This window comes from Halomonas sp. B23F22_20 (genome assembly GCF_043496985.1).
Classification (GTDB): Bacteria; Pseudomonadota; Gammaproteobacteria; order Pseudomonadales; family Halomonadaceae; genus Halomonas.
Map to the genome: position 1 here is coordinate 171,205 of NZ_JBIEKH010000004.1, position 57,671 is coordinate 228,875.

General features: G+C 67.5%; 48 protein-coding genes (2 of these 48 only partly in view). 39 read left to right on the plus strand and 9 right to left on the minus strand.

Going from position 1 to position 57,671, the window contains the following annotated elements; translation table 11 throughout:
• The 23 genes from flhC to ahpF all read left to right on the plus strand — a co-directional run.
• Positions 1-237, plus strand: partial view of a flagellar transcriptional regulator FlhC gene (gene flhC / locus ACGTN6_RS04340; RefSeq protein WP_394590041.1) — the end only. It extends 333 nt beyond the left edge of the window; 237 of the gene's 570 nt are visible here — the last part of the coding sequence; the start codon falls outside the window, past its left edge; the stop codon is at positions 235-237.
• Positions 238-477: 240 nt separating this feature from the next.
• The gene (gene motA, locus ACGTN6_RS04345; RefSeq protein WP_394590042.1) at positions 478-1,350 is read left to right on the plus strand and encodes a flagellar motor stator protein MotA; all 873 of its coding nucleotides are present in this window, start codon (positions 478-480) and stop codon (positions 1,348-1,350) included.
• Positions 1,347-2,306 (plus strand): flagellar motor protein MotB, encoded by a 960-nt coding sequence (gene motB, locus ACGTN6_RS04350; protein ID WP_394590043.1) that lies wholly within the window; start codon positions 1,347-1,349, stop codon positions 2,304-2,306. The genes motA and motB overlap by 4 nt, the downstream gene beginning before the upstream one ends.
• A 29-nt stretch (positions 2,307-2,335) precedes the next feature.
• Positions 2,336-4,762 (plus strand): chemotaxis protein CheW, encoded by a 2,427-nt coding sequence (locus tag ACGTN6_RS04355; protein WP_394590045.1) that lies wholly within the window; start codon positions 2,336-2,338, stop codon positions 4,760-4,762.
• Positions 4,759-5,256, plus strand: a complete 498-nt coding sequence (gene cheW, locus ACGTN6_RS04360) for a chemotaxis protein CheW (RefSeq protein ID WP_183386792.1) — start codon at positions 4,759-4,761, stop codon at positions 5,254-5,256. Before ACGTN6_RS04355 ends, cheW begins: the two co-directional genes overlap by 4 nt.
• A 69-nt stretch (positions 5,257-5,325) precedes the next feature.
• Positions 5,326-6,936 carry a methyl-accepting chemotaxis protein gene (locus tag ACGTN6_RS04365; RefSeq protein ID WP_394590046.1) on the plus strand — a complete coding sequence of 537 codons (1,611 nt, stop codon included), beginning with the start codon at positions 5,326-5,328 and terminating at the stop codon, positions 6,934-6,936.
• 62 nt (positions 6,937-6,998) lie between these two features.
• Positions 6,999-8,738, plus strand: a complete 1,740-nt coding sequence (locus tag ACGTN6_RS04370) for a methyl-accepting chemotaxis protein (RefSeq protein ID WP_394590047.1) — start codon at positions 6,999-7,001, stop codon at positions 8,736-8,738.
• A gap of 87 nt (positions 8,739-8,825) precedes the next feature.
• Entirely contained in the window at positions 8,826-11,012 is a 2,187-nt protein-coding gene (locus ACGTN6_RS04375; RefSeq protein ID WP_394590048.1) for a methyl-accepting chemotaxis protein, read from the plus strand.
• 1 nt (position 11,013) lies between these two features.
• Positions 11,014-11,886, plus strand: a complete 873-nt coding sequence (locus ACGTN6_RS04380; RefSeq protein ID WP_394590049.1) for a CheR family methyltransferase — start codon at positions 11,014-11,016, stop codon at positions 11,884-11,886.
• Between the two features lie 101 nt (positions 11,887-11,987).
• On the plus strand, positions 11,988-13,049 hold the full coding sequence (locus ACGTN6_RS04385; protein WP_394590050.1) for a protein-glutamate methylesterase/protein-glutamine glutaminase: 1,062 nt from the start codon (positions 11,988-11,990) through the stop codon (positions 13,047-13,049).
• A 27-nt stretch (positions 13,050-13,076) separates the two neighbouring features.
• Positions 13,077-14,786: a methyl-accepting chemotaxis protein gene (locus ACGTN6_RS04390; protein WP_394590051.1), complete on the plus strand. Its 1,710-nt coding sequence runs from the start codon at positions 13,077-13,079 to the stop codon at positions 14,784-14,786.
• Between the two features lie 64 nt (positions 14,787-14,850).
• A complete protein-coding gene (cheY, locus tag ACGTN6_RS04395) occupies positions 14,851-15,240 on the plus strand; it encodes a chemotaxis response regulator CheY (protein WP_183386798.1) in 390 nt (129 codons plus the stop codon).
• Positions 15,241-15,282: 42 nt separating this feature from the next.
• The gene (gene cheZ, locus ACGTN6_RS04400; RefSeq protein WP_394590117.1) at positions 15,283-15,969 is read left to right on the plus strand and encodes a protein phosphatase CheZ; all 687 of its coding nucleotides are present in this window, start codon (positions 15,283-15,285) and stop codon (positions 15,967-15,969) included.
• 217 nt (positions 15,970-16,186) lie between these two features.
• The gene (gene flhB / locus ACGTN6_RS04405) at positions 16,187-17,353 is read left to right on the plus strand and encodes a flagellar biosynthesis protein FlhB (RefSeq protein ID WP_394590052.1); all 1,167 of its coding nucleotides are present in this window, start codon (positions 16,187-16,189) and stop codon (positions 17,351-17,353) included.
• The gene (gene flhA, locus ACGTN6_RS04410) at positions 17,350-19,431 is read left to right on the plus strand and encodes a flagellar biosynthesis protein FlhA (protein ID WP_394590053.1); all 2,082 of its coding nucleotides are present in this window, start codon (positions 17,350-17,352) and stop codon (positions 19,429-19,431) included. The genes flhB and flhA overlap by 4 nt, the downstream gene beginning before the upstream one ends.
• 5 nt (positions 19,432-19,436) lie before the next feature.
• Positions 19,437-21,716, plus strand: coding sequence for a flagellar biosynthesis protein FlhF (gene flhF, locus ACGTN6_RS04415; RefSeq protein WP_394590054.1), 2,280 nt, complete (start codon positions 19,437-19,439; stop codon positions 21,714-21,716).
• Positions 21,713-22,234, plus strand: coding sequence for a hypothetical protein (locus tag ACGTN6_RS04420; RefSeq protein ID WP_394590055.1), 522 nt, complete (start codon positions 21,713-21,715; stop codon positions 22,232-22,234). The genes flhF and ACGTN6_RS04420 overlap by 4 nt, the downstream gene beginning before the upstream one ends.
• On the plus strand, positions 22,231-22,623 hold the full coding sequence (locus ACGTN6_RS04425; RefSeq protein WP_394590056.1) for a flagellar protein FlhE: 393 nt from the start codon (positions 22,231-22,233) through the stop codon (positions 22,621-22,623). Before ACGTN6_RS04420 ends, ACGTN6_RS04425 begins: the two co-directional genes overlap by 4 nt.
• Positions 22,624-22,662: 39 nt before the next feature.
• On the plus strand, positions 22,663-23,367 hold the full coding sequence (locus ACGTN6_RS04430) for an RNA polymerase sigma factor FliA (protein ID WP_394590057.1): 705 nt from the start codon (positions 22,663-22,665) through the stop codon (positions 23,365-23,367).
• Between the two features lie 431 nt (positions 23,368-23,798).
• Positions 23,799-24,617: a motility protein A gene (locus tag ACGTN6_RS04435; RefSeq protein ID WP_394590058.1), complete on the plus strand. Its 819-nt coding sequence runs from the start codon at positions 23,799-23,801 to the stop codon at positions 24,615-24,617.
• Entirely contained in the window at positions 24,610-25,269 is a 660-nt protein-coding gene (locus ACGTN6_RS04440; protein WP_394590059.1) for an OmpA/MotB family protein, read from the plus strand. Before ACGTN6_RS04435 ends, ACGTN6_RS04440 begins: the two co-directional genes overlap by 8 nt.
• Positions 25,270-25,400: 131 nt before the next feature.
• A complete protein-coding gene (gene ahpC / locus ACGTN6_RS04445) occupies positions 25,401-25,964 on the plus strand; it encodes an alkyl hydroperoxide reductase subunit C (RefSeq protein ID WP_394590061.1) in 564 nt (187 codons plus the stop codon).
• A 367-nt stretch (positions 25,965-26,331) separates the two neighbouring features.
• Positions 26,332-27,885 carry an alkyl hydroperoxide reductase subunit F gene (gene ahpF / locus ACGTN6_RS04450; RefSeq protein ID WP_394590063.1) on the plus strand — a complete coding sequence of 518 codons (1,554 nt, stop codon included), beginning with the start codon at positions 26,332-26,334 and terminating at the stop codon, positions 27,883-27,885.
• A gap of 69 nt (positions 27,886-27,954) precedes the next feature.
• On the opposite strand, the gene ACGTN6_RS04455 is transcribed toward ahpF, so the two are convergent.
• The 4 genes from ACGTN6_RS04455 to ACGTN6_RS04470 form a co-directional block, all read right to left on the minus strand.
• Positions 27,955-28,512, minus strand: a complete 558-nt coding sequence (locus ACGTN6_RS04455; protein ID WP_394590065.1) for a hypothetical protein — start codon at positions 28,510-28,512, stop codon at positions 27,955-27,957.
• A 69-nt stretch (positions 28,513-28,581) separates the two neighbouring features.
• Entirely contained in the window at positions 28,582-29,352 is a 771-nt protein-coding gene (locus tag ACGTN6_RS04460; protein WP_394590066.1) for a molybdopterin-binding protein, read from the minus strand.
• Complete coding sequence (locus ACGTN6_RS04465) at positions 29,333-30,217, minus strand: cytochrome b/b6 domain-containing protein (protein ID WP_394590067.1); 885 nt, start codon at positions 30,215-30,217, stop codon at positions 29,333-29,335. Before ACGTN6_RS04465 ends, ACGTN6_RS04460 begins: the two co-directional genes overlap by 20 nt.
• A gap of 131 nt (positions 30,218-30,348) precedes the next feature.
• Positions 30,349-30,624, minus strand: a complete 276-nt coding sequence (locus ACGTN6_RS04470) for a hypothetical protein (protein ID WP_394590068.1) — start codon at positions 30,622-30,624, stop codon at positions 30,349-30,351.
• Between the two features lie 188 nt (positions 30,625-30,812).
• Here ACGTN6_RS04470 and ACGTN6_RS04475 point away from each other — a divergent pair, with 188 nt between their 5' ends.
• A complete protein-coding gene (locus ACGTN6_RS04475; protein ID WP_394590070.1) occupies positions 30,813-31,538 on the plus strand; it encodes a response regulator transcription factor in 726 nt (241 codons plus the stop codon).
• Positions 31,535-33,046, plus strand: coding sequence for a sensor histidine kinase (locus ACGTN6_RS04480; protein WP_394590072.1), 1,512 nt, complete (start codon positions 31,535-31,537; stop codon positions 33,044-33,046). Before ACGTN6_RS04475 ends, ACGTN6_RS04480 begins: the two co-directional genes overlap by 4 nt.
• Here ACGTN6_RS04480 and ACGTN6_RS04485 read toward each other — a convergent pair.
• The gene (locus tag ACGTN6_RS04485; RefSeq protein WP_394590073.1) at positions 33,037-33,501 is read right to left on the minus strand and encodes an Rrf2 family transcriptional regulator; all 465 of its coding nucleotides are present in this window, start codon (positions 33,499-33,501) and stop codon (positions 33,037-33,039) included. The two genes, ACGTN6_RS04480 and ACGTN6_RS04485, sit on opposite strands and share 10 nt — an antisense overlap.
• Positions 33,502-33,716: 215 nt before the next feature.
• On the opposite strand from ACGTN6_RS04485, the gene hemN reads away from it, so the two are divergent.
• Positions 33,717-35,099 (plus strand): oxygen-independent coproporphyrinogen III oxidase, encoded by a 1,383-nt coding sequence (gene hemN / locus ACGTN6_RS04490; RefSeq protein WP_394590074.1) that lies wholly within the window; start codon positions 33,717-33,719, stop codon positions 35,097-35,099.
• 378 nt (positions 35,100-35,477) lie between these two features.
• Here hemN and ACGTN6_RS04495 read toward each other — a convergent pair whose 3' ends face one another.
• Complete coding sequence (locus ACGTN6_RS04495; RefSeq protein ID WP_394590076.1) at positions 35,478-36,023, minus strand: hypothetical protein; 546 nt, start codon at positions 36,021-36,023, stop codon at positions 35,478-35,480.
• On the opposite strand from ACGTN6_RS04495, the gene ACGTN6_RS04500 reads away from it, so the two are divergent.
• The 7 genes from ACGTN6_RS04500 (at position 35,998) to ACGTN6_RS04530 (ending at position 44,019) form a co-directional block, all read left to right on the plus strand.
• Positions 35,998-36,396 carry a hypothetical protein gene (locus ACGTN6_RS04500; protein WP_394590077.1) on the plus strand — a complete coding sequence of 133 codons (399 nt, stop codon included), beginning with the start codon at positions 35,998-36,000 and terminating at the stop codon, positions 36,394-36,396. The two genes, ACGTN6_RS04495 and ACGTN6_RS04500, sit on opposite strands and share 26 nt — an antisense overlap.
• 315 nt (positions 36,397-36,711) lie before the next feature.
• Positions 36,712-38,820: an adenosylcobalamin-dependent ribonucleoside-diphosphate reductase gene (locus ACGTN6_RS04505; protein ID WP_394590078.1), complete on the plus strand. Its 2,109-nt coding sequence runs from the start codon at positions 36,712-36,714 to the stop codon at positions 38,818-38,820.
• A gap of 84 nt (positions 38,821-38,904) precedes the next feature.
• Positions 38,905-39,636, plus strand: a complete 732-nt coding sequence (locus ACGTN6_RS04510) for a ribonucleoside-diphosphate reductase (protein ID WP_394590079.1) — start codon at positions 38,905-38,907, stop codon at positions 39,634-39,636.
• Positions 39,637-39,779: 143 nt separating this feature from the next.
• On the plus strand, positions 39,780-40,808 hold the full coding sequence (locus tag ACGTN6_RS04515; protein ID WP_394590080.1) for an amino acid ABC transporter substrate-binding protein: 1,029 nt from the start codon (positions 39,780-39,782) through the stop codon (positions 40,806-40,808).
• Positions 40,809-40,883: 75 nt separating this feature from the next.
• Positions 40,884-42,062 carry an amino acid ABC transporter permease gene (locus tag ACGTN6_RS04520; RefSeq protein WP_394590081.1) on the plus strand — a complete coding sequence of 393 codons (1,179 nt, stop codon included), beginning with the start codon at positions 40,884-40,886 and terminating at the stop codon, positions 42,060-42,062.
• 1 nt (position 42,063) lies between these two features.
• The gene (locus tag ACGTN6_RS04525; protein ID WP_394590082.1) at positions 42,064-43,173 is read left to right on the plus strand and encodes an amino acid ABC transporter permease; all 1,110 of its coding nucleotides are present in this window, start codon (positions 42,064-42,066) and stop codon (positions 43,171-43,173) included.
• A gap of 75 nt (positions 43,174-43,248) precedes the next feature.
• The gene (locus ACGTN6_RS04530) at positions 43,249-44,019 is read left to right on the plus strand and encodes an amino acid ABC transporter ATP-binding protein (RefSeq protein WP_394590083.1); all 771 of its coding nucleotides are present in this window, start codon (positions 43,249-43,251) and stop codon (positions 44,017-44,019) included.
• 113 nt (positions 44,020-44,132) lie between these two features.
• Here ACGTN6_RS04530 and hmpA read toward each other — a convergent pair whose 3' ends face one another.
• Positions 44,133-45,302, minus strand: a complete 1,170-nt coding sequence (gene hmpA, locus ACGTN6_RS04535; RefSeq protein ID WP_394590084.1) for an NO-inducible flavohemoprotein — start codon at positions 45,300-45,302, stop codon at positions 44,133-44,135.
• A 220-nt stretch (positions 45,303-45,522) separates the two neighbouring features.
• Here hmpA and ACGTN6_RS04540 point away from each other — a divergent pair, with 220 nt between their 5' ends.
• The 3 genes from ACGTN6_RS04540 to ACGTN6_RS04550 all read left to right on the plus strand — a co-directional run bounded on the left by ACGTN6_RS04540 (position 45,523) and on the right by ACGTN6_RS04550 (position 47,675).
• A complete protein-coding gene (locus ACGTN6_RS04540) occupies positions 45,523-45,990 on the plus strand; it encodes a globin (RefSeq protein ID WP_394590086.1) in 468 nt (155 codons plus the stop codon).
• A 95-nt stretch (positions 45,991-46,085) separates the two neighbouring features.
• Entirely contained in the window at positions 46,086-47,282 is a 1,197-nt protein-coding gene (locus ACGTN6_RS04545; protein WP_394590087.1) for an NnrS family protein, read from the plus strand.
• Positions 47,283-47,354: 72 nt separating this feature from the next.
• Positions 47,355-47,675, plus strand: coding sequence for a carboxymuconolactone decarboxylase family protein (locus ACGTN6_RS04550; protein WP_394590088.1), 321 nt, complete (start codon positions 47,355-47,357; stop codon positions 47,673-47,675).
• Positions 47,676-47,714: 39 nt separating this feature from the next.
• On the opposite strand, the gene narL is transcribed toward ACGTN6_RS04550, so the two are convergent.
• Positions 47,715-48,359: a two-component system response regulator NarL gene (narL, locus tag ACGTN6_RS04555; RefSeq protein WP_394590089.1), complete on the minus strand. Its 645-nt coding sequence runs from the start codon at positions 48,357-48,359 to the stop codon at positions 47,715-47,717.
• A complete protein-coding gene (locus ACGTN6_RS04560) occupies positions 48,356-50,182 on the minus strand; it encodes a histidine kinase (protein ID WP_394590090.1) in 1,827 nt (608 codons plus the stop codon). Before ACGTN6_RS04560 ends, narL begins: the two co-directional genes overlap by 4 nt.
• A 317-nt stretch (positions 50,183-50,499) precedes the next feature.
• Here ACGTN6_RS04560 and ACGTN6_RS04565 point away from each other — a divergent pair, with 317 nt between their 5' ends.
• The 3 genes in view from ACGTN6_RS04565 to narH are tightly spaced (at most 11 nt apart) and all read left to right on the plus strand, a layout consistent with a single transcriptional unit that may run on beyond the window.
• Positions 50,500-53,202, plus strand: a complete 2,703-nt coding sequence (locus ACGTN6_RS04565; RefSeq protein WP_394590091.1) for a nitrate/nitrite transporter — start codon at positions 50,500-50,502, stop codon at positions 53,200-53,202.
• Positions 53,203-53,213: 11 nt separating this feature from the next.
• The gene (locus tag ACGTN6_RS04570; protein WP_394590092.1) at positions 53,214-57,020 is read left to right on the plus strand and encodes a nitrate reductase subunit alpha; all 3,807 of its coding nucleotides are present in this window, start codon (positions 53,214-53,216) and stop codon (positions 57,018-57,020) included.
• Positions 57,017-57,671, plus strand: the 5' portion of a protein-coding gene (gene narH / locus ACGTN6_RS04575) for a nitrate reductase subunit beta (protein ID WP_394590093.1). It continues 935 nt past the right edge of the window; 655 of the gene's 1,590 nt are visible here — the first part of the coding sequence; it begins with the start codon at positions 57,017-57,019; its stop codon lies beyond the right edge, outside the window. The genes ACGTN6_RS04570 and narH overlap by 4 nt, the downstream gene beginning before the upstream one ends.

Below are 57,671 nucleotides of genomic sequence, written 5' to 3' on the forward strand. Positions count from 1 at the left end.
GAGGCGGTGCTGGGGCTGACCCGGGCCTGGACCCTGGTACGCTTCTTCGAGAGCGACCAGCTTCAGCTCTCCGAATGCGGCCGCTGCCACGGGCATTTCGTGGCCCATGCCCACAGCCCGACCCACGACTACGTCTGCGGGATCTGCCAGCCGCCCTCTCGGGCGGGCAAGACCCGCAAGCGTCGCGAGGCATCGGCGGCCAAGCCGATCACGCACGAGGTCGTGCGCCAGGCCTGAGCCTAGTCCGCCTGCCGGCGCGACTCCGGTGCGGCGGACGCCAGACGGCTGACCAATGACGAGACCGCTTTCGGCCCTTCGGCCGGAGGCGGTCTCGTCGTCTGAGTAAAGCGCACTTCGACATTCTCCCCGGCGGCAACTTTCTCGCCCATTTCTCGCCCCTCACCCTCAAGCCTGCCCGCCCCCGGCCGATAGTTTCGACAGTAACGCCATTCACGTGTCGACGAGGGATATTCGGTCGTGCTGATTCCCATTGGTTATCTGGTTGTGCTGTTGTCGGTCTTCGGTGGCTTCGTGCTGGCCGGGGGCAGCCTGGGCCCGCTTTTCCAGCCCACCGAGCTGCTGATGATCGGCGGCGCCGGCATCGGCGCCTTCGTCGCCTCGAACAACGGCAAGGCGCTCAAGGCCACTTTCCGTATCCTGCCGCGGCTGCGCCGCTCCAAGTCGTACGACAAGGCGCTGTACATGGATCTGATGGCGCTGCAATACAAGATCCTGGCCAAGATTCGCCGCGACGGCATGCTGGGCATCGAGCGCGACATCGATACCCCCTCGGAGAGCGCGCTGTTCAACGAGCACCCCAAGGTGCTCGCCGATCCGGTGATCATGGCCTTTCTCACCGACTACCTGCGCCTGATGGTCAGCGGCAGCATGGATCCCATGGAGCTCGACGAGCTGATGCTGCACGAGATCGAAGCCTTCGAGCAGGAGGCCCATATCCCCGCCGACGCCATCCACAAGGTCGGTGATGCCATGCCGGCCTTCGGCATCGTCGCCGCGGTGATGGGGGTGGTGAAAGCGCTCAGCGCCTCCAATGCCGATCCCGAGCAGATGGGCGTGATGATTGCCCACGCCCTGGTGGGCACCTTCCTCGGCATCCTGCTCGGCTACGGCTTCATCATGCCCCTGGCCAGCCGCATCGAGCGCCAGACCAAGGAAGTCGAGAAGGTATTGCAGTGCATGCGCGTCACCCTGCTGGCCAGCCTGCACGGCTATGCCCCGCAGCTGGCCGTGGAGTTCGGCCGCAAGGCGCTGCACAGCGCCGAGCGTCCGGGGTTCAGCGAGCTCGAGGAATACGTGCGTGAAGCCAAGGCGGGTGTGGGGAGCGCATGAGTCAGGGGGACAACCGCCGGCCGATCATCATTCGGCGCAAGAAGGTCGTCAAGTCTCACCATGGCGGCAGCTGGAAGATCGCTCTGGCGGACTTCATGACCGCCTTGATGGCGCTGTTCCTGGTGATGTGGATCCTCTCCTCGGCCAGCCGCGAGCAGCGCGAAGGAGTGGCCGAGTACTTCAGCACGCCGCTGGTGGCCGCCGTCACCAGTGGCGATCGCGTGGCCGTGAGCGAGAACGTGATTCCCGGCGGCGGCCCCGATCCGACCTTCAAGGAGGGCGAGCGGGCGCGCGTCGACCTGCGCCAGCAGACGCGGCCCAGCGAACGCCAGCGGCGCGCCTTCCGCGATCTGCAGGAGCGCATCGAAGCGGCCATCGAGGCCGATCCCGATCTCAAGCAGCTGCGTGACCAGCTGCGCTTCGACATGACCCCTGAGGGGCTGCGCATCCAGCTGCTGGATACCGAGCAGCGGCCGATGTTCGAGCTGGGCAGCGCCCGCGTGGCGCCCTACATGCGCGACCTGCTGCGCCTGATCGCGCCGCTGCTCAACGAGTTACCCAACGACCTCAGCATCAGCGGGCACACCGACAGCCTGGCCTACCTCAACGGCATCCGCGGCTACGGCAACTGGGAGCTGTCCACCGAGCGGGCCAATGCCTCGCGTCGCGAGCTGGTGGCCGGCGGGCTGGATACCAGCAAGCTGCTGCGCGTGGCGGGATTCGCCGATCAGGTGCCGATGCCCGATACCGAGCCCAGCGACCCGATGAATCGGCGCATCGAGTTGCTGGTGCTGTTCGAGGCGGTGGCCCAGCGCATTCGCTCGCCGCGGGTGGTCAACGGCCTCGGGATGCCCTCGACGCTGGGCGGCGGCAACCGCCAGCCGTCTGCCGAGACGCCGCTGGAACGCTTCAACCAACAACTCAATGAGGCCCTGGGCCCGGCATCATCGCCCTGAGGGCACCACACATCTGGGTGGGGAACTGCATGGATATCACCGATTTCTATGACACCTTCTTCGAGGAGGCGGAGGAGCTGCTCGCCGATATGGAGCGCTATCTCCTCGAGCTCGACGTCGATGATCCCGACGCCGAGCAGCTCAACGCCATCTTCCGGGCGGCGCACTCGATCAAGGGCGGCGCCGGAACCTTCGGCTTCGACGTCCTGCAGCAGACCACGCACTTGTTCGAGAACCTGCTCGATCACACCCGCCAGGGCGAGCTGACCCTGCGTCGGGACATCGTCGACACCTTTCTGGAAACCAAGGACATGCTGCACGACCAGCTGGACGCCTATCGCAACGACGAAGAACCCGACCAGGAAGCCTTCGCCCGCATCTGCGAAACCCTGCAGCGGCTGGCGCTCGAAGAGATCGGCGAAGCGCTGGATGGTGCCAATGGCGTGCCGGGCCAGCCCTCGGTGGACACCCCTGCACCCTCCGCCCCCGAGCCCGCACCGGCAGCGACCGGCGAGCCGGCGTCCGGCGGGGGCGGCGAAAGACGGCTGACGGTGTCGCTGCTGAACGTCGGCGACAAGGATCGCGACCTGCTGGTCGAAGAGCTCGAGCAGCTCGGCGAGATCGAGGCCCGCGACGGTGACGCGGCCTGCTATCGGGTGACCCTGACCACCGCGGTGGGGGCCGAGGACATCGAGGCGGTGATGTGCTTCATCGTCGAGCCGGAGCAGCTCAGGATCGAGCAGGAGGACGCCGAGGCTTCGTCCGCCGGGGCCGACGAGCCCCGCCTGACGGTGACGTTGCTCAACGTCGGCGACAAGGATCGCGGCCTGCTGGTGGAAGAGCTCGAGCAGCTCGGCGAGATCGAGGCCCGGGAAGGCGATGCAAGCTGCTACCGGGTGACCCTGACTACCGCGGTGAGCGCCGAGGACATCGAGGCGGTGATGGGCTTCATCGTCGAGCCGGACCAGCTCCGGATTGAGCCGGACGGCGCCCCGGGGTCCGACGCATCGGCGGCCGGCGCCCCGGGGTCCGACGCATCGGCGGCCGGCGCCCCGCGGTCCGACGCATCGGCGGCCGGCGCTCCGGTCGCGGACGAGGCGCCGGCTGAGAAACGTGCCGCGCCTGCTGCCGATACCAAGGCCGAGGCGCCAAGGCCGACCGCCGACAAGCCCAAGCAGGATAAGCCCAAGGCCAAAAAGGCCAAGTCCGGCGGCGGCGAATCCACCTCGATCCGCGTCTCGGTGGAGAAGGTCGATCAGATCATCAACCTGGTCGGCGAGCTGATCATCACCCAGTCGATGCTCGACCAGACCGTCAGCGAGCTCGACAACGTCAATCACAGCGGCCTGCACAACGGCATGAACCTGCTGCAGCGCAACGCCCGCGATCTTCAGGAAGCGGTGATGTCGGTGCGCATGATTCCCATGGACTTCGTGTTCAGCCGCTTTCCGCGCGTGGTACGCGAGACCGCCGGCAAGCTGGGCAAGGAGATCGAGCTGGTCACCGAGGGCGAGTCCACCGAGCTCGACAAGAGCCTGACCGAACGCATCATCGACCCGCTCACCCACCTGGTGCGCAACAGCCTCGACCACGGCATCGAGGCACCGGCCGCGCGCGAGGCCGCCGGCAAGCCGCGCACCGGCAAGCTGACCCTGTCGGCCAAGCACCAGGGCGGCAACATCCTGATCGAGGTGATCGACGACGGCGGCGGCCTGAACCGCGAGAGGATCCTGGCCAAGGCGCGGGAAAACGGCCTCAACGTCTCCGACGGCATGAGCGACGACGAGGTCTGGCAGCTGATCTTCGCCCCGGGCTTCTCCACCGCCCAGGAGGTCAGCGATGTCTCTGGCCGCGGCGTGGGCATGGACGTGGTCAAGCGCAACATCCAGGGCATGGGCGGCAACGTCCAGATCATGTCCCGGCCCGGCGAGGGCACCACCATCCGCATCGTGCTGCCGCTGACCCTGGCGATCCTCGACGGCATGTCGATCAAGGTCGGCGGGGAGGTCTTCATCCTGCCGCTGTCCGCGGTGCTGGAATCGCTGCAGCCCAGCCGCGACGACCTCTATGCCATGGCCGGCGACGACGTGGTGCTCAAGGTCCGCGACGAATACCTGCCGGTGGTGCCCGTCCACGAGGCGCTCGACGTGGCCGATGCCAAGACCGAGCTCGACGAGATGATCGCGGTGATCGTCCAGGGCGAGGGCCGCCGCTATGCCCTGCTGGTGGACGAGCTGATCGGCCAGCAGCAGGTGGTGGTCAAGAACCTCGAGACCAACTATCGCAAGGTGCCCGGCGTGTCGGCGGCGACCATCCTCGGCGATGGCAGCGTGGCCCTGATCCTCGATATCACCGACCTGCATCGCCTCAATCGAGCCAAGAAGGAGGCGCGGCGCGGTCAGCGCGTCGATGCCGCCCCCACGACCCTTTCCCGTAAGGAGGTAGAGCCGTCATGACCACCCAGACCACCGACGCCGCCCTGGCCGCCACCGAAGAGCAGAACCGTGAATTCCTGGTGTTCTCGCTGGGCGACGAGGAATACGCCATCGACATCCTCAAGGTGCAGGAGATCCGCGGCTACGAGAACGTCACTCGCATCGCCAACGCCCCGGACTTCATCAAGGGGGTGACCAACCTGCGCGGCGTGATCGTGCCGATCGTCGACCTGCGCATCAAGTTCCGCCTGGAGAACGTCGAGTACGGCGGCCAGACGGTGGTCATCGTGCTCAACGTCGGCGAGCGCATCGTCGGCATCGTGGTCGACGGTGTCTCCGACGTCATGACCCTGACGCCCGAGCAGATCAAGCCGGCACCGGAATTCGGCGTGACCCTGTCCTCCGACTTCCTGAGCGGCTTGGGCAGCCTCGAGGACCGCATGCTGGTGCTGGTCGACATCGACAAGCTGCTGACCAGCCAGGAGATGGCGCTGGTCGACTCGGTAAGCGAGTGAGCCGACACGCCTGATGGGGGAGCCACACCCTCGACACAAAACAACAACACACCCGACAAGAGGTGACGCGTGCGCCAGCTGACAATGACACAGAAGTTGTGGGGATCCCTGGGCATCATCTGGCTGGCCATGGGCCTGATGGTGGCCTGGGGCGCCTGGGAGAATCGCCAGACCATGCTGGAGGAGCGCCACGGGGCCCTCCAGGACTACGTTCACCTCGCCAAGGGCGCGATCGAGGCCGAGGCCGAGCGTGCCGCTGCCGGGGAGATCGGCGTCGAGCAGGCCAAGCAGCGCGCCGCCGCCGTCGTCAAGGCCATGCAGTACGACGACGGCCGCGGCTACCTCTACGTCTTCGATGACGATTTCGCGTTGCTCAGCCATCCGCGCCTGGCGGTGGGCACCAACGTCGGCGACTTCCAGAACGTCGAGGATCGCTACCTGTTCCGTGAGTTCGCCGAGGACGTGGCCAGCGACGATGGCTACGTCGACTATCTCTGGCCCCATGAGGCGGGCAGCGAGCCGATCCCCAAATCGTCCTACCACGAGCGCTTCGCGCCCTGGGGCTGGACGATCGGCACTGGCGTCTACATCGACGACGTCGATGCCGCCTTCCTGGCCTCGCTGGCTCGCTCGCTGCTGGCGCTGCTGGTGGTTGGCGTGCCGGTGAGCCTGGGCATGGCGCTGGTGATTCGCGGCGTGACCCGCTCGCTGGGCGGCGATCCCCGCTATGCCGCCGCCTCGGTGCGAGCCATCGCCGACGGCGACCTGACCCGCGAGGTGCGCCTGCACAAGGGCGACGGCGACAGCCTGCTGTTCGACATCGAGCGCATGCGCCGAGCCCTGGCCACCACAATCGGCGATATCCATCGCGACAGCGACGCCGTGAACCTCGAGGTCGAGACTCTGGGCGAAGGCAACGCCGAGCTGGCCACGCGCACCGAGCAGCAAGCGGCGGCACTGTCCGAGACCGCCTCCAGCATGGAGCAGCTGACCACCACGGTGGGCCACAACGCCGACCACGCCGATCAGGCCCGCGAGGTCGCCGCGGACACCGCCGGCAGCGCCGAGCGCGGTCGGCAGGCCATGGCCGAGGTGGTGACCGCTATCGACGCCATCAACGACAGCGCCACCCGGATGACCTCGATCGTCGACACCATCGACTCGATCGCCTTCCAGACCAACATCCTGGCGCTCAACGCCTCGGTGGAGGCGGCCCGGGCCGGCGAGCACGGCCGCGGCTTCGCCGTGGTCGCCGAAGAGGTGCGCAACCTGGCCAGCCGCTCGGCCCAGGCGACCCAGGAGATCAAGGCGCTGATCGAGCGCTCCGACGGCCAGGTCGTGGAGGGCAGCCGGCGGGTCAAGGACACCGATGCCCTGATCGCCGGCATGGCCGGCGACATTCAGCGCCTCAGCGGACTGGTGGAGGAGATCTCCACGGCGACCCGAGAACAGCGCCAGGGCATCGAGCAGGTCGGCGTCGCCGTCACCCAGATGGACCGCATGACCCAGCAGAATGCCGGCCTGGTGGAGGGCAATGGCACCGCCTCGCGTCGGCTGGTGGCACGTGCCCAGCACCTGCGCGAGCGGGTCGCCCACTTCCGGCTCGAAGAGGGCGGCGAGGCCGAGGCTCGGGTGGCGCTGCCGGCGGCGGATGAGGCCCGCTCGACCGCGCCGGCCTAGGCCTGACCAAGAGATTCGATTATCGGGGCGGTGCCTGCCGCCCCACAGCAAGGGAGAGAGTCGTGAAGCTTCTCGACAACATGACCGTTCGGGTCAGCTGGAGCCTGGTGCTGGCGGTGTTCGCTGCCCTCGTGCTGGTGCTGAGCGGACTGGGCCTCTACACGGTGCGCTACAGCGAGGATTCGCTGCGCACCCTCAACCAGGTCAATGTGGATCAGCAGTCCACCCTCAACCGCACCAACTCGCAGATGCTGTTCGCGCAGATGGAGCTGCGCAACCTGCACGCCCGGCTCGCCGAGGCGGTGTGGCCGGACGACCGGGAGGCGGTGCAGGCCGAGGCCGAGGCCTTGACCGGCACCTTCGATGAGATCGAGGCGACCTTCCAGGAGTTCCTGGCGCTGCCGACGCAGGACGGCCAGGCGGCGTTGATCGCGCCGGTCGAAGAGAGCTTCACGGCGCTGATGAACGATGGCCTACGCTCCCAGCAGCAGGCCCTGGAGGAGGGCAGCGCCAAGGCCTTCAGCGACCTGCATGGCGAGGTCGAGACGCTCACCCAGACCTTCTACGACAACGCCGTCGCCTTCTTCGGCCACGCGGAGAGCAACGGGGCATCGCTCTACAGCAACTTCTTCGACAAGGTCGGCCTGCTCAAGGGGCTGATGATCGCCGCCTTGGTGATCGCCGCCCTGACCATCGCCGCGGTGCTGTGGGGCGTGACGGTCAACGTCATCCGCCCGCTCGGCCGGCTGGTCGGCTACTTCGAGCGCATGGAGCAGGGCGACCTGTCCCAGGAGATTCCGCGCCTCGGCAACAACGAGATCGGCCGCCTCTACGGCTCGCTGGACAAGATGCAGCACGGCCTGGCCGAGACGGTGGGCAGCGTGCGTGCCAGCGGCGATTCGATCTTCCAGGGCTCCCAGAGCATCGCCAGCGGCAACAACGATCTGTCCTCGCGCACCGAGCAGCAGGCCGCGTCGCTACAGGAGACCGCCTCGAGCATGGAGGAGCTGTCCTCCACCGTCGGCCAGAACGCCGAGAATGCCCAGCAGGCCAGCCAGCTGGCCGCCGATGCCACTCGCACCGCCGAGCAGGGCGGCGAAGTGGTCGGTGAAGTGGTCTCGACCATGCACGAGATCCACCGCGGTTCCCAGCGGGTAGCCGAGATCATCGGCACCATCGACGCCATCGCCTTCCAGACCAACATCCTGGCGCTCAACGCCTCGGTGGAGGCGGCGCGCGCCGGCGAGCACGGTCGCGGCTTCGCCGTGGTGGCCCAGGAGGTCCGTAGCCTGGCCAGCCGCTCGGCGGATGCGGCCAGTGAGATCCGCGGCCTGATCGAAGACTCGGTGAGCCAGGTCGAGGCCGGTTCCGCACGGGTCGACCGGGCCGGACAGACCATGTCCGAGATCGTCGCCGCGGTGCAGCGGGTCAGCGACATCATGGACGAGATCGCCGCCGCCTCCACCGAGCAGAGCAACGGCATTGCCCAGGTCAACGACGCCGTCACCCAGATGGACCAGGTCACCCAGCAGAACGCCACCCTGGTTCAGCAGGCCGCCAGTGCGGCCACCCAGCTCGAGGCCGAAGCCGGCCGACTGCGCGAGGTCACCGGTCGCTTCCGGCTCAAGGAGGGCGCCGAAGCGCCGCGGCTCGCCGCGCGAGCGGACACCGGCCAGGACAGCGGACTGGCGCGCTGGATGCCGTCACTGGTGTCGGATAAACGAGCGTCGGACGAGCGCACCGACGCCGCCCCTGCACGCACGCGTAGCCATGGTCAGGACGAGGAGTGGGAATCGTTCTGATCGACGACCCGGCGCCGTCTCGCGCGGCGCCATCACAGAACAGCAACGAGCGGTCCATGATGGCCGCCGCTTCAGGGAATTGACGACATGCGAAACAACCAGCCGGTCACCCAGCGGGAATATGTCCTCGAGGACGATCATTTCCTGATCTCGCGCACCGACCTCAAGGGGCGCGTCACCTATGCCAACCCGGCCTTCGTCGAGGTCAGCGGCTTCGAGCGCGACGAGCTGGTCGGGGCGCCCCACAACCTGGTGCGTCACCCCGACATGCCGCCGGCGGCCTTCCAGGACCTGTGGGCGACCCTTCAGGCAGGGCAGACCTGGCAAGGGCTGGTCAAGAACCGCCGCAAGGACGGCGACCACTACTGGGTCGAGGCCAGCGTCTCGCCGATCGTCGAGGAGGGGGAGATCGTCGGCCATGCCTCCATGCGCACCAAGCCGGAGCGCGCCGAGGTCGAGCTGGCCGAGGCGGTCTATGCGCGCATGCGCGAGGGGCACAAGAGCGGCTACACCCTCAACCGCGGTCGCCTCGAGCGGCGTGGGGTCGTTGGTCGGCTGGGTCGGCTTAACCTGCGTAGCATGCGCGCCAAGGTGGTGGCCATGGTGCTGGTGGCCGGCGTGCTGCTGGCCATGGCCGGCGGATTGGGACTGTTCGGCATCGACGCCGCCGGGCAGCGCCTGCAGGCCCTGGATCGTGATGGCCTGCAGGACGTCGCGCGGCTGCAGCAGATCGACCAGGTGGTGACCAAGAGTCACCAGGCGCTGACCAGCCGCGAGCCCTTCGAGCTGATCAATCAGCGCGACGAGGTGGTGGCCAGCCTCGAGCAGGCCGAGACCCGGCTCGAGACCCTGTGGTCGGCCTATCGAGATCGTGAGCTCAACCAGGGCGAGGCCGCCACCGCCTTCGGCGAACGCCTCGAAGAATACCGCCAGGCCGGGCTGGAGCATGCCCTGGTGCTGCTCAATGCCGAGGACAACTTCAAGGTGTTCTCGGAGCTCCCGCCTCACTCCGAGCAGATGCGCGACTGGGGCAATGCGCTGTCGGACCGGGTCAATGCGCTGATCACCGCCAAGCAGGAAGCGGCCTCCGCCCTGGCCGACCAGGCTCGCACGGCCGAGCAGCGCATGATGCTGGGACTGGCCGTCATGCTGGGGCTGGGGCTGCTGGTGCTGGTGGTGCTGGGCCTGGTGCAGATGCGTGCCCTGGTGCGGCCGCTGCGCGAGGCCGAACGCTTCACCCTGCAGATCGCCTCGGGCAATCTCGCCGCTTCCGCTCCGGCCCGTCGTCGCGACGAGGTCGGGCGCATGCTCGGCGCCCTGGAGTTGATGCGCAAGAGCCTCGGCAGCATCGTCGGCAACGTCAACGACGGCGTCGAGCGGGTGGCGCCGGCGGCGCGCGACATCGCCGCCGGTAACGAGGAACTGGCCTCGCGTACCGAACAGCAGGCCGCCTCGCTGCAGCAGACCGCCTCCAGCATGGAGGAGATGACCACCACGGTGCAGCACAACTCCGACAACGCCCGCCAGGCCAGCGGCCTGGCCTCGGACAATGCCACCCAGACCTCCGAGACCGGCGAGCTGATGCAGCAGTTGGTCGGCACCATGGGCGAGATCACCGACGGCTCGAAGAAAATGACCGAGATCATCGACGTCATCGACTCGATCGCCTTCCAGACCAACATCCTGGCGCTCAACGCCTCGGTGGAGGCGGCGCGGGCCGGCGAGCAGGGCCGCGGTTTCGCGGTGGTGGCCGGCGAGGTCCGCCAGCTGGCCAGCCGCTCGGCCTCCGCCGCCCAGGAAATCAAGGCGCTGATCGATGGCTCGGCGCGGCAGATCGAGGGTGGCGCCGAGCTGGTCAAACGCGCCGAGACCTCGCTGGCCGAGGTGCTGGAGGCCTCGACCCGGGTCAACGACATCATGGGCGAGATCACCGCGGCCTCCGAAGAGCAGAGCAACGGCATCGGCCAGATCAACCAGGCAGTGATGGAGATGGATCGGGTGACCCAGCAGAACGCGGCACGGGTGCAGTCCTCGGCCCGGGCGGCGACCGAGCTGGACCAGCAGGCCTCTGAGCTGGCCCACGCCGTGGCGGCCTTCCGCCTGCGCGGAGCCGGCATGGAACGTGCGCCGTCGCTGACACAGCGTCGCGGCAGCGAGTCGCGCCAGCCGCTGCCGGCCGCATCCGATCAGCCCCGGGACGCCTCGGCCGCGCCGCCGGTGACCCGCACGGCCCCGGTGTCGGACCCGGCCGTGGAGGAATGGGAGGAATTCTAACGTGTCACGGGATCTGTTCACTCCCGAGCCGGGAGGCTGGTCGAGCGGCAGCCAGTTCGAGCGCGACCTCGAGCTGACCGATGCCGATTTCGCCCGCATCCGTCAGCTCATCTACCAGCGGGCCGGCATTGTGCTGGCCGAGCACAAGCGGGAGATGGTCTACAGCCGGCTCGCCAAGCGTCTGCGCCATCATGGCCTGATTCGCTTCGCGGACTATCTGGCGCGCCTCGAGCGTCAGCCCGAGGCGAGGGAGTGGGAGGCCTTCACCAATGCCCTGACTACCAACCTCACCGCCTTCTTCCGCGAGGCGCATCACTTCCCGCTGCTGGAGGCCCATGTGCGCGACCGGCGCGGCCCTGTGCGAGTGTGGAGCGCGGCGGCCTCGACCGGCGAGGAGCCCTACTCCATCGCCATGACGCTCACCGAGGCGCTGGGTTCGCGGGCCTCGGAGGCCGAGGTGGTGGCCACCGACATCGACACCGAGGCACTGGAGAAGGCGCGGGCCGGGGTCTATTCCCTGGAGCAGATTCACAAGCTCGACGAGGCGCGCATCAAGCGCTTCTTCCAGCGCGGTCGGGGGCGTCATGAAGGGTTGGCCCGGGTGCGGCCGGAGCTCAAGGCGATGATCGACTTCCAGGCGCTCAACCTGCTGGCGCCCTCATGGTCGCTCAAGGGTCCCTTCGATGCGATCTTCTGCCGTAACGTGATGATCTACTTCGACAAGCAGACCCAGGCGCGGATCCTCGAGCGCTTCGCGCCGCTGCTCAAGCCCGACGGCCTGCTGTTCGCCGGGCATTCCGAGAACTTTTCCTATACCACCGACGCCTTACGGCTGCGCGGACAGACCGTCTATATGCGCAAGCCCAGCAACTGAGGCACTAAAGAACCCGAACGGCCGGCCGATAGCCCTTCCAATGGCCGGCGACAGGGCTGGCGTGCCGTGTGACGCCGGCCACCGTGGAGAGGAGATGCCCCTTGAGTGCACCCAGGATCAAGGTGCTGTGCGTCGATGACTCGGCGCTGATACGTGACCTGCTGACAGAGATCATCAACCGCCAGCCCGACATGGAAGTGGTGGCGGTGGCGCCGGATCCGATCGCGGCCCGCGACTTGATCAAGCAACATGACCCCGATGTCCTGACCCTGGACGTCGAGATGCCGCGCATGGACGGCCTCGACTTTCTGGAGCGGTTGATGCGCCTTCGCCCGATGCCGGTGCTGATGGTCTCGTCGCTGACCCAGGCAGGATCGGAGGTCACCCTGCGTGCCCTGGAGCTGGGCGCCCTGGATTTCGTGGCCAAGCCGTCGCTGGGCATTCGCAGCGGCATGCAGGCCTATGCCGACGAGATCGCTGACAAGCTGCGCGCCGCGGCGCGCTCGCGGCCCCAGCGGGCTCGACGTCGCGATGCCCCGGCGCCGAAGACCCTCAAGGCACCGCTGGTCTCCAGCGAGAAGCTGATCATCATCGGCGCCTCCACCGGCGGCACCGAGGCCATTCGCAGCGTGCTGCAGCCGCTGCCGCCCAACAGCCCGGCGATCCTGATCACCCAGCACATGCCGGGAGGCTTCACGCGCTCGTTCGCCGAGCGTCTTGACCGCATCTGCCAGATCTCGGTCAAGGAGGCCAGCGACGGCGAGCGCATTCTGCCCGGGCATGCCTACATCGCCCCGGGCGACGCTCACCTCAAGCTGGCGCGCAGCGGCGCCAACTACGTGGCGCGGCTCGATGACGGCCCGCCGGTCAATCGCCATCGTCCCTCGGTGGACGTGCTGTTCTCCTCGGCGGCCACCCAGGCCGGCCGCAATGCCATCGGCGTGCTGCTGACCGGCATGGGCAAGGACGGTGCCGCCGGGCTGCTGGAAATGCGCCAGGCCGGTTCTCCGACCCTGGCCCAGGACGAGGCCAGCTGCGTGGTGTTCGGCATGCCGCGGGAGGCCATTGCCATGGGGGCTGCCGTCGAGGTGGTCGCTCTGGATGAGGTGGCCCCTAGGCTGCTCACGCTGGTTGCCGCGTCTGGCCGGGCGCAGCGGGTCTAGGAAACCATCGGCACAGGAGCCGTCTCGATGCTCAAGGTACTGCGCAATTTTCGTATCAGTCAGGTCGTCAACGGCGTCCTGGTGTGTTTCCTGGTGTTCCTGGCGGTGGTGGCGAGCCTGGGCTGGATGGCCAGCCGTTCGGCCACCGACACCCTCGAGACCCTGGATCGGATCCACGTCGCCCAGCTCAACGAGATCAATCGTGCCGACTCGCTGCTGACCGGGGCCCTGGTCGAGCTGCAGTCGGCCTCTGGCCACTTCCTGATGGGCCGGACCAGCCAGGCCGATGCCAGCCTGGCGTCGGCCCTGGACCAGCTCGACCGCGCCGAAGCGCGCTTCGAGGCCTACGCCGCCGTGCCGCGCACGCCACAGGGCGAGGCGCTGGGGGCTCGGGTCGAGGAGAGTTTCGCCGCGGTACTGGCCCTGGTGCGCCAAGGCTACGAGACCCTGGACCAGGTGGATACCCAGGGCTTCGCCCAGCTGCGCCAACGCATGGCAGAGCCCCAGCAGGCCCTCGAGGCGGCACTGACCGAATTCGTCCGTTACGCCGACACCCGCGGCACGACCATGATGGCCGACTACGCCGCCATGGAGCAGCGCTATACCGTCATCGGCCTGGCCATTCTGGCCTTCGCGGCGCTGATCCTGGTGCTGATCTATGTGGTGCTGCGCCGGCTGCTGGTGCTGCCGCTGCGCCAGGCGGTGACCAACCTCGAGCGCATCGCCGAGGCCGACCTGTCCAACGAGATCAAGGTGCTGGGCCGCAACGAGATCGGCCAGCTGTTCGCCGCCATGCGCGATATGCAGGACAGCCTGTCCGGCATCGTCGGCGACGTGCGCCAGGGCAGTGGGGCCATTCACGGCCGGGCCCGGGAGATCTCCACCGGCAACGCCGACCTCTCGTCACGCACCGAGCAGCAGGCCGCCTCCCTGGAGGAAACTGCCTCCAGCATGGAACAGCTTACCGCCACCGTGCGCCAGAACGCCGACAACGCCCGCCAGGCCAACGGCCTGGCCCAGGAGGCCACCGGCACCGCCGAACGCGGCGGCGAGGTGGTCCAGCAGGTGGTGCAGACCATGCACGGCATCGCCGGTAGCTCCCGCAAGGTCGCCGATATCACCGGGGTGATCGACTCGATCGCCTTCCAGACCAATATCCTGGCGCTCAACGCCTCGGTGGAGGCGGCGCGGGCCGGCGAGCAGGGCCGCGGCTTCGCGGTGGTGGCCGGCGAGGTGCGCCAGCTGGCGAGCCGCTCGGCGGATGCCGCCAAGGAGATCAAGGCCCTGATCGACGGCTCGGTGAGCCAGGTCCAGGAAGGCTCGGCGCTGGTCGAACAGGCCGGCTCGACCATGCAGGAAGTGGTCGATGCCGTGCGTCGGGTGACCGACATCATGGATGAGATCACGGCCGCCTCGCAGGAGCAGAGCGACGGTATCGAGCAGGTCAGCCAGGCGGTGGGCCAGATGGACCAGGTCACCCAGCAGAACGCCAGCCTGGTGCAGGAGGCGGCCACCGCCGCTGCGGTCCTGGAGGAGCAGGCGACGCGGCTGGAGCGGGCCGTGGCGGTGTTCCGCCTGGGAGGCGGCGATGCCGCGGCCTTGCCGGCCGCCGGCGAGCAGTCGGCATCCGTGCCGCCGCGCAGCTCGCCCTCGCCCCAGGCGCCGTCCAGGAGGGAGCCGTCGGCTTCGCGCCAGAGTTCGGCAGCCCTGGCCGAGGACGGCTGGGAAGAATTCTAATCACGGCCGGCGGCGAGTCGCCGGTCACGCAATTGCCATGACGACCGAGAGAAGAGGATCCCCGATGGCGGACAAGAACATGAGCATCCTGGTGGTGGATGACTTCCCGACCATGCGGCGCATCGTGCGCAGCCTGCTCAAGGAACTGGGCTTCACCAACGTCGAGGAGGCCGAGGATGGCCAGGACGCCCTGAACAAGCTCAAGGGCGGCGGCTTCGAGTTCGTGGTGTCCGACTGGAACATGCCGAACCTCGATGGCCTGGAGATGCTCAAGCAGATCCGCGCCGACGATGCGCTCAAGGAGCTTCCGGTGCTGATGGTCACCGCGGAGGCCAAGAAAGAGAACATCATCGCCGCCGCCCAGGCCGGGGCCAGCGGCTATGTGGTCAAGCCCTTCACCTCGGCGACCCTCGAAGAGAAGCTCAACAAGATCTTCGAGAAGCTGGGCATGTGATATCGGCCGGGCTCGCGGGCCCGGCAAGCAGGAGAGGTGATGATGAGCACCGAAACGCAGTCTGGTGACTACCAGGCGAGTGGAGACGAGCTGGTCCAGCGCATAGGCCACCTGACCCGCATGCTGCGTGACAGCATGCGCGAGCTGGGCCTGGACAAGGAGATCGAGCGGGCGGCGGATGCGATTCCCGATGCCCGGGATCGCCTGAGCTACGTGGCGACCATGACCGAGCAGGCGGCGGAGCGTGCCCTCAATGCCATCGATCGTGCCCAGCCGCTGCAGGACGATCTCAGCCAGCAGGCCGAAGCCCTGGACGCGCGCTGGGCCGAGTGGTTCGCCGCGCCCAAGGAACTCGACGAGGCTCGCGACCTGGTCAAGGATACCCGTGGCTACCTGGCCCGGGTGCCGGAGGCGACCCAGGCCACCAACAAGGAGCTGCTCGAGATCATGATGGCCCAGGACTTTCAGGACCTGACCGGCCAGGTGATCAAGAAGATGATGGACGTCATCCGCGAGATCGAGCATCAGCTGGTGCAGGTGCTGATCGACAGCGTGCCCCAGGGCGAGACCCGCGAGGACATGCAGCGCCGCGCCGACGGCCAGCGCGAGAACGACGCCAAGCGCCGCGAGGACACCCTGCTCAACGGTCCGCAGATGAAGCCCGAGGCCGACGACGTGGTGGCCGACCAGGACCAGGTCGACGATCTGCTCGACCAGTTGGGCTTCTGAGTCATCGCCGAAAACTGTCTGCACTCGGCCCGATGACTAGCGCGTGACGGGGGCGCCATGGCGCACCCCGCCGCGCCTTTCCTGCCCACTTCTCCGTCGATGACAAGCGGTCGAGACGCGTGGATAAGCCCACGAAAACCGGCCCTTTTCGCGTGACCGTTCCTTCCTTCCTCCCCGGATAATGGCCAGGGTGCGTACGAGTGCCCGGTGATTGGCCATGGCCGACGAGACCAGCGACGACGAAAAGACAGAAGACGCCACGCCCCGACGCCTGGAAAAGGCGCGCGAGGAGGGCCAGGTGGCCCGTTCCCGGGAGCTGGCCACCTTCATGCTGTTGCTCGGTGGCGTGATCGGTCTCGGCACCATGGGGAGCAGCCTCTATGACTTGATCGGCGGCGTCATGGAGGAAGCCTTCCTGTTCGACCGACGCCAGGTCATGGACACCGCGCCGATGCTGGTCGAGGCGCTGGCGCTGGGGCGTCGCACTTTGATCGGTCTGCTGCCGCTGTTCCTGCTGCTGACCGTGATCGCCCTGGTGGCACCGGCGCTGCTCGGTGGCTGGGTGATCTCGGCCAAGTCGCTCAAGCCCCAGGCCAGCAAGCTCAACCCGCTGAAGGGGCTCAAGCGGATTCTCGGCACCCAGGCGCTGGTGGAGCTTGCCAAGGCGATTGCCAAGGCGGTGCTGGTGGGCAGCGTAGGCATCGCCTACCTCTATCTGCACCGCGGCGACTGCATGGCGCTGATGAGCATGCCCATCCAGCAGGCCCTGGCCCGTGCCATGTGGATGGCCGCCGAGGCCAGCGGGCTGATGGTGCTGACCCTGCTGGTGGTGATCCTGATCGACGTGCCCTACCAGCTGTGGAGCCATGCCAAGCAGCTGCGCATGTCCAAGGACGAGGTCAAGCGCGAGCACAAGGAGTCCGAGGGCGATCCCCTGGTCAAGGGACGGATTCGCCAGCAGCAGCAGGCCATGGCCCGCGGGCGGATGATGAGCCAGGTGCCGGAGGCCGACGTGGTCATCACCAACCCCACGCACTATGCCGTGGCGCTCAAGTATGAGCAGGCAGGGATGAGCGCGCCGCGGGTGGTGGCCAAGGGCGTCGATGCCGTGGCAGCGCGCATCCGCGAGGTCGCCGAGGAGGCCGGGGTGCCGCGGCTGGAGGCGCCGCCGCTGGCGCGTTCGCTGTATCACCACGTGGACCTGGAGGCCGAGATACCCGCCGACCTGTACACCGCGGTCGCCGAGGTATTGGCCTGGGCCTTCGGCCTGAAGCGCGTGGCCGAGGAAGGCGGCGAGGCGCCGCCGACCCCCGAGAACCTGCCGATTCCGGACGCCATGGCGGCGCCGGGGCCGGACGATGACACCGACGAGGCACGAGCATGAAGGCCTTGAGCCACTATCTGCCGCGACGCAACTGGATGGCCGACGTGCCGATGAAGGTGCTGGCCGGCCCGCTGCTGATCATCATGATCCTGTCGATGATGATCCTGCCGCTGCCGCCCTTCGCACTGGACCTGCTGTTCACCTTCAACATCGCCATGGCGGTGATGGTGCTGCTGGTCAGCATGTTCACCCAGAAGCCGCTGGATTTCGCCGCCTTCCCGGCGGTGCTGCTGTTCACCACCCTGCTGCGGCTGTCGCTCAACGTCGCCTCGACCCGGGTGGTGCTGTTGGAAGGCCACGAGGGCGGCGACGCCGCGGGCAAGGTGATCGAGGCCTTCGGCCAGTTCCTGGTCGGCGGCAACTTCGCCGTCGGCCTGGTGGTGTTCGCGATCCTGGTGATCATCAACTTCATGGTCATCACCAAGGGCGCCGGGCGTATCGCCGAAGTGGGCGCTCGCTTCATGCTCGACGCCATGCCCGGCAAGCAGATGGCCATCGACGCCGACCTCAACGCTGGGTTGATCGGCGAGGACGAGGCGCGCCAGCGTCGCGCCGACGTCTCCCAGGAGGCCGACTTCTACGGCTCCATGGACGGTGCCAGCAAGTTCGTGCGCGGCGATGCCATGGCCGGCCTGGTGATCATGGTGGTCAACATCATCGGCGGCCTGTTGATCGGCCTGCTGCAGCACGACATGGCCTTCGGCGACGCCGCCCGCACCTACGTGCTGTTGACCATCGGCGACGGCCTGGTGGCACAGATTCCGGCGCTGGTGATCTCCACTGCCGCCGGCGTCACCGTGTCGCGGGTGACCACCGACCAGGATGTCGGTCAGCAGATGATCAGCCAGCTGTTCGTCAATCCCCAGGTGCTGTTCCTGGCCGCCGGCGTGATGGGCCTGCTGGGCCTGGTGCCGGGGATGCCCAATCTGGTGTTCCTGCTGTTCACCGCCCTGCTCGGCGGTCTGGCCTGGTGGATGATGCGCCAGAAGGAGCGCCGGCTGGTCGAGGAACAGACCCAGGCCGCGCCGCCCCCGGCGCCGGAGGCCCCGGAAGCCAGCTGGGAGGATGTGCAGCTGGTCGACACCCTGGGCCTCGAGGTCGGCCATCGGCTGATTCCCATGGTCGATGCCCAGCAGAAGGGCGAGCTGCTCGGCCGCATCAAGAGTGTGCGCAAGAAGTTCGCCCAGGAGGTCGGCTTCCTGCCGCCGGTGGTGCACATCCGCGACAACCTCGAGCTCGCGCCCAATGCCTACACCCTGAGCCTCAAGGGCGCCGAGATCGGCCGTGCCGAGGCCTTCCCCGGACGCTGGTTGGCCATCGACCCGGGCCAGGTGTCCGGCGAGCTGTCCGGCACCCCGACCGAGGATCCGGCCTTCGGCCTGCCGGCGGTGTGGATCGACACCGAGCAGCGCGAGCATGCCCAGGTCTACGGCTACACCGTGGTCGATGCCAGTACCGTGGTGGCCACCCACCTCAATCACCTGCTGCACCGTCATGCCGCCGAGATGCTCGGCCGCCAGGAGGTGCAGAAGCTGCTCGACAAGCTCGGCGAGGACCACAAGCCGCTGGTCGAGGAGGTGGTGCCCAAGGCGATCTCGCTGACCGTGCTGCAGCGCATCCTCCAGCATCTGCTCGATGAGGACGTCTCGATTCGCGATATGCGCACCATCCTCGACGCCCTGGCCGAGCATGCGCCCCAGCAGCAGGACCCAGGCGAGCTGACCGCCCTGGTCCGCGTGGCGCTGGGCCGCGCCATCACCCAGCAATGGTTTGCCGGCCACCAGACGCTCAACGTCATGGGCCTGGACGGCCAGCTCGAGCAGGTGCTGCATCAGGCCATGAACGGCAGTGGCGCCCTGGAGCCGGGACTGGCCCAGACCCTGATGGACCAGGCCGAGCAGGCCTTGGCCCGCCACGAGGCCAGCGGCGAGCCGCCGGTGCTGGTGGTCCAGCACTCGCTGCGTCCGGTGCTGGCGCGCTTCCTGCGCCGCCGCCTGCATCACCTGGCGGTGATGTCCCAGGCCGAGATTCCCGATGACCGCACCCTGCGGGTCACCACCCTGATCGGAGGACAGTGAGCGAGATGAGCGTCATGCGATTCGTGGGCGAGACCAGCCGTGAGGCGATGCGCAAGGTGCGTGCTGCGCTGGGCGACGAGGCCCTGATCCTGGCCAATCGCCCCAGCGAGTCGGGCGTCGAGATCCTGGCCATGGCCGACGAGGCGGTCGACGCCATGGCGGCATCGCAGGCCGCCGCGCCGTCGTCATCCGGCGCCGAGCGCGGCGTCGCACCGTCTGCGTCGTCGACCCGGTCCGAGCTCGAGCCCGCCGCAGTCGCGCCGGCCGCCCCTGCGTCGGCCCCGACCGGGCAGAGCGGTCTCGAGGCGATGAGCGAGCGACTGCTGCGCGAGATGCAGGACATGCGCGCGCTGCTGGCCCGCCAGCCGGCCTCCCCGGCGCCCGCCTCGGTCGCTGCCGATGACCGCGGCCGCGAGGCATTGGCCCGCGTCCTGCGCGAGGCTGGCTTCGGGCGCGCGGTCGCCGACGACGTGCTGCAGGGCCTGCCGTCCGAGCTGGCCGACGCCGAGGCCGATAGCGAGGCCGCTCATGCCTGGCTGGTGCGTCGCCTGGCATCTCGCCTGTCGACGGGCGTCGATCCCGAAACCTTCCTCGATACCCCCGGCATCCTGGCGCTGATCGGCCCCACCGGCGTCGGCAAGACCACCACCACCGCCAAGCTGGCGGCCCGCTGCGTGCAGCGTCACGGCCCTGACAACGTTGCCCTGGTGACCACCGACGGCTTCCGGGTCGGTGCCCACGAGCAGCTGCGCATCTACGCCGAGCTGCTGGGCGTGCCGCTGCACGCCCTGTCGCCCGAGCAGTCCATGGACGACCTGCTCGCGGAACTCAGCGGCCGACGCTGGGTGATCATCGATACCGTGGGCATGAGCCAGCGCGATCAGCGCATCATCGCCCAGGCCGCTCAACTGCAGGGCGGCGCGGAGCGGGTGCGCATGCTGCTGGTGCTCAATGCCGCCAGCCAGCCGGGCACCCTGGAGGAAGTGGTCACACGCTACCGCCAGGCCGCGCGGGCCGCCGGCGTCGCTCTCGACGACACCCTGCTGACCAAGCAGGACGAGGCCGGCCAGCTGGGGCCGGCCCTGGACACCCTGATTCGCCATGGCCTGCGGCTGCGCTTCGTGTCCACCGGTCAGCGTGTACCGGAGGATCTGGCGCCCGCCGAGGCCTCGCCGCTGATCGAGGCGGCGCTGGGTGCCGCCCGCGTCGATGACGATCTGCCCGTTGCCGCGGCTCGCGATGCTCGGCCCGGCGCGGAAGCGTTGCTGGGCCAGGGGCGGCGCCTGGGGCTGTTGCTCGACGCCCTGCGCCGTCGGCTGACCGGCTTCGCGACCCTTGAGGCGGCCTGGGACCTGTCGGCGTTGCCCGGCTGTCTCCAGGAGCCGCGACTGGCGACGCTGCTGGAGGCACCGCCGGAGTCGCTGGCTCGGCCCGGCATGCTGTGGGCGGCGCGCCGTCGGCTGCCAGGCGCCGATTGGGCGATGCCCGATCTCGGCATCGACGACGGGGGCGGTTGGCTGGTACTGCCCGATCTTCAGCAGCGCCAGCCGGTGGGTTGGCCTGGGCGCCTCGAGCGGGCCCGCGACGCCCAGGGCGTCGGCGTGCATCTGCTGCCGGCGCTGCCCGACGCCGAGACCTGGCTGTGGCTGGACGAGAGCCGGGCGCCCTGGATCTGCCAGGCCCGTCCCGGCCATCGGGTGGTCCACGGCGGCGAGCGGCTGGCGCTGTCGAGCCTGGAGCCCCTGGCCGAGGCCGTCGAGACCCGAGACTGTCGATTCCGCGGCCAGAGCGCCCGGGCACGATTCGCTCGGCTGGCGGTGGAGGCCGGCCCTGGCGGTCGGCGCGGGGCGCCGGCGAGCTGTGCGATGAGCGCCTGGTTCGCCACCCTGGTCGATCCCGAGAGCGGCCGCACGCTGGGCCAGCGTTACTGGCTGACGCCGCTGCGCAGCGCCGAGGACGCGCTGCCGCTGCTGCTCGGCCGGCTGCACGGCGAGGCCCTGCCGCGCCAGGTGCGGCGTGCCTGGGAGCGCCTGCAGGGCACGCTGCCGGCGGAGACCGACCGCGAGGTGTGCCAGCTGCTGGCCGCCGGGCTGGCCGCCGCGGCCGGTTACCTTGACCAGGCCGGTGACGCCGAGGCCGAGCAGCTGCGCCGTGACCTTCTGAGTCTGCTGGGCGGTCGTCGACGTCGCCGCGAGAGCGCGCTGCTGGAAGCGCTGCTGCATCTGCTGATGGCGCGGGATGCCATTCGTCACGTCGGGGCGGCCGGCCTGGAGGGCGTGCGGTGATCGAGGGGGATCAGGCGGCGGGCTTGCGGGCCTGGGCGGCCAGCATCGAGCGATCGGCGCCCGAAACCGCTGCCGAGCCTATGCCCGCCGCCGAGTCGCCGGCGACCTTGGCCCGGGCCGAGGTCGCCGCGGGGCCGCTCACCACCCTGATGGTGGTGGGGCTGCCGGGCAGTACCCCGGGCCAGGCCGATCGGGTCATGGCGCTGCTCGATCACTGGGCCGGCCAAGGCCGGCGCTGGGTGGGCGATCCGCGGCGCTGGAAGGTGGTGCCGCTGGCGGCGTCCAGCCCCCACCTGAGCCTGCTGGCCCAGCAGCAGCCGCGCTGGGCGCTGTGGGTGGGCGCCGACGGCGAGGCCTTCCGTCGCGCCTTCGCGGTGCTCGGGCGACTGGCCGCCGACGGCGGGCCGCGGCGCCTGCTGGCCGTGCATCCCCCGGGCATGCCGCGCCAGGGGCTGCTCGACAACCTGCGCCAGGCCGCCCGCCACTACTTCGGCATCGACCTGCTGGTGATGGCATGAGGCGTCGTGTCGCTCAGTGGGCGATCGCCGGCCTGCTGGTCGCCGTATCGAGTACGGTCCAGGCCGCTGGCAGCTGGGTGGCCGAGGCGCCGTCGGTGCGTGCCGCGGTGATCGGGCGGGAAACCGCCAGTGACGCGCTGATGCCGCCGGGCGGCACTCAAGGCCGCATTCGCGAGGTGCGCTGGCGCTTCCGGGTGCCGCCCGGCAAAGGCTGGCGCGGCCGGCTCTGCCACCCGGCCGGATGCGTGGCGCTGCACGCCGCACGTGGGCGCAGCGAGGCACTGGCAGGGCTGTCCGCCGGTGCGCCGCTGAGGTTTCGCTTCTCGCCGCTGCCGGGGCAGGCCCCGCTGGCGGTCGAGGGGCTGCAGGTGATCGTCAACTTTCAGTAAGGCCCAAGGCCCGTGAGAGCAGAGAGGCGAGGCTGAGCCATGTACACAGCACAAGGCAAGATCGAACAGGATGCGCTGCTGGATGACTATCTGCCGCAGGTGCGTCGCCAGGCGCTGGCGCTGCAGGTGCGGCTGCCGGCCAGCATCGAGCTGGACGACCTGATCCAGGCCGGCACCGTGGGGCTGCTGGAGGCGCTGGGCCGTTTCGATGCCGCCCAGGGCGCCAGCTTCGCGACCTTCGCCAGCCAGCGCATCCGCGGCGCCATGCTCGACGAGCTGCGCAGCCGTGACTGGCTGCCGCGCAGCGTGCGTCGCAACGCCCGCGCCGCCGACGAGGCGGCTCGTCGGCTGGAGCAGGAGCTGGGACGGCCGGCCGAAGAGACCGAGATTGCGGCCGCCCTGGACATGGAGCTCGAGGCCTATCGCCGGCTGCTGAACGACACCAACAGCGGCCAGTTGCTGCCCTTCGAGGAACTGATGGCCGAGGGTGGCGAAGGCCGGCTGGAGGAAAACGGCGATGCGGCGACGCCCTTCGCCCAGCTGGTCGACCGCCAGCAGCGGGCAAGGCTGGTGGAAGCCATCGAGGCGTTGCCGGAGCGCGAGAAGCTGCTGATGGCGCTGTATTACCAGGAAGAGCTCAACCTCAAGGAGATCGGCGCCGTGCTCGGCGTCACCGAGTCCCGGGTCTGCCAGCTGCATAGCCAGGCGGTGGGGCGACTGCGCGGAAAGCTGCGCGACACCTGAGACATGGGCGAAAAAGGCCTGCGCTCGGCTATACGGCGTTAAGAATCGGCTTAAGCTGCTCATTTACACCCCCGTAAACTCCGCGCTCTCGCCGATTCTTGCCTTGCGACCCACATGGATGTGGGAAGTGCGTTGGCCCGTAGGGAATGGGCCTAGCCTGGCCATCGCTCGGCAATTTTTCGCCTCACGCCTGGCGCGCCATAAAGCTGTCGGTCGCTCAGATCGATAAGCATCCACCGGATGGCGCAGGAGGTCAGCACGATGCGCGCCGGGGACAAGCCGGCGCGAGGGGTTTTTGGCCATGGATGGCCAAAGTAGCGCCCAGGGAAGGGTTCATAGCGCCCTCGCGAAGGCTTGGCGCCGGAGAACGCGCATCGTGTCCGAAGAACGTCACTCATCCACACCGTCGAAACGCGACAGGGAGCCCCCACATGAACCCGTCCACCCTGATCGGGATCCTGGCCAGCATCGTGCTGCTGGCGAGCGTCCTGCTGTTCACCGCCGAGTCGCCGCAGAGCTTCGTCAACCTGCCGGGGCTGGCCATCGTGCTGGCCGGCACCCTGGCCGCGACCTTCATCAGCTATCCGCTCAAGGAGGTGGTGCGGGTGGTGCGGCTGGTCGGCATCGTCTTCCGCCGCGAGAACACCTATATCCGCGATGACATCCGCGAGCTGGTGGACATGTCGCGGCTGTGGTTCAAGGGCGACGTGCGCGCCGTGGAGGCGGCCCTGGAGCAGGCCCGCAATCCCTTCCTGCGTACCGGTATCCAGCTGGTCATCGCCAATACCAAGGAGGAGGAGATCTTCGACCTGCTGCGCTGGCGCATCGCTCGGCTCAAGGCCCGCGAGCACGCCGAGGCGCAGATCTTTCGCACCATGGCCACCTACGCGCCGGCCTTCGGCATGATCGGCACCCTGGTGGGGCTGGTGAACATGCTCGAGGTGATGGAGGCCGGCGACCTGAACGTCATCGGGCCGCGCATGGCGGTGGCGCTGCTCACCACCTTCTACGGCATCCTGCTGGCCAACCTGGTGTTCAAGCCGATCGCGGTGAAGCTCGAGCGGCGCACCGAGGAGCGCCTGATCGCCATGAACATGGTGCTCGAGGGCATCTCGCTGATCACCAAGCGGCGGCTGCCGTCGTTCATCGAGGAAACGCTGAACTCCTTCGTCGCCAACTACCACGACGAGATCCGCGACCCGGTGCGGCCAGGGGATCGCGACGACGCGGAGGCCGGGCAGCGTGCTTGACCGCGACACCCGCCAGGCGCTCGCGCCGCCCGTTCAGGGAGGCGAGGAGGGCGAGAGCTGGCTGATGAGCTACCTCGATGTGTTGACCCTGCTGATCACGCTGTTCGTGCTGCTGCTGTCGATGTCCAGCCTGGTGCCGGTCGGCGGGACATCCAGCGAGATTTCGCCGCCGGCCCGGCAGGCCGCGCTGGCGATCGGCGAGGGCCTGAAGCCTCGCCATGCGGGGCTCCAGCCGCGCTTCCAGGGGCTCGGCATGGAGGGCGTCAGCGTCGAGCATACCCGCCAGGGGGTGACGCTGCGGATCGAGGACCGGCTGCTGTTCGACAGCGGTCGCGCCCGGGTGACCGAGGGCGGCCAGCGCGTGCTGGCACGACTCGCCGAGCGGCTGGCTGGCCTGGGCGGCGAGATCTCCGTGGAGGGCCACACCGATAGCCTGCCCATCGCCACCTCGCGCTTTCCCTCCAACTGGGAGCTATCCACCGGGCGAGCCAGCGCCGTGGTGCGTGCCCTGGCAGCGGCCGGGGTGGCGCGGGAGCGCCTGCGCGCCATCGGCTATGCCGACACCCGGCCCCTGGCGGCCAACGACGATGCCGAGGGGCGGGCCGCCAACCGGCGCGTCGAACTGGTGTGGCGGGCGCCCGCCGGCGCCTGAGAGCCGGAACAGACAGTGTTTAGCTGGAAGCTATCAAAAAGATCGGGTCATTCAATTTAATCTATCACCCGGGCGTCGGTATTCTCGTTCCTGTCTTCACCACACACCACCGCAACGAGGATAGGAACGCGATGTCCCTGCTCAACACCGACGTCAAACCCTTCAAGGCTACTGCTTACCACAACGGCGACTTCATCGAAGTCAGCGACGAGAGCCTGAAGGGCCAGTGGAGCGTCTTCTTCTTCTACCCGGCCGACTTCACCTTCGTCTGCCCGACCGAGCTTGGCGACCTGGCCGACAACTACGAGGCCTTCAAGGAGCTCGGCGTCGAGATATACGGCGTGTCCACCGACACCCACTTCACCCACAAGGCCTGGCACGACAGCTCCGAGACCATCGGCAAGCTCCAGTATCCGATGCTGGCCGATCCGACCCACGTCGTGTCGCGCAACTTCGAGGTGCTGATCGAGGAAGACGGCGTCGCCGACCGCGGCACCTTCGTCGTCGACCCGGACGGCAAGATCCAGATCATCGAGCTCAACGCCGGCAACATCGGCCGCAACGCCGAGGAGCTGCTGCGCAAGGTCAAGGCGGCCCAGTATGTCCGTGCCAACCCCAACGAGGTCTGCCCGGCCAAGTGGGAAGAAGGCGAAGAGACGCTGGCGCCGTCCCTGGATCTGGTCGGCAAGATCTAAGGAAACGCTGATTTATTGCTGCGCTCGATATCCTGGCCGCCGGCGGTGCTCGCTCTCCTCATGTAGCGGGCTACACTCCGGGAGCTGTGCTCCGGCGGCGGCCAGCCTCTCATCGCTCGCGACATAAATCTGCGCATCCTTAATTTGGATCGCTGAGCTGCGGGAATCTCCCGCGCCCCCGGTTTACCCCATCGAGTCGGCCTCACCTCGGTCGTCCAACCAGTCGCGCAAGCGAGATCGAGACGGCGTCTCGATGGGGTTCTGCCCCGACGTTTCCATGACACCCCGCCCCATACGGCGAGCCCCATCGTGGCCCGCGCGGGGAGGTCGTGTCCGCTAGTTACCCACATCGAGGATTGCCGCCGTCATGTTGGACGACTCTCTGAAGCAACAGCTGAAAGCCTATCTCGACAAGGTCACGCAACCCTTTGAGCTGGTCGCCACCCTGGATGACGGCGACAAGTCCAAGGAACTCCACGCGCTGCTGCGTGATATCGCCGGGCTCTGCGACAGGATCACCCTGTCCACCGAGGGCAGCGACCGCCGCGCGCCGTCCTTCGCCTTGCACCGCGAAGGCCAGCCCACCGGCGTGGTGTTCGCCGGGATTCCCATGGGCCACGAGTTCACCTCTCTGGTGCTGGCCCTGCTTCAGGTGGGCGGCCATCCGCCCAAGGCCAGCGACGAGGTCATCGAGCAGATCCGTTCCCTCGACGCCGACCTTCACTTCGAGACCTACTTCTCGCTGTCGTGCCAGAACTGCCCGGACGTGGTCCAGGCGCTGAACCTGATGGCGATCCTCAACCCGCGCATCTCCCACGACGCCATCGACGGCGCCCTGTTCCAGGACGAGGTCGAGGCTCGCGAGGTGATGTCGGTGCCCAGCGTGTTCGTCAACAGCGAGCCCTTCGACCAGGGCCGCATGAGCCTGGAGCAGATCCTGGCCAGGGTCGACACCGGCGCCGCCGAGCGCGAGGCCGCCAGGCTCGGCGAGAAGCCTGCCTTCGACACGCTGATGATCGGCGGCGGCCCGGCCGGCGCCGCGGCGGCCGTCTATGCGGCGCGCAAGGGCATTCGCACTGGCGTGGCCTCCGAGCGCTTCGGCGGCCAGGTGCTGGATACCCTGTCGATCGAGAACCTGATCTCGGTGCCCCACACCGAGGGCCCCAAGCTGGCCGCGGCGCTGGAGGAGCACGTCAAGGAGTACGACGTCGACATCATGAACCTGCAGCGCGCCGTTGCGCTGGTGCCGGACGAGTCGGGCGGCGAGCATGAGGTGCGCTTCGAATCCGGGGCGAGCCTGCGCAGCAAGACACTGGTATTGGCCACCGGGGCTCGCTGGCGCGCGATGAACGTGCCCGGCGAGGCCGAGTACCGCAACAAGGGCGTGGCCTACTGCCCGCACTGCGACGGTCCGCTGTTCAAGGGCAAGCGTGTGGCGGTGATCGGCGGCGGCAATTCCGGCGTCGAGGCGGCCATCGACCTGGCCGGCATCGTCGGCGAGGTGACGCTGATCGAGTTCATGGATGAGCTGCGCGCCGACGAGGTGCTGCAGAAGAAGCTCTCAAGCCTGCCCAACGTCGAGGTGATCAAGGGCGCGCGAACCACCGAGGTCAACGGCGACGGCAGCCGCGTCACCGGTCTGACCTACGAGGAACGCGCCTCCGGCGAGCTGCGCGAGCTGGCCCTCGAGGGCATCTTCGTGCAGATCGGACTGGTGCCCAACACCGAGTGGCTGAAGGATTCGCCCATCGAGCTCTCCGAGCGCGGCGAGATCGTGGTCGACGAGCGTGGCATGACCTCGGTGCCCGGCATCTTCGCCGCCGGCGACGTGACCACCGTGCCCTACAAGCAGATCGTCATCGCCATGGGGGAGGGCTCCAAGGCCGCCCTGGGCGCCTTCGATCACCTGATCCGCAGCTGATCATCCAAGCCGTTCGTGCTCGATGCCCTCGCCGTACCGCGGCGGGGGCGTTCTGCGTAGCGAGAGAAGTCAGTCCGCCCGACAGAGCCGCTGCATGCGTGCCAGCGCCGCATCGGCGTCGTCCAGGCTGAAGACCATGAACCAGTAGTCCTCTGCGGCCCGGTGGATGCGCAGCCGCAGCGTGTCGCCGTCGCGCACGTCGTCGAGCAGGGCAGCGGTATCGGGCAATGTGAAACGCACGTAGAAGCCGCTGTTGCCGCGCTCGGTAACGAAGTCGGCCTGGCCCTGCTGGACCTGCCCTTCGTCGACCATCAGGTCCGCCGGCACCCGATTGACGGTGGCGCTCTGCGCCTGCACGTCGTCGAGCTCGACGCGCAGCTCCAGCCAGGGGCGGTCGCAGGCGCCCGGTGTGGCGTTGACGCTGAACACGCTGTCGCTATAGCTGTGCTGCTCCAGGGCGCGTACGTGGCGTTCGTCGCCCAGCGTCAGGGCCAGCGAATGCCAGTTGCCGTGGGCCTGGACGTCGGTGGTGTTGAAGCTGCCGGCCGACGCGGGGGCGGCGAGGCCCAAGGCCAGCAGCCCGGGCAGGCACCCCTTGAGCAGAAAAAGAAGCGGAGAGCGGAACATGCGGGCATCCATGACCGGGAAAATGCCGCAGGCTAGCATGACTCGCCCGCGGCTGTCCGGGCGCTGGGCTCAGATGCCGGCCCACCAGTTGTAGCCGCGGTCTTCCCAGTAGCCGCCTTTGCCGCGCCCCAGGTGGGCGAAGCTCTCTACGAGCTCTATACGCATCAGGTACTTGGCCATCTTGTAGCCCAGCTGTCGCTCGGCGCGCAGCCGCAGCGGGGCACCGTTGGCGATAGGCACGTCGGCGTCGTTGAGACCGTAGGCCAGCAGCGTTTGGGGATGGTAGGCCTCGCGCAGGTCGAGGCTCTCGTAGTAGGCCTCGCCGCCGCGGTAGCGGTCAGCGCAGTGGAAGACCACGAAGCGTGCCGATGCCTGCACGCCCACCCGGTCCAGCAGGTCGCCGAGCGGGACCCCGGTCCACTGGCCGATGCAGCTCCAGCCCTCCACGCAGTCGTGGCGGGTGATCTGGGTGCGCGACGGCATGGCCTTGAGGGCTGCCAGGCTGAACGCTTGAGGTGATTCGACCTGGCCGTCGACCGCGAGGCGCCAGTTACGAAAGCCGTCCGCGGCCAGGCGCTGGTAGTCGGCCTCGTCGGGCCGGGTGGTGCCGTTGGCGCGGAAGGTCGGGGCGATATCGTCGCGGTCGTATTCCCGGGCCAGCGATTCCTCGGCGGCCAGCAGGCGATGGGCGCGCCGGGTCAGCGATTCGCTGGCGTTGAACAGCGGCTGCATCGCATCGCTGCGCGACAGGCGGTCGCAGCCGGCGAGCAGGGTCGCGCCGCCGGCCAGCAGGGTGCGGGTCAAGAAGCGGCGACGGCCGTTATCGGTCGGTGTGCTCATCGTGAGCCTCCTGCTGCGAGGGCAGCGCCGGGGGAAGGGCAGGGGGAAGCGCATAGCGCCCGGTGATCATCGAGCGCAGGTTGTTGATGACGCCGGAGAGCAGCACCAGGGCGACATGCACCAGCAAGAACAGCACCAGGGCCAGGGCACACAGGAAGTGCAGGGTGCGGGCGCTCTGGCGGCCGCCGAAGACGTCCAGCAACCAGGGCCAGGCGGCGTCCATGGTCGGCGACATGGTCAGGCCCGTGAGGATCACCAGCGGAATGATCACGAACAGCACCAGCAGGTAGGTGAGCTTCTGCAGGATGTTGTAGTGCCGGGCTTCCTCGCCGCGGGGGAATTTCAGTCGCGCATGCTCGACGATGGTGGCGCCGAGGCGTCGCCACTCCGACCGGCGCGGCAGCAGGCGCCGTCTCAACTGGCCGCTCGCCACCAGGTAGACCAGATAGGCGGTGAGCAGGGGCGCGAAGATCCAGCCGGCCAGGAAATGCCACTGGCGCCCCATCGACAGCCAGCGCGGGCCGGGCAGGGTCGCCCAGGCAGGGAAGGCGCGCCGTTCGCGATCCGCGGCGGGGCCGGAGACGCCCAGCACGCCGGTGGTGTCGAAGCGCCAGCCGCCGAGGCGGGTGACGCCGCGCCATTCCCCCTGGGGGTCGCGTTCGGCGCCGATCGACAGCGCCGGGCTGTCGAAGTGAGAATCCTTGCCCCAGTAGAGTGCCGGGTGGGCGTTGAAGATCTGCAGGCCACTTGCCAGCAGGATGATCAGGCAGATCAGGTTCACCCAGTGCCAGACGCGGGTGAACAGCGTGTGGCGCTTGATGACCGTCGGCCCTGGGCCGCGGTCGGCGCGGTGAGTCGCTGGCATGAGACACCTCCGGGGAGACGGGCCTGGTGCCCGTCGAGGGGCGGCGAGCCCGGCGAGGCGCCGGAAAGGCCGAATGAAGGGACCGGCCACCGAGGCGCAGGGCCCGGTGGCCGGTCAAGGCGCGCCGAGCGTCACATCTCGCCGTCGCCTTCCATCGTCTCTTCCTCTTCCTCCATCATTTCGTCGTCGCCCTCGGATTTCATGGCGTCATCGCCGGCCATGGCGTCTTCCTCGCCCATGGCGTCTTCTTCCATCGCCTCGCCGGACATGGCGTCATGCTCCATGCTGTCGCCTTGCTGCATGGCGTCCTCTTCGTGATGGTCGGCCAGGGCGGCGCCGGGCAGCAGCAGGGCGCCGCCGAGTAGCAGGGCAAACAGCGTGGTGCGGGAACGGTCTTGAGTGAACATCGCCTACCTCCTTGCATCGCTGGGCCGCCGGCGAAATGCCGCTACGGCATCTCTCACGCTAGTCGGCGATGCGGCCGTCTTCATCACGAAATCATCACGAAGGCTCGCCGCGACGTGACGCTTTCGTGATGCATCCGCCTTGCGGGGGCTCTAGAGTGGGATCCGAACCGCCGCTCGGAGCCCTGCTCATGCCCCACCGGATTCTTTGCGTCGAGGACAACCCCGACATTGGCAAGCTGCTCGCCGAGCGCCTCGGCGATGCCGGCCACCGCTGTGATTGGGTCACCGACGGCGAAGCGGCCCTGGCGGTACTGGACGGGGCGGCTGACGATCCCTTCGATCTGGTGATGCTCGATCTTATGCTGCCGGGCATCGATGGCCTGGAGGTGTGCCGGCGGCTGCGCGCCCGCGACGCCCGCACCCCGGTGCTGATGGTGACCGCCAAGGCGGCGATCCGTGACGTGGTGCGGGGCCTCGAGATTGGCGCCGACGACTACGTCACCAAGCCCTTCCACCTGCCGATCCTGCTGGCTCGGGTCCAGGCGCTGCTGCGCCGCGGGCAGCGCGCCGCCCCGGAGGAAGAGCAAGTCGTCGCCACAGCGCCGATCGTCTTGGGCGGGTTGGTCATCGACATCGACCAGCACCGGGTCACCCTTGACGGTCGAGCGCTGCAGCTGACCGGCAAGGAGTTCGCCCTGCTGACGCTGTTCGCTCGGCATCCCGGCCACAGCTTCAGTCGCGGCGAGCTGCTCGATCGGGTGTGGGGGAAGGAGTTCGATGGCTTCGATCACACCGTGAACACCCACATCAACCGGTTGCGCAACAAGATCGAGGCCGATCCGGCCCGCCCGCGTTTCATCCAGACCGTCTGGGGCGTGGGCTATCGCTTCGCGACCGGGGAGGATGAGGCATGAGGGGCCTGGCATGCCGACTGTTGGCCTGGGGGCGAAGCCTCTTCGCACGGATCGCCCTGGTCTACCTGAGCGGATTGCTGCTGCTGTCGGTGGCGGTTGCCTGGCTGGCCATCAGTCAGTTCGACCAGCTGAGCCGCGAGCTGCAGCAGCGCCAGGAAGTCGGGCTGGCCGACAACCTGGCTCGGGTCATGCGCCCGGCCCTGGCAGAGGGCGCGAACAGCGCCGCGGCGCGGCAAACGGCCCGCCATATCCTGGCGATCAATCCCTCGCTGTCGCTCTACGTGCTCGATGCCGAGGGGCGAGTGGTCGCCGACTATGCCCAGCCGAGCTGCGGCCTGGGCAGCCGGGTCGAGCGCGACGCCCTCGAGGCGCTGCTCGGCGAGTCGCCGATGCTGCCGGTGACGACGTCCTCGCCTTGCGGCGGTGCACCCGGCGTGTTCTCGGTGGCACGCATTCGCTATGGCAGCGCCGATCGGGCGGGCTACCTGTATGCCGATCTCAACAAGAGCAGCCAGGCCTCGATGCTGGCCATGCTGCGCACCAGTTCCATCACACGTACCCTGGTGGCCGCGGGCGGATTGGCCGTGCTGATCTCCGGCCTGCTGGGGCTGGTGTGGTTTGCCCTGCTGACCCGGCGCTTCTCGCGGCTGACCGCCGCCGTGCAGCGTTTCGCCCGAGGCCAGTGGCAGGCCCGGCTCGACGACCCCGGCCGCGACGAACTGGGGCGGCTGGGAGAGGCCTTCAACCACATGGCCGGTACCATCGAGGCTCAGGTGCGAGCGCTGCGTGAGACCGACCGGCAGCGCCGCGAGCTGGTGGCCAACCTGTCCCACGACTTTCGCACCCCGCTGACCTCGCTGCGCGGCAACGTCGAGCACCTGCTCGAGCGCGACGACCTGCCGGTGGAGGAGCGTCGCCGCCGGCTGGTCGGCGTGCTCGACAATGCCTCGCGATTGACCCGCCTGGCCCAGCAGCTGTCGACCCTGGCGCGGCTCGATGCCTACGACAGCCCGTTGCAGTGCGAGGCCTTCTCGCTCGCCGAGCTGGCCCACGACATCGTCGGCAAGTTCCAGGACCAGGCGCGCCAGGCAGGGGTCACCCTGGCGGTCGAGGTCGATCCCGGGCTGCCCTGGGTCGAGGCCGACCTGGGGCTCATCGACCGGGCCCTGGCCAACCTGATCGACAACGCGCTGCGGGCGACCCCGGCCGATGGTCGGGTCTGCCTGTGGGCCGAGGCCGAGGCGAAGACGGTGCGCGTGGGGGTGAGCGATAATGGCGTCGGCATCGCCCCGGAGGAGCTGCCACTGGTGACCCAGCGCTTCCATCGCACTCGTGACAGCCGCGCCCGGGGCGAGGGCTCTGGGCTCGGCCTGTCGATCGTGCGGGAGATCGGAGAACGACATGGTGCCCGGTTGACCATCGACAGCCGCCTCGGTCGCGGCACGACGGTCGATTTTCGCCTGGCCCGTGCCGATCGGGACAAAGACCGCTCGATGCCCTACGGCTGAGGCTCGGCTGCAGGAGGGGACTCGACCAGGCGCAGCAGCCGTTCCAGGTCGGTTCGCTGGGGGCCCAGCATGTCGGCCAGGGTGTAGCGGTCGAGCACGGCGAGAAAGGCGCCCAGGGCCTCGCCGAGCACCGACTTGAGTCGGCAGGCGGGTGAGATGACGCAGGCGTTGCGGTCGCCGAAACATTCCACCAGGCCGAGATCGCGCTCGGTATCGCGCACCAGGGCACCCAGGCAGATATCGGCGGGCGCCCGCCCCAGCAGCAGTCCGCCATGCTTGCCGCGAATGGCGGTGAGGTAGCCGAGACGGTTCAGCTCCTGCACGACTTTCATCAGGTGATTGCGCGAAATGTCGAAGCGCTCGGCGATCTCGGAAATGGTCGAGCGACGCTCCCCCTTGACGGCCAGATAGATCAGCACGCGCAGGGAGTAATCGGTGAAGTTCGTCAGGTGCATGCGGCCTCCGGGCGCCGGGGAAAGGGCGTCGTTATCCTCGATTCTACCAGCAACGGGGCGGCCTGGCCCGACGCCTGTCACAGCACCGCTGAGACGCCGAATTGATCTGTATCAGCTAGCGTGTCGATGTCTCCGACGCGGCGGTGCGTGGCTGGCATAATGCGCCGTGAAGAGGGCGACACCGGCGTCGCCGCAGGCGTCAGGAGGTTTCAGCCATGCCAGATTCCGTGCCGTTCATTCGTGCCCTGGTCGAGAAGTATGACCGGCCTGGCCCACGCTATACTTCCTACCCCACGGCGCCGCAGTTCCAGGCCGCCTTCGCCGAAGACGACTATCGTGCGCTGGTTGCGCAGAGCCATCGGGCCGACTCTCCCAAGCCGCTGTCGGTGTACGTGCATGTCCCCTTCTGTCGCAGCCTCTGCTACTACTGCGCCTGCCACAAGATCATCACCCACCACACCGAGCGGGCCGTCGAGTATCTCGATCTGCTGAAGCGCGAGATACGCCTCCAGGCCGCACTGTTCGACGACGATCGCCGGTTGACCCAGCTGCACCTGGGCGGCGGCACGCCGACCTACTTGAGCAACGCCCAGCTCGGCGAACTGATGGCAAGCCTGGCGTCTGCCTTCCGGTTCGCGCCTGCCGAGGCCCGCGAGTTTTCCCTGGAGGTGGATCCGCGCACCGTCACGCCGGCTCGTCTACATGAACTGCGCGAGTTGGGATTCAATCGCCTTAGCTTCGGCGTGCAGGACTTCGACGCCGAGGTGCAGGCGGCGGTCAACCGGATTCAGAGCGAGGCCCGAGTCATCGAGCTGGTCGAGGCGGCCCGATCGGCGGCGTTTCATTCGGTGAGCGTCGATCTGATCTATGGTTTGCCACGCCAGACGGTGGCCAGTTTCGACGAGACCCTGGACCGCATCATTGCCCTGCGTCCGGACCGCATCGCCGCCTACAGCTACGCCCATCTGCCGGAGCGATTCAAGGCCCAACGCCTGATCCGAACCGAGGACATGCCGCCGCCGACGCGCAAGCTCGAACTGCTGGAGTTGACCATCCGGCGCCTGACCGCTGCCGGCTATGTCTATATCGGCATGGATCATTTCGCCCTGCCCGACGACGAGCTCGTCCAGGCGAAGCGTCACGGCACGCTGCAGCGCAATTTTCAGGGCTATTCCACCCACGGCGACTGCGATCTGATCGGGCTTGGCGTCAGCGCCATCGGCAAGGTCGGAGAGAGCTATAGCCAGAACGTCAAGGAGATCTCGGCGTATCGTGACCGGCTCGAGGCCGGCCGACTGCCGGTGCTGCGTGGCTATCGCCTGGACGCCGACGACCGCCTGAGACGTGACGTGATTCACGAGTTGATGTGTCATGGTCGCGTGGACGTCGCCGCCATCGAGGCATGCCATGGGATCGACTTCCAGGGCTATTTCGCCGAGGCGCTGGCGGCCCTCTCGGGCATGCAGGAGGACGGTCTCGTTGTCTTGTCGGAAGGCCGCATCGAGGTGCGGCCCGAGGGGCGATTGATGCTGCGCAATCTGGCCATGGCGTTCGACGCCTATCTCGGTGAACGGGCGAACTACTCACGCACCGTCTGATGCCCCCGGGGCACTGGCCGGGCACTCGGCAGGCTAGCGTTTTACATTAGAGATTCACACTGAAGTACTTGAGCCATTGATCCTGCTTGGACAATGGTTCGTACCGTGGACCATTACACCCCGGGACCCAACATCCAGGTGATCGCTCGGTATGAGTTTCTTGCTCACGCCTACCCAGGATATTGCCTGATCATCCCTCCCCAATAATCAGCCGTGTTTCCGATGGTGAAGTTTTCACTTCATTACGATGCTTGGGTTGTATGTAACAAAATGTTTTCTGGCGTAATGTGCGTCGACGGTCCCAGGCCGGCGACGGGGGAGGGGGTAGCTATGCAAGGGTTCAAGTTGGCTGCCTTGGTCGTTGCGGTAGGCTGTTTGTCAGCTTCCGGGGTGCAGGCCCAGTCGGCTTCGGGTCAGGGAAAGAGTGGCGCGCTCTCGGACGATGAGATGGCGGGAATCGCCAACGATCAGCTGACGCAACCGGCCGAGGGAACGGGATCGAGTCGTTTGACCGATGAAGAGCTTGCCGAACTGCTCAAGGAGCTGCCGGCACCGGCGGCTGGTGGCGGCGGTGGTGGCGGCTGTGGCGGCGGATATCTGGATGGGTGTGATAGCACGACCTTCCTGAGCTTTGTCGTCCTGGCATCCACAGAGCCGGAAGCGCCGGTCGATGATGTAGATGACGATACCAATGACGATGGCACCGGCGACGACGACGGCGGTGACGACGGCGGCGATGACGGCGGCGATGACGGCGGCGATGACGGCGGCGATGATGGCGGCGATGACGGCGGCGGCGATGATGGCGGCGGCGATGATGGCGGCGGTGACGGCGGCGGCGATGATGGCGGCGGTGACGGCGGCGGCGATGATGGCGGCGGTGACGGTGGCGGCCCCGATGGTGGCGGTGACGGCGGTGGCCACGGTGGTGGTGACGGCGGTGGCGGCCCCGGTGGTGGCGGTAATGGCGGCGGCGCCGGTGGTGGCTCCGGCGGTGGCGGTAATGGCGGCGGCGCCGGTGGTGGTTCCGGCGGTGGCGGTAGCGGTTCCGGTGGCGGCGGTAACGGTTCCGGTGGCGGCGGTAACGGTGGTTCCGGCGGTGGTTCCGGCTCCGGCGGAGGTAGCGGCTCCGGTTCAGGTGGCGGTTCTGGGTCCGGTGGTGGTTCCGGTAGCGGTTCCGGTGGCAGCGGTTCGGGTGCCGGTGGCAATGGCGGCAGTCCCGGTGGTAGTGGTGGTGCAGGAGGCACCGGCGCCGGTATGGGCGGCGGAAGCCCCGGCGGTCCCGGTGGAGGCGTAGGCGGCCGATTCTAGGCCTGCCCATATTTCGCCGACACAGCAGGGCGCCCGACCGATATGGTCGGGCGCCTTTTTTCACGGCCACTCTTGGCGCTGGTGCCGTCAAGATTACTACATGGTGTGTGCCGAACGAGCTTGTCGTCTATATATTGCATTAGGGGGCAAGGCATTGAGGCTGGCCGGGGGGCACCTTCGCCCCGGTGACAGAATGACACCTATCCCCCTTTCTCTCCGGGGCGTGTGGCCTGCCCGCTTGGGTTCTGGCAGAGGGGGAGACATGAGCACGAACGTCATTACGGCCAATGGGAGAGTTCTGATGCGCACGACCGCCAAGGACACCCCCTGCATCGACGAAGTGCCAACGCAGGGACCGTCTCTCGATATCTGGGACGCCAAGTATCGGCTCAAGGATCGCCATGGCGATCCTCTGGATGCGGATCCGGCTGCTACCCGCGAGCGCGTGGCCAAGGCGCTCGCTGCGGTGGAAGCCGATCCCCAGGTCTGGTTGCCCCGCTTTCGCTGGGCTCTGGACAACGGTGCCATTCCCGCCGGACGTATCGTCGCCAACGCGGGTGCCGAGTCCGTCAAGCCGGCGGTCAGTCTGATCAACTGCACGGTGTCGCGGAGCATCCACGATTCGATGCGCGATATCCTCGAGGCCGTGGTGGATGCCGGCATGACGCTGAAGAGCGGTGCTGGCATCGGCTACGACTTTTCCACCCTGCGTCACAAGGGGGCCTTCGTGTTCGGGGCCGGTGCGGGAACCAACGGTCCCCTGGCGTTCATGGATATCTACGACAAGATGTGCTTCACGGTGGCGTCGGCCGGGGGGCGTCGCGGCGCCCAGATGGCGACCTTCGACGTCGGTCATCCGGACGTGCGCCGCTTCATCGAGGCCAAGCGCGAGGCCGGCCGGCTGCGCCAGTTCAACCTCAGCCTGCTGATCACCGACGAGTTCATGGAGGCGGTGCGCGCCGACGCCGACTGGCCGCTGGCCTTTCCCCTGCATCCGGGCGAGAAGGACGACGTCGACGAGCACGAGCTGGTCTACCGTGACTGGCCGGTGATCGAGGAGGGCTACACCCTGGACGCCGAGGGGCGAGTGGCCTGCCGCATCGTCGAGGTGGTCCGCGCCCGGGCGCTGTGGGACACCATCATGCGTTCCACCTACGACTTCGCCGAGCCGGGCTTCATCCTGATCGACCAGGTCAACCGCATGAACAACAACTGGTTCTGCGAGGAGATTCGGGCGACCAACCCATGCGGCGAACAACCGCTTCCCCCCGAGGGCGCCTGCCTGCTGGGCTCGATCGACCTGACCCGCTTCGTCCTCGAGCCCTTCGGCGAGGCGCCGCGCTTCGACTGGGATCGCTACCGCGAGGTGGTGGCGGTATTCACCCGCATGCTCGACAACGTGGTGGAGATCAGCGGCCTGCCGCTGGAGGGCCAGCGCCGCGAGATCGAGGCCAAGCGACGCCATGGCATGGGCTTCCTGGGGCTGGGGTCGGCCATGACCATGCTCAAGCTGCCCTACGGCTCGCCGGAGTCGCTGGCCTTCACCGAGGAGGTGAGCCGGGTGTTGGCCGTCGAAGGCTGGAAGCAGGCCCTCGAACTCTCCCGGGAGAAGGGTATGGCGCCGATCCTCGCCGAAGACTTCGCCATCACCCCGAAGATGCTGCGCGAGCGGCCGGAGCTGGCGAGCGACGGCTACCAGGTGGGCGATCGGCTCCCCGGGCGCCTCCTGCATGCCCGCTACAGCCGCTACATGCAGAAGATCGCCGAGGTTGAGCCCGAGCTGGTGGCCGAGCTCGCCGAGCATGGCGCGCGCTTCACCCATCACAGCTCCATCGCCCCCACCGGCACCATCTCGCTGTCACTGGGCAACAATGCCTCGAACGGTATCGAGCCCTCCTTCTCGCACCGCTACTACCGCAACGTCATCCGCGCCGGGCGCAAGACCAAGGAACAGATCGAGGTAGTGTCCCTGGAGCTGGCCGCCTACCGGCACTGGGTGGCGCCGGAGGCGGTGGAGAGCGACCTGCCGGACTATTTCGTGACCGCCGATGCCGTATCGCCGGCCCGGCACGTCGCGGTGCAGGCCGCCGCCCAGGCCTGGATCGATTCGGCGATCTCCAAGACCGTGAACGTGCCCACCGACTTCGCCTTCGCCGACTTCAAGGACCTCTATCTGGAGGCCTACGACAGCCGGCTCAAGGGGTGCACGACGTTCCGTTTCAACCCCGAGGCCTTCCAGGGCGTGCTGGTCCGCGAGGACGACCTCAGGAACACCACCTATGTCTTCGAGCTGGAAAACGGCGAGACCGTCGAGCTGGCCGGCAACGAGACGGTGATCTATGAGGGCGAGGAGCATACCGCGGCCAACCTCTACGAGGCCTTGAAGGAGGGCACCTATGGCAAGTGGTAAACCACGGCCTACTGCGCTCGATGAGAGGGGCATGAGCGGGCATTCGCCGAGCGCCAGCGCACTACGTTCCGGAGGAGGCTAACGATGAGCGTCGAGATCACCTCGAAGATCGTGTCCTATAGCGTCAAGCAGGCGGTGGAAGAACCGCCGCTGGCCGACGAGAATCCCTTGACGGTGCGCATTCCGTCACGCCCCGAGGGCACCCTGGAAGCCGTCTCGGAGAAGATCTCCTACGTCGGTGCCGAGGGGCGCAAGAAGGTCTATCTGCTGGTGTCCTTCATGCCGGTGGAGGGCGTGCTGAGCGGCAAGCGGGTGGTCATCGAGCGCCCGGTGGAGTTCTTCTTCCCTTCCGGCCAGCTGTCCAGCGAGCACCAGTGGATCACCGCCACCATGCGCAGCCTGTCGCTGGCCGCCCGCGGCGGCTATGTCACCCAGGCGGTGGCCGATCTGCGCAAGGTGGCCTGGGACAAGGGCCTGGTACGCTGCGGCATGAATCGCTGGGGCAAGCCGATGTTCCACGACTCCGAGGTGGCCGCCATCGCCTGGTCGATCCAACAGATCCTGCAGCGGCGCGGCTTCCTCGACAAGGACGGCCATCAGGTGCCGGTGGAGGAGCTGGTACAGCGCTATGCCCAGCGCCTGGCCAGCGGCCAACCCTGGCAGCCGCCGAGTTCCGAGGAGCCGGTCCGAGCCGAGCGCGAGGCGGGGGGCAAGCCCACCGTGGTGGGCCAGTGCCCCGAGTGCCGGGGAGACCTGATCATGATGGATGGCTGTCCGACCTGCTATGCCGGGTGCGGTTGGTCAAAGTGTGGGTAGGGGCCGGGTCGTTGCCGGCGGTCTGATCGGGATCGAGACAAACGTTTAATGGCAAGCCAGCCTGGAGGACACCATGGTCTGTTATGTTCGGATGTGCTGAAACAAGGCACAAATCGTATAACACCCGCCATGGAGTCATAGGCATGCGTAACAACAACAAGACGCTGATCGCCCTGTCCGTTGCGACCCTGGGCCTGGGAATGGCAACTAGCGCCTCGGCTTCCACCCTCGATGAGGTCAAGGAACGCGGCACCCTGCGCTGCGGCGTCAACGTCGGGCTGTCTGGTTTCTCCTCGCCTGACGAGAACGGCACCTGGCAGGGGCTGGATGTCCAGACCTGCCGCGCGGTGTCTTCTGCCATCTTTGGTGACCCGGAGAAAGTGGTCTTCACCCCGCTGACCGCCAAGGAACGCTTCACCGCCCTGCAATCCGGCGAGATCGACGTGCTTTCGCGCAACACCACCTGGACGGCCACCCGGGACAACTCCCTGGGCCTCAATTTCACCACCACCACTTTCTACGATGGCCAGGGCTTCATGGTCGCCAAGGATCTCGGCATCGAGAGCCTGGAGGACCTGAACGGCGCCTCCATATGCATCCAGTCCGGCACCACCCACGAGTTGAACCTGGCCGACTACTTCCCGGCCAAGGGCATCGATATCAACACCGTGACCTTCGACACCCCGGACCAGACGGCCCAGGGCTTCGCCAGCGGCCGCTGTGACGTTCTGACCTCCGACACTTCCCAGCTCAGCGCCCTGCGCCTGCAGTTGCCGGAACCGGACAGCGTGGAGATTCTCACCGAGCTGATCTCCAAGGAGCCGCTGGGGCCGGTGGTGCGCCAGGGCGACGACCAGTGGTTGGATATCGTCAAGTGGACGGTCTTCGCCATGGTCAACGCCGAAGAGCTGGGTGTGAACAGCGACAACGTCGACGATATGCAGCAGAACCCGCCCAATCCCCAGGTCGCGCGCCTGCTGGGCGATGACGGCAACTACGGCGAGCAGATGGGCCTCGAGAACGACTGGGCCTACGACATCATCGCCCAGGTGGGCAACTACGGTGAGGTGTTCTCCGCCACGGTGGGCGAGGAGTCGCCGCTCGCCATCGGCCGTGGCATGAACGCGCTGTGGAACGAGGGCGGCATCCTCTACGCGCCGCCCATCCGCTAATCGGCATCGACCCTCCGTTTCCCCTCACTCCCGGCTCGGGGGTGAGGGGCCGTTTCATCGTATCCGAGGCTCGACATGCTGCGTTCATCCTCTTCCGAGCGGGTATCGCTGTGGCGTAACCCCGCCGTGCGTGCGCTGGTGATCCAGGCCGTGCTGCTGCTGGGGCTGGCGGCGCTGATCGTCATGCTGGTGACCAACACCCTGGCCAACCTCGAGGCACGGGGCATCACTACCGGGCTGGGCTTTCTTCAGGAACGGGCCGGTTTTTCCATTCCCCAGTCGCTGATCGCCTACAGCGGCGACAGCACCTACGGTCGCACCTTCGTGGTGGGGCTGCTCAACACCCTGCTGGTGTCCGGCCTCGGCATCGTCGCGGCGACGGTCATCGGCTTCGCGGTGGGCATCTCCCGGCTGTCCAGCAACTGGCTGCTGGCCCGGCTGGCCGCCGCCTACGTGGAGATCTTTCGTAACATCCCGCTGCTGGTGCAGATCCTGTTCTGGTACTTCGCGGTGCTCCAGGCGCTGCCCAGCCCACGCCAGAGCCTGTCGCTGTTCGAGGCGTTGTTCCTCAACGTGCGCGGGCTGGTGATGCCGGCGCCGGTGGCCCAGCCGGGCTTCGACGCCACCCTCTGGGCGCTGGCCCTGGCGGTGGCTGCGGTGGTGGGGCTGGCGCTGTACGCGAGGCGCCTGCAGGCCCGCACCGGCCGAGCGCTGCCGGTCTACCGGCTCGGCGCGCTGATCCTGGTCGGCATGCCGCTGGCGGTGTTCCTGGTCACCGGGCGTCCGCTGGCCTGGGACGTGCCAGCTCTGGCCGGCTTCAACTTCAAGGGCGGGGTGACGATCATCCCCGAGCTGATGGCGCTGTGGCTGGCGCTGTCGATCTATACCGCTTCCTTCATCGCCGAGATCGTACGCTCAGGTATCCAGTCGGTGCCGAGCGGGCAGGTCGAGGCTGCCCGGGCGATCAGCCTGCCCGGCAACATCACCCTGCGCAAGATCGTCATTCCCCAGGCGATGCGGGTCATCGTGCCCCAGTTGACCAGCCAGTACCTGAACCTGATCAAGAATTCCTCGCTGGCGACGGCCATCGGCTATCCGGACCTGGTGGCGGTGTTCGCCGGCACGACCCTCAACCAGACCGGCCAGGCCATCGAGATCATCGCCATGACCATGGCGGTCTACCTGCTGATCAGCCTGGTGGTGTCGGCGCTGATGAATCTCTACAACGCCCGCACCCTGATGAAGGAGCGCTGACATGGCCGAGATGGCGACACGAATCGAGATGATCGAAGCGCGCCGGCCGCCGGACCTGCGCCGCGGCGTGCTGGGCTGGCTGCGCGCCAACCTCTTCGACGGACCGCTTAACAGCGTCATCACTCTGTGCGTGCTCGCGGTGCTGGGCGGGGGGCTGTGGCCGCTGGTGCAGTGGGCGCTGATCGACGCCGACTGGCTGGGCTCCACCCGCGAGGCCTGCAGCGGTGAGGGTGCCTGCTGGGTGTTCATCAGCGCCCGCTTCGAGACCATCGTCTACGGCTTCTACCCCGAGGCCGCCCGCTGGCGGGTCGATGCGGTGTTCCTGATGCTGGGGCTGCTGATCGCCTGGCTGGCGATCCCCCGGCTGCCCGCCAAGCGCTGGGTGGGGCTGTTCGCCCTGATCGGCTTCCCGGTGGTGGCCTACGTGCTGCTGCTCGGTGGACACTTTGGGCTGATGGTGGTGCCGACTCGCGAGTGGGGCGGGCTGATGCTGACCCTGACGGTGGCCGTCGTAGGTATCGTCGGATCGCTGCCGCTGGGCGTGGTACTGGCGCTGGGGCGACGCTCGCAGATGCCGCTGGTGCGCGGCGTGTGCGTGGTGTTCATCGAGTTCTGGCGTGGCGTACCGCTGATCACGGTGCTGTTCATGGCCTCGGTGATGCTGCCGCTGTTTGTGCCCAGCGAGGTGGAGTTCGACAAGCTGCTGCGGGCGCTGATCGGCATCATGTTCTTCTGGAGCGCCTACATGGCCGAGGTGGTGCGCGGCGGCCTGCAGGCCATTCCCAAGGGCCAGGAGGAGGCCGCCAAGGCGCTGGGGATGGGTTACTGGCGGCGCATGGGGCTGATCGTGCTGCCCCAGGCGCTGAAGCTGGTGATTCCCGGCATCGTCAACACCTTCATCGCGCTGTTCAAGGACACCTCGCTGGTGCTGATCATCGGCCTGTTCGACCTGCTGGCGATCATCCGCGCCGGGCTCACCGACAGCAACTGGCTGGGTTTCGCCACCGAGGGCTACGTGTTCGCGGCGCTGATGTTCTGGATCTTCTGCTTCAGCATGTCGCGCTACAGCCAGTACATCGAGCGGCGCTTGCATACTGGCCATAAGAACTGACCGGCAAGCGTTGAGTGACAAGCCTTTAACAACAAGCCGTTAACAACACGCTTTCAAGAACGAGGAAATACCGGCATGGCGACCACGAACACGGCCAGCGCCCCCGCCGACGATCCGATGATCGAGGTCGAGGGGCTCAACAAATGGTACGGCGACTTCCACGTCCTGCGCGACATCGACCTGACGGTGGCGAAGGGCGAGCGTATCGTCATCTGTGGGCCCTCGGGGTCGGGCAAGTCGACCCTGATCCGCTGTCTCAACCATCTCGAGGAGCATCAGCAGGGTCGCATCGTCGTTGACGGCGTGACCATGACCCAGGACGTGAAGCGTATCGAACAGATCCGCCGCAACGTCGGCATGGTCTTCCAGCATTTCAATCTGTTCCCGCATCTCTCGGTGCTCGACAACTGCTGCATCTCCCAGACCTGGGTGCAGAAGAAGCCCCGCGCCGAGGCGGAGAAGACCGCCATGGAGTTCCTCGAGCGGGTGCGCATCGCCGACCAGGCGCGCAAGTATCCCGGCCAGCTTTCCGGTGGCCAGCAGCAGCGGGTGGCGATCGCCCGGGCGCTGTGCCTGCGCCCCGAGGTGATGTTGTTCGACGAGCCGACCTCGGCGCTGGACCCGGAGATGATCAAGGAGGTGCTCGACGTCATGGTCGAGCTGGCCCAGGATGGCATGACCATGCTCTGTGTGACTCACGAGATGGGCTTCGCCAAGACCGTGGCGGACCGCGTCATCTTCATGGACCAAGGGCAGATCATCGAGCAGGCCCCGCCGGAGACCTTCTTCAATCACCCGGAATCGGACCGGACGAAGCTGTTCTTGAGCCAGATCCTCGGCCACTGATTAGACCGCACCTGGAAAATGGCTGCGCTCGCCGACTTTCAATGCGCGGTCGGCCCCCAACGAAAACGGCCCGGACGCCAAGGCGTCCGGGCCGTTTCTGCTTTCAGCAGCGATCAGGCGGCGTCGAGGGGGCGAGACGGGCCGAAGTGCTCGTAGTGGCGACGTTCGTTCGGTACGCCCAGCATGCCCAGCGCTCGGTCGATGGCGGACATGAAGCCCTGGGGGCCGACGAAGTAGCAGCGGGCGCCCTCGGGCAGGTAGCGGGCGAGCAGATCGCGATCCACGCGGCCGGTATGCTCGGCCGCCTCGCCGCGCTCGTGAATGGCCACCGAGGTCAGGTGCTCGGGATGCTCGGCGGCCAATGTCTCGAGTTCGTCGGCGAAGGCGTGGTGTTCGGCGTCCAGGGCGGCGTGCAAGTAGACCACTCGGCGGCCCTGGGCCAGGGCCTGGCGGGCGATCGGCAGCATGGGCGTCTGGCCGACGCCACCGCTGGCCAGCAGCAGGGGCTCGTCGCCCTCCACCAGGGTCATGTCGCCGGCGGGGGGCAGCAGCGCCAGGGTGTCGCCCACGGCCATGGCATCGTGGAGGTGACGGCTGGCCGTGCCGTTGACTTCGCGCTTGACCGAGATGCGATAGCTCCGGCCGTTGGGCATCGCCGAGAGACTGTAGTGGCGATGCACTGGTTCGCCGTCGATCAGCAGCCGTACCCCGATGTACTGACCGGGCGCGTGATCGGCCACCGGACCGCCATCGGTGGGCTCCAGCACGAAGGAGCGAATCACCGCGCTCTCCTGGCGGATGTCGGCGATGCGGAACTCGCGGGGGCCGCGCCAGCCGCCGGGCTGATGCTCAAAGGTGCGATAGCGCTGCTCTTCCAGCTCGATCAGCAGGCCGGCCAGTTCCCCGTAGAGCGCGCCCCAGGCGTCGGCGATCTCCGGCGTCACGGCGTCGCCCAGCACCTCGCCGATGGCGGCCATCAGGCATTCGCCGACGATGGGATACTGGTCGGGCTGGATATTCAGGGACACGTGCTTGCTGACCACCGTGGCCAGGGTCTCGCGCACTCGCTCGGGGTTCTGGCGCAGCTGCACATAGGCGAGCACGGCGGCGGCGAGTACCCGCGGCTGCCCCCCGTCGGCCTGGTGGGCCTGGTTGAACAGCGGCTCGACCTCGGGATAGCGGTCGAACATCAGCGGATAGAAGCGCTGGGTGATGGCATCGAGATGCTCGGCGACCACGGGGGCAGTGGCGGCAATCAGGCTTTCCTGGGCTTGGGTCAGCATGGGGCGGCTCCTGGGTGAGGATGTGCGGCGTCCTTTAAAGATGTATAGAAATTACATCTATTGATGTATCACCGCTACCCACCGAGGTGGTCAAGATTGTCGCAGGGTGGCCTCGGCTTGATCTGCATCAAGACCGGAGGTCCTCGAGATCAGGGCGCGCGCCCGGGATGGATCCGTCGAGCTAGCCTGGAAGGAGGGGGGCGGCGGCGGGGAAGATGTCATGGACATCGTCAAGATCTTCGATGCGAGCTACGCGCGAGCACTGGCGCGCCGGGTTCGTGGGCGCGATTTCTTCGACGCCTTCTACGAGCGCTTCCTGGCGACATCGCCCGAGGTGGCCGAGAAGTTCCAGGGCATCGACATGTCGCGTCAGCAAGCGATGCTGAAGAAATCGTTCTACCAGCTGCTGACCCTCTACGCCGCCTGCCACGACAGCGACTACCTGGGGCGGGTGGCGGTGCTCCACGGCCGTCATCAACGCGATATTCGGCCGGCGCTCTATGACCAATGGCTGGAGGCCATGATCGCCACGCTATGGGACTTCGATCCCCGGTGCGACGACGAGGTGGAGCTGGCCTGGCGGTTGGTGATGTCGCCGGGGATCGTCTACATGAAGTTTCACTATGACCGGACGTCGGCAGTCGGCCAGGACGGAGACGCGTCACCCGGCGATGCGAGCGAAGCTTAAAGAAGTATCCTTGATATTGGTCATGGTCCCTGCATATCGGCCTGTCGCACAATGCCGCTACCCGAGTCCCCTGTCCCAAGGCTGAATAGCGCATCATGCAGGTTTCTTCCTTTTCGCTGGCCCGCTTGCCCGTGGCTCGGCTAGCCTTTCGTCCTTTCTTCCTGCTGGCTTCCCTGTTCGGCATCGTGTCCATGATGACGTGGTTGAGCTTGTGGCGTGGCGAAACGCCGCTACATCCTCGGGGGGGCATGCTGTGGTGGCATCAGCACGAGATGCTGTTCGGCTTCGCCGCTGCCGTGATCGCAGGTTTCCTGCTGACCGCCGTGCAGAACTGGACCGGCCGTCGCAGCCTGAGAGGCCTGCCCCTGCTGGCCCTGGTGGCGCTCTGGGGTGCCGCCCGATGGCTGTTGGCCTTCCCTGTCGGGCTGCCTTCCTGGGGAGTGATGCTGGTCGATGCGGGCTTTCTGATCGCAGTGGGCGCCATACTGGCCTGGCTGGTCATCGTTGCCCGGCGCTGGCACAACCTGATCTTCTTGCCGCTGCTTGGCTTGCTGGTGCTGGCCAACCTGGCCATGCACCTGGGGGCGTGGAAGGGAAGCGGCGAGCTGGTGCGGTCGGGCGCGCACATGGCGGTGTTGTCGATCACGGCCATCATGGTGGTGCTCGGGGGGCGAGTGATTCCGATGTTCACCGCCAACCGCCACAGGCGTCCCCGCACCGTTCCCCGTCGCTGGCTCGAGGGGCTGACGCTGGCGAGCATGGCGGCGGTGCTGATCGTTCAGCTAGCCGAGCTGCTGGGTACCGCTACGCCCAGCGGTGTGGCGGCGGGTCTGCTCGGGGCAACGGCGCTGGCCAATGCCGTGCGCCTGGCGCGATGGAACGGCAGGGATGCCTGGGGGGAGCCCCTGCTGTGGGGGCTTCATGTCAGCTATGCCGCCATTCCTCTGGGACTTGGCATGTGGGCGCTGGCGGAGCTCGGTGCCTTCCGGGTCGAGCTGGCCGTGCATGCCCTGACCATCGGCGCCATGGGGACCATGATGCTGGCGATGATGGCGCGGGTCTCGCTGGGGCACACCGGACGGCCCATCGAGGCGCTGCCGGGCATCGGCGTGGCCCTGGGCATGCTGGTCGCCGCCGCCTTGCTGCGCTCACCGATGCTGGCGCTCTTCCCGGGCATCTCCCGGGTGGTCTACAGCCTGGCCATCGTCCTGTGGTGCCTGGCCTATGTGATCTTCCTGCTGCATTACGCGGTACCCCTGACCACGGCGCGCATCGACGGCAAGGAGGGGTAGCCGCGGTCCTGGCTGGCTCTCGATGATGCTTCCTATACTGAAGTTCGTCATTCGCTTCAGGGAGATTACCGCATGTCCCGACAAGAGCTTCCCGCCGGTGCCGGTCAGCTTGCCGAAGGGCATCCGGAGGTATGGCGCGCCTTCGCGGCGCTGGGCAAGGCCTGCGCCGAAGCTGGCCCCCTGGATGCTCGCACTCGTCGTCTGGTCAAGCTCGCCCTGGCGGTGGGCGCCGGATCCGAGGGTGCCGTGCACTCCCATGTACGGCGCGCGCTGGCCGAGGGCGAGTCGCCTGCGGCACTGGAGCAGGTGGCGTTGCTGGGCGTTCCCACCCTGGGCTTGCCGGCCAGTGTCGCGGCCCTGACCTGGATCGGCGACATCACCGACGAAGGTTGAGGTGCCGTCTCGCGTCGGCCCATCGGCGGCGTCGACGCGCTATGTGCCTACACCCGCCTGCACGGCCCACACCGCTGCCTCGACCCGCGAGCGCAGCCCGAGCTTCTTGAGCAGGTTCTTGACATGGACCTTGACCGTGCCCTCGCTGATCGCCAGCTGGCGGGCGATCAGCTTGTTGCTCAGCCCGCGGGACAGGGCGCGCAGGATCTCGCCCTCGCGAGCGGTCAGAGAGTCCAGCGCGTCGTCGCCCGGCGCTGTGCGAGGGCCACTCAGAGCTCTCGCCAGTAGATTGGCGAGTTGCGGGCTGATCGTCATGCGCCCCTCGGCGGCCTCCTTGATTGCCGCCAGCAGGTCTTCGGGTTCCATATCCTTGAGCAGGTAGCCGTCTGCGCCGGCACGCAGGGCGGCGACCACGTCTTCCTCGGCGTCGGAAACCGTGAGCATGACGATGCGTGCCTCGACGCCTTGCTCGCGAAGGGTCCGCAGTGCCTCCAGGCCATTCCGACGCGCCATGTTCAGGTCCATCAGGATGAGCGTCGGTGCCAGGCGGGCGGCGGCCTCGATCGCCGCCTCTCCGTCGGCGGCCTCACCGGCGATCGCCAGCTCAGGGTCCATCTCCAGCAGTTGACGGACGCCGCGACGGAACAGTGGATGGTCGTCGACGATAAGGATCGCTGTGCTCATGGTGCACCTCCTGGCAGTGGCATGGCCGTCGTCTCCCGGCGGAGCTGGGGCGTGAAGCATAGTCGGACTTCGGTGCCGCCATCGTCAGGTTCGAGCAGGTCGAGCCGACCATTCAGTCCGGCGGCACGCTCGCGCATGATGATGGTGCCGTAGTGATCGGGCTGGTTCGCCTTTCCGCCTAGCCCGATGCCGTTGTCGCGAATGCTGACCGCCACGCGATCCGACTCGTCGGTGGTCAGGGTGATTTCGCAGTGACTTGCTCGGGCATGATGGACGACGTTGGACAACGCCTCGCGGACGATCTGCAGGGTATGCACCTCCTCGTTGGGCGATAGCGGGCAGTGGTCGAGACGGTAGTCGAGGCGAATGGCCAGCTCGCCGCGGCGTACGAATTCGCGCACCGTTTCTCCGAGGGCGGCTTCCAGCCCTGCTTCGGTCATCTTCAAGCGGAAGGTACTGAGCAGCTCGCGCAGCTGTCGGTAGGCGGCGTTGAGCCCCTCGCGCAGTTCGTCGACGATCGCCTCGGTGCTGGGGTCGGCGCCGGTACGGCGTGCCTGGGCCTGCAGGCGGGCGACCTGAATTTTCAAGTAGGAAAGCGACTGGGCCAGCGAGTCGTGCAGCTCGCGGGCGATCACCGCGCGTTCGTCCATCAGCGCCAGCCGACGCTGCTCAGCGTAGCCCTGGGACAGCGAGATCGAGGTGGCAATCAAGCCGGCGATGGTCTCCACCAGGTCGCGTTGCCAGCGTTGGGGCGGTGCCTCGGGCGCGTATTGCAGCAGCAGCACGCCGTAGTCGCGCCCGGCCTCGCTTATCGCGACCCGGTATATCCAGGGCGCGATGCCGTCGGGGCTGCCGTCGAGGCAGGGCTTGCAGGCCGGTGCGCGACAGAAATCGGGACAGTCGTCGGTCTGGGTGGACAGGCTCAGGTAAGCGCGCTCGGCGTCGTCCTGGGCCAGGCACAGGGTGATCGGCCCCAGGCCGGAGACCGCCGCGAGCTGTGTCAGCACTCTGCGGTAGCTGGCGTCGCCGGGTGGTGCGCCGTTGAGCTGGCGTGCCGCCTGATAGAGCAGGTTGAGCGTCTCGTTGCTGCGTTCGAGTTCGGCGGTCTTGGCCTCGACGCGCGCCTCGAGCTGGCCGTAGATCTGCGTCAGGCTCTCGTTCATCTGGTTGATGGTGCGCGACAGCAGGCCCAGCTCATCGCCAGCCGCATAGCAGGTGCGGCCAGTGAAGTCGCCGCGTCGCGAGCGATCGACCACCTTGAGCAGGTCGCGTAGCGGCGGGATCACGTCGGTAGCCAGCTTGTACATGGTCAGGAACACCAGCCCCAGCGTCAGGAACAGGATGACGCCCTGAAACAGCCGCAGTAGCTGGATCCGCGACTCCGCCTCGCGCTGCAGCTGGCCGACCAGACGGTCGACCTGATCGACGAAGTCGCCGGCCGGCGTGATGGCGTTGGTCGGAGGATTCGCCGCGTCCAGCATCAGCGGGCGCAGCTGGTCATGCCACTGCTCGACGACCGTATGGTACTGGCGAGTCAATGGATGCTGCGGGTCGTCCGGCAGGCGTCCGGTAATCGCCGGCGACGCGAGGCTGCGGTCGAGCTCAGTGAGTTGCGCTGCACGGCGCTCGTCGATGGCGTCGACCGGCAGGCGGGTGACGAGCAGTCGATAGGCCTGCATTCGCAGGGCGCCGGCCTGGTTGATCGCTGCCGCATCGCCGCTGGCGGTTTTGGCGATGACGATCGAGCCCAGCATGCTGGTCAGCGCCAGCAGCACGATGCCGGCCATCGCCAGGCCGGCGCGGAAAGACAGGGAACGGGGCATGACATGAGGCATGAAAAGACGGGCGCAGCCTACCTCCAATGAATCGCCTTGGCCCCAGTGCGTGGCAAGAGGCGTGGGTGTCGGGGCGAATGCTCATCAAATCAGTGGGTTGACGAAAACCTTTCGCTACCTCGAAAGAGGTAGTCATGGCTAGGGTCGGCGATGGCCGCCCGACGTGCCTTGATCCAGGTCAACGGCCTGGCCGTCCCGCTATAGCAAGGTCCCCCTTAGCGCTCCTTTCGCGACGCCCGAGCCTTCTACCGCCGGGTGATGAAAGGCGCTCCTGGAAGTCTTTCACCGAGCCAGGGGGAACCACCATGGCCAATACCGACTACCCGACACGACGCGAGCAGAACCGCGCCCTGGGCCTCTCGACGATCGCCTTCACCGCCTGCTTTGCCGTGTGGACGCTGTTTTCCATCCTCGGCCTGCAGATCCGGCAGGAGTTCGCCTTGTCGGACACCCAGCTCGGCCTGCTGATGGCGACGCCGGTGCTCACCGGGTCCATCAGTCGACTGTTCCTGGGCATCCTCACCGACCGCTTCGGCGGGCGCTGGGTATTCAGCCTGCTGATGCTGGCCACCGCCGGCTGCGTCTATCTGCTGACCTTGGCCAACAGCTATCCCATGCTGCTGCTCGGCGCCTTGGGCGTTGGCCTGGCCGGGGGATCGTTCATCGTCGGCGTGGCCTATACCTCGGCCTGGTTCGAGCGCGAGCGTCAGGGCACGGCTCTGGGCATTTTCGGTGCCGGCAACGTCGGCGCGGCGGTGACCAACTTCGGCGCCCCCTTCCTGCTGCTGGCGCTGGGCTGGCAGGGCGCCGCGCTGGTGTATGCCACGGCTATCGCGGCGATGGGCGTGATCTTTCTGCTGCTGGCCAGGACCGACCCGCAGAGCGAGCGGCGTCGCACCGAGGCCGTGCCCCTAAGGCAGCAGCTGGCGCCGCTGGTCGAGCTGCGCGTCTGGCGTTTCTCGCTGTACTACTTCTTCGTCTTCGGCGGTTTCGTGGCCCTGGCGCTGTGGCTGCCGCACTACCTGGTCGAAGTCTACGGCCTGAGTATCACCGCCGCCGGTATCGTCGCCGCGCTGTACACCATTCCGGCGTCGCTGTTCCGCGTCCTGGGCGGTTGGCTCTCCGACCGCTATGGCGCGCGTCGGGTGATGTACTGGACCCTGCTCGCCTCGGTGACCTGCAGCTTCCTGCTCAGCTATCCGCCGACCCGCTACAGCGTACAGGGCGTGCACGGCTCGCTGGAGTTCTCGTTCGCCATGAACCTGATCGGTTTCGTCGCGCTGATCATGGTGCTGGGCTTCTTCATGTCGCTGGGCAAGGCGGCGGTGTTCAAGCACATCCCCAGCTACTACCCGCAGCACGTCGGCGCGGTGGGCGGCGTGGTGGGCATGATCGGCGGCCTGGGCGGCTTCTTCCTGCCGCTGACCTTCGGCATGCTCAACGACGTGGTAGGTATCTGGCAGAGCTGCTTCATGCTGCTGTTCGTGGTCTCCGGTGCGGCCCTGGCCTGGATGCACTACGCGATCCTGCGCGCCAGCCGCGAGGAGTGGCGTGTCGGCCGGGAGGTCTCGGACCTGCCGGAGCTGGCCACGCCCAGCCATTTCGTGCTTCAGGACTGGCGCCCCGAGGATCCGGAATTCTGGGCCGAGAAGGGCAAGCGCATCGCCACCCGCAATCTGTGGATCTCGATTCCCAACCTGCTGCTGGCCTTCGCGGTGTGGATGGTCTGGTCGGTGGTGGTCGCCAAGCTGCCCCAGGTGGGCTTCGACTACACCTCCAACCAGCTGTTCTGGCTGGCCGCGCTGCCGGGGCTGTCCGGCGCCACGCTGCGCATCTTCTACAGCTTCATGGTGCCGATCGTTGGCGGGCGGCGCTTCACCGCGCTGTCCACCGCCTCGTTGGCGCTGCCGGCGCTGTGGATCGGCTTCGCCGTGCAGAATCCCGACACCCCCTACCTGGTGATGCTGATCGTGGCGTTGCTGTGTGGTTTCGGCGGCGGCAACTTCGCTTCGAGCATGGCCAACATCTCGTTCTTCTACCCCAAGCACGAGAAGGGCAACGCCCTGGCGCTCAATGCCGGCCTGGGCAACCTCGGGGTCAGCGTCATGCAGTTTCTGATTCCGCTGGCGATCACCGCCGGGGTGTTCGGGGCGCTGGGCGGCGAGCCCCAGACGCTGAACGACGTCGAACGCCTGTGGCTGCAGAACGCCGGCTTCGTCTGGGTGCCGTTTATCCTGCTCGGCGCGGTGGCAGCCTGGTTCGGCATGAACGACATCGCCAGCGCCAAGTCCTCGTTCAAGGACCAGGCGGTGATCTTCAAGCGCAAGCACAACTGGCTGATGTGCGTGCTCTATACCGGCACCTTCGGCAGCTTCATCGGCTACTCCGCGGGCTTCCCGCTGCTGGCGTCCAACCAGTTCCCCGAGGTCGACGTATTGCAGTTCGCCTTCCTGGGGCCGCTGGTAGGGGCACTGTCCCGCGCTGGCACCGGCTGGATCTCCGACCGTTTCGGCGGCGCCCGGGTCACCCTGTGGGTGTTCGCGGCGATGATCGCCTGCGTCGTCGGGGTGCTGCTGTTCCTCGGCATGAAGGACCAGCCCGGCGCGTTCTGGGGCTTCTTCGCCATGTTCCTGCTGCTGTTCTTCTTCACCGGCGTGGGCAACGCCAGCACCTTCCAGATGATTCCCGAGATCTTTCGTCAGGAAGTGTCGCGGCTGATGCCATCGCTCGATGCGGCAGCGCAGCGCCGGCAGAGCGAGAAGGAATCCGCGGCGACGATCGGTTTCACCTCGGCGATCGCCGCTTACGGCGCCTTCTTCATTCCCAAGACCTTCGGTAGCTCCATCGCCCTGACTGGTGGGGCCGAGCTGGCGCTGTACGGCTTCATCGCCTTCTACGCGATCTGCGTCGGCCTGACCTGGTTCTACTACACCCGTGCCAATGCCGAGATCCGCCTGGGGGCGCCCGGGCACGAGACCCGCGCACAGGCCGCCTCGCCGAGCCGCTGAGGAGAGTTCCCATGAGTCATTTTCTGGACCGACTGAAGTACCTGACTCGCCGTCCCGAAGCCTTTGCCGGGGGACACGGTGAGACCCGCGCCGAGACCCGCGACTGGGAGGACGGCTATCGCCAGCGCTGGCAGCACGACAAGGTGGTGCGCTCCACCCATGGCGTGAACTGCACCGGCTCGTGCAGCTGGAAGATCTACGTCAAGAACGGCCTGGTCACCTGGGAGACCCAGCAGACCGACTACCCCCGGACCCGGCCCGATCTGCCCAACCACGAGCCGCGCGGCTGCCCGCGCGGGGCCAGCTATTCCTGGTACCTCTACAGCGCCAACCGCCTCAAGCACCCGCTGGTGCGAAAGCCGCTGCTCAAGCTGTGGCGCGAGGCCCGCGAGGCGCAGGGCGATCCGGTCGAGGCCTGGGCGTCGATCGTCGAGGACCCGCAAAAGGCCCGGCAGTACAAGCGTGCCCGCGGCATGGGCGGCTTCGTACGCGCCGACTGGGACGAGCTCAACGAGCTGATCGCCGCCTCCAACGTCTACACCGCCAGGCAGTACGGCCCGGACCGCATCATCGGCTTCTCGCCGATCCCCGCCATGTCGATGGTCTCCTACGCCGCCGGCAGCCGTTACCTGTCGCTGATCGGCGGGGTCTGCATGAGCTTCTACGACTGGTACTGCGACCTGCCGCCGGCCTCGCCGATGACCTGGGGCGAGCAGACCGACGTGCCGGAATCCGCCGACTGGTACAACTCGGGCTACATCATCGCCTGGGGCTCCAACGTGCCCCAGACCCGCACCCCGGACGCCCACTTCTTCACCGAAGTACGCTACAAGGGCACCAAGACCGTCTCGGTGACCCCGGACTACGCCGAGGTCTCCAAGCTCACCGACGAGTGGCTGTCCGCCAAGCAGGGCACCGACGCGGCGCTGGCCATGGCCATGGGCCACGTCATCCTCAAGGAATTCCACCTCGAGCGGCCCAGCGCCTACTTCACCGACTACGTGCGCCGCTACACCGACATGCCCTGCCTGGTCGAGCTCGAGGCCCGCGAGGACGGCAGCCACGTGCCCGGCAAGCAGCTGCGCGCCAGCGACTTCGCCGAGAGCCTGGGCCAGGCCAACAATCCCGATTGGAAGACCCTGGCCTGGGACGAACTGTCGGACCGCCTGGTAGTGCCGCGTGGCTCCATCGGCTTCCGCTGGGGCGAGGCGGGCGCAGAAAAGAGCGACGGCGACGCCACGGCAAAGGGCAAGTGGAACCTGGAGTCGCGGGACGCCGACGGCGCCGAGATCAAGCCGCGCCTCAGCCTGTCCGAGGCCCATGACGAGGTGGCCCGAGTCGCCTTCCCCTACTTCGGCGGCATCGCCCACGAGCACTTCGACCATGTGAAGAGCGGCGGCGCCAGCGACGAGCTGCTGTTCCACAGTCTGCCGGCCAAGCGCCTGACCAAGGCCGACGGCCGCGAGGTGCTGGCGGTCACCGTGTTCGACCTGATGTGCGCCAACTACGGCATCGATCGCGGCTTCGGCGAGGACGACGGCGCCACTTCCTATGACCAGGTCAAGCCCTACACCCCGGCCTGGCAGGAGAAGATCACCGGCGTGCCCGCCGAACAGTGCCTGCGCATCGCCCGGGAGTTCGCCGACAACGCCGACAGGACCCACGGGCGTTCCATGATCATCGTCGGTGCCGGGATGAACCACTGGTACCACATGGACATGAACTACCGCGGCCTGATCAACATGCTGATCATGTGTGGCTGCATCGGCCAGAGCGGCGGCGGCTGGTCCCACTACGTGGGTCAGGAGAAGCTGCGCCCGCAGACCGGCTGGCTGCCGCTGGCCTTCGGCCTGGACTGGCAGCGGCCGCCGCGGCACATGAACTCGACTTCCTTCTTCTACAACCACTCCAGCCAGTGGCGCTACGAGAAGCTCGAGATCAAGGAGATCCTCTCGCCGCTGGCCAATCCGGCCGACTATTCCGGCAGTCTGATCGACTTCAACGTGCGCTCCGAGCGCATGGGCTGGCTGCCCTCCGCGCCGCAGCTGGCCACCAATCCGCTGCGCCTGGCCAAGGCCGCCGAGGCCGCCGGTCAGTCCACCAAGGACTACGTGGTCGAGGCGCTCAAGGCCGGCGAGCTGCATTTCGCCGCCGAAGATCCGGACGACCCGCAGAACTTCCCGCGCAACATGTTCATCTGGCGCTCCAACCTGCTGGGCAGCTCCGGCAAGGGGCACGAGTACATGCTCAAGTACCTGCTCGGCACTCGTCATGGTATTCAGGGCAAGGACCTGGGCGAGGCCGGCGGCCAGAAGCCGGAAGAGGTGACGTGGCGCGACGAGGCCCCGGAGGGCAAGCTCGACCTGCTGGTGACCCTGGACTTCCGCATGTCCACCACCTGCCTGTACTCGGACATCGTGCTGCCCACGGCGACCTGGTACGAGAAGGACGACCTCAACACTTCGGACATGCACCCCTTCATCCACCCGCTGACCGCGGCCACCGACCCGGCCTGGGAATCGCGCAGCGACTGGGAGATCTACAAGGGTATCGCCAAGGCCTTCTCCAAGGTGTGCGTGGGGCACCTGGGCGAGGAGACCGACCTGGTCACCCTGCCGCTGCAGCACGATTCCCCCGCCGAGCTGGCCCAGCCCGAGGTCCGCGACTGGAAGAAGGGAGAGTGCGAGCCGGTGCCGGGCAAGACCATGCCGGTGCTGGTCGAGGTCAAGCGCGACTACCCGGCCACCTATGAGCGCTTCACCTCGGTGGGGCCGCTGCTCGACGAGCTGGGCAACGGCGGCAAGGGGATCGGCTGGAACACCGAGCAGGAGGTCGAGCTGCTCGGCAGGCTCAACTACGTGAAGACCGAGGGCCCGGCCAAGGGGCGGCCGCGCATCGAGTCGGCCATCGACGCCGCCGAGGTGATTCTCACCCTGGCGCCGGAGACCAACGGCCAGGTGGCGGTCAAGGCCTGGGACGCGCTGTCGACGATCACCGGCCGCGATCACAAGCACCTCGCCGAGCCCAAGGAAGAGGAGAAGATCCGCTTCCGCGACGTCGTCGCCCAGCCGCGCAAGATCATCTCCAGCCCGACCTGGTCGGGCCTCGAGGACGAGCACGTCTCCTACAACGCCGGCTACACCAACGTCCACGAGCTGATTCCGTGGCGCACGGTCAGCGGCCGCCAGCAGTTCTACCAGGACCACGCCTGGATGCGCGCCTTCGGCGAGAGCCTGCTGGTCTACCGGCCGCCGATCGACACCAAGGCGGCGGCCAGCGTGGCCGAGCCTGGCTTTGCCGAGAGAAAGGGCAACGGCAACCCGGAGATCGCGCTGAATTGGATCACCCCGCACCAGAAGTGGGGCATCCACTCCACCTACAGCGACAACCTGCTGATGCAGACCCTGTCCCGGGGCGGGCCCATCGTCTGGCTGTCCGAGGACGACGCCCGGTCGATCGGCGTCGAGGACAACGACTGGATCGAGCTCTACAACGCCAACGGTGCCATCGCCGCCCGGGCGGTGGTCAGCCAACGGGTCAAGAACGGCATGGCGATGATGTACCACGCCCAGGAGCGGATCCTGAACGTGCCGGGCTCCGAGATCACCGGTACCCGCGGCGGTATCCACAACTCGGTCACCCGCGTGTGCCCCAAGCCGACCCACATGATCGGCGGCTATGCGCAGCTGGCCTACAGCTTCAACTACTACGGCACCGTCGGCTCTAACCGCGACGAGTTCGTCATCGTACGCAAGATGAAGCGCATCGACTGGCTGGACGGCGAAGGCAACGACTACCAGCAGGAGGCCGTGAAATGAAGATTCGTTCCCAGGTAGGCATGGTCCTGAACCTCGACAAGTGCATCGGCTGCCACACCTGCTCGGTGACCTGCAAGAACGTCTGGACCAGCCGTGAGGGCGTCGAGTACGCCTGGTTCAACAACGTCGAGACCAAGCCCGGCATCGGCTATCCCAAGGAGTGGGAGAACCAGAAGAAGTGGAAGGGCGGCTGGCTGCGCCGCCAGGATGGCCATATCGAGCCGCGCATCGGCGGCAAGTGGCGGGTGCTGGCCAACATCTTCGCCAACCCCGACCTGCCGGAGATCGACGACTACTACGAGCCGTTCACCTTCGACTACCAGCACCTGCATACCGCCAAGCAGGGCGAGCACCAGCCCACCGCGCGGCCGCGCTCGCTGATCTCCGGCCAGCGCATGAACAAGGTGGAGTGGGGGCCGAACTGGGAGGAGATTCTCGGCACCGAGTTCGCCAAGCGCCGCCGCGACGCCAACTTCGAGCAGGTGCAGGCCGACATCTACGGCCAGTTCGAGAACACCTTCATGATGTACCTGCCGCGGCTGTGCGAGCACTGCCTGAACCCCACCTGCGTGGCGTCCTGCCCCAGCGGGGCGATCTACAAGCGCGAGGAAGACGGCATCGTGCTGATCGACCAGGACAAGTGCCGCGGCT

What these genes read in the sequence shown, in the direction of transcription:
- ACGTN6_RS04570 (WP_394590092.1), top strand. Translation starts at nt 53,214, where the DNA reads ATGAGTCATTTTCTGGACCGACTGAAGTACCTGACTCGCCGTCCCGAA.
- cheZ (WP_394590117.1), top strand. Translation starts at nt 15,283, where the DNA reads ATGAGCACCGAAACGCAGTCTGGTGACTACCAGGCGAGTGGAGACGAG.
- ACGTN6_RS04485 (WP_394590073.1), bottom strand. Translation starts at nt 33,501, where the DNA reads ATGCACCTGACGAACTTCACCGATTACTCCCTGCGCGTGCTGATCTAT.
- ACGTN6_RS04510 (WP_394590079.1), top strand. Translation starts at nt 38,905, where the DNA reads ATGAGCGTCGAGATCACCTCGAAGATCGTGTCCTATAGCGTCAAGCAG.
- ACGTN6_RS04425 (WP_394590056.1), top strand. Translation starts at nt 22,231, where the DNA reads ATGAGGCGTCGTGTCGCTCAGTGGGCGATCGCCGGCCTGCTGGTCGCC.
- motB (WP_394590043.1), top strand. Translation starts at nt 1,347, where the DNA reads ATGAGTCAGGGGGACAACCGCCGGCCGATCATCATTCGGCGCAAGAAG.
- cheY (WP_183386798.1), top strand. Translation starts at nt 14,851, where the DNA reads ATGGCGGACAAGAACATGAGCATCCTGGTGGTGGATGACTTCCCGACC.
- ACGTN6_RS04545 (WP_394590087.1), top strand. Translation starts at nt 46,086, where the DNA reads ATGCAGGTTTCTTCCTTTTCGCTGGCCCGCTTGCCCGTGGCTCGGCTA.
- flhB (WP_394590052.1), top strand. Translation starts at nt 16,187, where the DNA reads ATGGCCGACGAGACCAGCGACGACGAAAAGACAGAAGACGCCACGCCC.
- hmpA (WP_394590084.1), bottom strand. Translation starts at nt 45,302, where the DNA reads ATGCTGACCCAAGCCCAGGAAAGCCTGATTGCCGCCACTGCCCCCGTG.
- ACGTN6_RS04465 (WP_394590067.1), bottom strand. Translation starts at nt 30,217, where the DNA reads ATGCCAGCGACTCACCGCGCCGACCGCGGCCCAGGGCCGACGGTCATC.
- flhF (WP_394590054.1), top strand. Translation starts at nt 19,437, where the DNA reads ATGAGCGTCATGCGATTCGTGGGCGAGACCAGCCGTGAGGCGATGCGC.
- ACGTN6_RS04430 (WP_394590057.1), top strand. Translation starts at nt 22,663, where the DNA reads ATGTACACAGCACAAGGCAAGATCGAACAGGATGCGCTGCTGGATGAC.
- ACGTN6_RS04375 (WP_394590048.1), top strand. Translation starts at nt 8,826, where the DNA reads ATGCGAAACAACCAGCCGGTCACCCAGCGGGAATATGTCCTCGAGGAC.
- ahpC (WP_394590061.1), top strand. Translation starts at nt 25,401, where the DNA reads ATGTCCCTGCTCAACACCGACGTCAAACCCTTCAAGGCTACTGCTTAC.
- hemN (WP_394590074.1), top strand. Translation starts at nt 33,717, where the DNA reads ATGCCAGATTCCGTGCCGTTCATTCGTGCCCTGGTCGAGAAGTATGAC.
- flhA (WP_394590053.1), top strand. Translation starts at nt 17,350, where the DNA reads ATGAAGGCCTTGAGCCACTATCTGCCGCGACGCAACTGGATGGCCGAC.
- ahpF (WP_394590063.1), top strand. Translation starts at nt 26,332, where the DNA reads ATGTTGGACGACTCTCTGAAGCAACAGCTGAAAGCCTATCTCGACAAG.
- ACGTN6_RS04500 (WP_394590077.1), top strand. Translation starts at nt 35,998, where the DNA reads ATGGTGGCGGTGACGGCGGTGGCCACGGTGGTGGTGACGGCGGTGGCG.
- ACGTN6_RS04525 (WP_394590082.1), top strand. Translation starts at nt 42,064, where the DNA reads ATGGCCGAGATGGCGACACGAATCGAGATGATCGAAGCGCGCCGGCCG.
- narL (WP_394590089.1), bottom strand. Translation starts at nt 48,359, where the DNA reads ATGAGCACAGCGATCCTTATCGTCGACGACCATCCACTGTTCCGTCGC.
- ACGTN6_RS04460 (WP_394590066.1), bottom strand. Translation starts at nt 29,352, where the DNA reads ATGAGCACACCGACCGATAACGGCCGTCGCCGCTTCTTGACCCGCACC.
- ACGTN6_RS04540 (WP_394590086.1), top strand. Translation starts at nt 45,523, where the DNA reads ATGGACATCGTCAAGATCTTCGATGCGAGCTACGCGCGAGCACTGGCG.
- ACGTN6_RS04560 (WP_394590090.1), bottom strand. Translation starts at nt 50,182, where the DNA reads ATGCCCCGTTCCCTGTCTTTCCGCGCCGGCCTGGCGATGGCCGGCATC.
- cheW (WP_183386792.1), top strand. Translation starts at nt 4,759, where the DNA reads ATGACCACCCAGACCACCGACGCCGCCCTGGCCGCCACCGAAGAGCAG.
- ACGTN6_RS04480 (WP_394590072.1), top strand. Translation starts at nt 31,535, where the DNA reads ATGAGGGGCCTGGCATGCCGACTGTTGGCCTGGGGGCGAAGCCTCTTC.
- ACGTN6_RS04505 (WP_394590078.1), top strand. Translation starts at nt 36,712, where the DNA reads ATGCGCACGACCGCCAAGGACACCCCCTGCATCGACGAAGTGCCAACG.
- ACGTN6_RS04565 (WP_394590091.1), top strand. Translation starts at nt 50,500, where the DNA reads ATGGCCAATACCGACTACCCGACACGACGCGAGCAGAACCGCGCCCTG.
- ACGTN6_RS04515 (WP_394590080.1), top strand. Translation starts at nt 39,780, where the DNA reads ATGCGTAACAACAACAAGACGCTGATCGCCCTGTCCGTTGCGACCCTG.
- ACGTN6_RS04550 (WP_394590088.1), top strand. Translation starts at nt 47,355, where the DNA reads ATGTCCCGACAAGAGCTTCCCGCCGGTGCCGGTCAGCTTGCCGAAGGG.
- ACGTN6_RS04455 (WP_394590065.1), bottom strand. Translation starts at nt 28,512, where the DNA reads ATGTTCCGCTCTCCGCTTCTTTTTCTGCTCAAGGGGTGCCTGCCCGGG.
- ACGTN6_RS04470 (WP_394590068.1), bottom strand. Translation starts at nt 30,624, where the DNA reads ATGTTCACTCAAGACCGTTCCCGCACCACGCTGTTTGCCCTGCTACTC.
- ACGTN6_RS04390 (WP_394590051.1), top strand. Translation starts at nt 13,077, where the DNA reads ATGCTCAAGGTACTGCGCAATTTTCGTATCAGTCAGGTCGTCAACGGC.
- ACGTN6_RS04530 (WP_394590083.1), top strand. Translation starts at nt 43,249, where the DNA reads ATGGCGACCACGAACACGGCCAGCGCCCCCGCCGACGATCCGATGATC.
- ACGTN6_RS04520 (WP_394590081.1), top strand. Translation starts at nt 40,884, where the DNA reads ATGCTGCGTTCATCCTCTTCCGAGCGGGTATCGCTGTGGCGTAACCCC.
- ACGTN6_RS04355 (WP_394590045.1), top strand. Translation starts at nt 2,336, where the DNA reads ATGGATATCACCGATTTCTATGACACCTTCTTCGAGGAGGCGGAGGAG.
- ACGTN6_RS04435 (WP_394590058.1), top strand. Translation starts at nt 23,799, where the DNA reads ATGAACCCGTCCACCCTGATCGGGATCCTGGCCAGCATCGTGCTGCTG.
- ACGTN6_RS04475 (WP_394590070.1), top strand. Translation starts at nt 30,813, where the DNA reads ATGCCCCACCGGATTCTTTGCGTCGAGGACAACCCCGACATTGGCAAG.